The organism is Paenibacillus foliorum (assembly GCF_013141765.1).
Lineage (GTDB): Bacteria > Bacillota > Bacilli > Paenibacillales > NBRC-103111 > Paenibacillus_S > Paenibacillus_S foliorum.
On record NZ_WHOD01000087.1, the window covers coordinates 115,343 to 173,013 of the forward strand.

General features: G+C 44.7%; 52 protein-coding genes and 1 other annotated feature (1 of these 53 cut by a window edge). Of the genes, 48 read left to right on the forward strand and 4 right to left on the reverse strand.

Annotated features, from left to right (window positions below):
* The 10 genes from GC093_RS23020 to GC093_RS23065 form a co-directional block, all read left to right on the forward strand.
* On the forward strand, nt 1-644 hold the 3' portion of the coding sequence (locus GC093_RS23020; protein WP_246315107.1) for a M50 family metallopeptidase. Its footprint begins 241 nt before the window's first position; 644 of the gene's 885 nt are visible here — the last part of the coding sequence; the start codon falls outside the window, past its left edge; its stop codon occupies nt 642-644.
* A gap of 22 nt (nt 645-666) precedes the next feature.
* Complete coding sequence (locus GC093_RS23025; RefSeq protein WP_171654253.1) at nt 667-1,908, forward strand: Rne/Rng family ribonuclease; 1,242 nt, start codon at nt 667-669, stop codon at nt 1,906-1,908.
* 51 nt (nt 1,909-1,959) lie between these two features.
* Nucleotides 1,960-2,046 (forward strand) — a sequence feature (ribosomal protein L21 leader region).
* A gap of 12 nt (nt 2,047-2,058) precedes the next feature.
* A complete protein-coding gene (rplU, locus tag GC093_RS23030) occupies nt 2,059-2,370 on the forward strand; it encodes a 50S ribosomal protein L21 (protein ID WP_171654254.1) in 312 nt (103 codons plus the stop codon).
* 11 nt (nt 2,371-2,381) lie between these two features.
* Nucleotides 2,382-2,711, forward strand: a complete 330-nt coding sequence (locus GC093_RS23035) for a ribosomal-processing cysteine protease Prp (RefSeq protein WP_171654255.1) — start codon at nt 2,382-2,384, stop codon at nt 2,709-2,711.
* A 19-nt stretch (nt 2,712-2,730) separates the two neighbouring features.
* Complete coding sequence (rpmA, locus tag GC093_RS23040; protein WP_171654256.1) at nt 2,731-3,042, forward strand: 50S ribosomal protein L27; 312 nt, start codon at nt 2,731-2,733, stop codon at nt 3,040-3,042.
* Between the two features lie 144 nt (nt 3,043-3,186).
* Nucleotides 3,187-3,837, forward strand: coding sequence for a Spo0B domain-containing protein (locus GC093_RS23045; protein ID WP_171654257.1), 651 nt, complete (start codon nt 3,187-3,189; stop codon nt 3,835-3,837).
* Nucleotides 3,838-3,856: 19 nt separating this feature from the next.
* A complete protein-coding gene (obgE, locus tag GC093_RS23050; RefSeq protein ID WP_171654258.1) occupies nt 3,857-5,158 on the forward strand; it encodes a GTPase ObgE in 1,302 nt (433 codons plus the stop codon).
* A gap of 303 nt (nt 5,159-5,461) precedes the next feature.
* Nucleotides 5,462-6,694 carry an MFS transporter gene (locus GC093_RS23055; RefSeq protein ID WP_171654259.1) on the forward strand — a complete coding sequence of 411 codons (1,233 nt, stop codon included), beginning with the start codon at nt 5,462-5,464 and terminating at the stop codon, nt 6,692-6,694.
* A 49-nt stretch (nt 6,695-6,743) separates the two neighbouring features.
* Nucleotides 6,744-8,873, forward strand: coding sequence for an assimilatory nitrate reductase catalytic subunit NasC (gene nasC, locus GC093_RS23060; RefSeq protein WP_171654260.1), 2,130 nt, complete (start codon nt 6,744-6,746; stop codon nt 8,871-8,873).
* Between the two features lie 117 nt (nt 8,874-8,990).
* Entirely contained in the window at nt 8,991-10,040 is a 1,050-nt protein-coding gene (locus GC093_RS23065; protein ID WP_171654261.1) for an anthranilate phosphoribosyltransferase, read from the forward strand.
* A 161-nt stretch (nt 10,041-10,201) separates the two neighbouring features.
* Here the strand turns inward: GC093_RS23065 and GC093_RS23070 are convergent, their stop codons facing one another.
* The gene (locus GC093_RS23070; RefSeq protein ID WP_171654262.1) at nt 10,202-10,705 is read right to left on the reverse strand and encodes an NUDIX domain-containing protein; all 504 of its coding nucleotides are present in this window, start codon (nt 10,703-10,705) and stop codon (nt 10,202-10,204) included.
* A 223-nt stretch (nt 10,706-10,928) separates the two neighbouring features.
* Between GC093_RS23070 and thrR the strand changes: the two genes are divergently transcribed.
* The 14 genes from thrR to yajC all read left to right on the forward strand — a co-directional run bounded on the left by thrR (nt 10,929) and on the right by yajC (nt 25,242).
* A complete protein-coding gene (gene thrR, locus GC093_RS23075) occupies nt 10,929-11,402 on the forward strand; it encodes a transcriptional regulator ThrR (RefSeq protein ID WP_171654263.1) in 474 nt (157 codons plus the stop codon).
* A 23-nt stretch (nt 11,403-11,425) separates the two neighbouring features.
* A complete protein-coding gene (locus tag GC093_RS23080; RefSeq protein ID WP_171654264.1) occupies nt 11,426-12,712 on the forward strand; it encodes a homoserine dehydrogenase in 1,287 nt (428 codons plus the stop codon).
* Between the two features lie 53 nt (nt 12,713-12,765).
* Nucleotides 12,766-13,740 carry a homoserine kinase gene (gene thrB / locus GC093_RS23085; RefSeq protein WP_171654265.1) on the forward strand — a complete coding sequence of 325 codons (975 nt, stop codon included), beginning with the start codon at nt 12,766-12,768 and terminating at the stop codon, nt 13,738-13,740.
* Nucleotides 13,737-14,615, forward strand: coding sequence for a prephenate dehydratase (gene pheA, locus GC093_RS23090; protein WP_171654266.1), 879 nt, complete (start codon nt 13,737-13,739; stop codon nt 14,613-14,615). The genes thrB and pheA overlap by 4 nt, the downstream gene beginning before the upstream one ends.
* 8 nt (nt 14,616-14,623) lie before the next feature.
* On the forward strand, nt 14,624-15,502 hold the full coding sequence (ilvE, locus tag GC093_RS23095) for a branched-chain-amino-acid transaminase (RefSeq protein ID WP_171654267.1): 879 nt from the start codon (nt 14,624-14,626) through the stop codon (nt 15,500-15,502).
* A 296-nt stretch (nt 15,503-15,798) separates the two neighbouring features.
* On the forward strand, nt 15,799-17,223 hold the full coding sequence (locus GC093_RS23100) for a LysM peptidoglycan-binding domain-containing protein (RefSeq protein ID WP_171654268.1): 1,425 nt from the start codon (nt 15,799-15,801) through the stop codon (nt 17,221-17,223).
* Nucleotides 17,224-17,391: 168 nt separating this feature from the next.
* Entirely contained in the window at nt 17,392-18,054 is a 663-nt protein-coding gene (locus GC093_RS23105) for a BofC C-terminal domain-containing protein (protein ID WP_171654269.1), read from the forward strand.
* Nucleotides 18,055-18,235: 181 nt separating this feature from the next.
* A complete protein-coding gene (gene ruvC / locus GC093_RS23110; RefSeq protein ID WP_171654417.1) occupies nt 18,236-18,739 on the forward strand; it encodes a crossover junction endodeoxyribonuclease RuvC in 504 nt (167 codons plus the stop codon).
* Nucleotides 18,736-19,374 (forward strand): Holliday junction branch migration protein RuvA, encoded by a 639-nt coding sequence (gene ruvA, locus GC093_RS23115; protein ID WP_171654270.1) that lies wholly within the window; start codon nt 18,736-18,738, stop codon nt 19,372-19,374. The genes ruvC and ruvA overlap by 4 nt, the downstream gene beginning before the upstream one ends.
* 25 nt (nt 19,375-19,399) lie before the next feature.
* Nucleotides 19,400-20,407, forward strand: coding sequence for a Holliday junction branch migration DNA helicase RuvB (gene ruvB, locus GC093_RS23120; protein WP_171654271.1), 1,008 nt, complete (start codon nt 19,400-19,402; stop codon nt 20,405-20,407).
* A gap of 68 nt (nt 20,408-20,475) precedes the next feature.
* Nucleotides 20,476-22,656: a SpoIID/LytB domain-containing protein gene (locus GC093_RS23125; protein WP_171654272.1), complete on the forward strand. Its 2,181-nt coding sequence runs from the start codon at nt 20,476-20,478 to the stop codon at nt 22,654-22,656.
* A gap of 7 nt (nt 22,657-22,663) precedes the next feature.
* Nucleotides 22,664-23,725 carry a tRNA preQ1(34) S-adenosylmethionine ribosyltransferase-isomerase QueA gene (queA, locus tag GC093_RS23130; protein WP_171654273.1) on the forward strand — a complete coding sequence of 354 codons (1,062 nt, stop codon included), beginning with the start codon at nt 22,664-22,666 and terminating at the stop codon, nt 23,723-23,725.
* 25 nt (nt 23,726-23,750) lie between these two features.
* Nucleotides 23,751-24,890 carry a tRNA guanosine(34) transglycosylase Tgt gene (gene tgt / locus GC093_RS23135; protein WP_171654274.1) on the forward strand — a complete coding sequence of 380 codons (1,140 nt, stop codon included), beginning with the start codon at nt 23,751-23,753 and terminating at the stop codon, nt 24,888-24,890.
* A 31-nt stretch (nt 24,891-24,921) separates the two neighbouring features.
* A complete protein-coding gene (gene yajC / locus GC093_RS23140) occupies nt 24,922-25,242 on the forward strand; it encodes a preprotein translocase subunit YajC (RefSeq protein ID WP_171654275.1) in 321 nt (106 codons plus the stop codon).
* A 59-nt stretch (nt 25,243-25,301) separates the two neighbouring features.
* Here the strand turns inward: yajC and GC093_RS23145 are convergent, their stop codons facing one another.
* Complete coding sequence (locus GC093_RS23145; protein WP_171654276.1) at nt 25,302-25,661, reverse strand: TIGR04086 family membrane protein; 360 nt, start codon at nt 25,659-25,661, stop codon at nt 25,302-25,304.
* Nucleotides 25,662-26,019: 358 nt separating this feature from the next.
* On the opposite strand from GC093_RS23145, the gene GC093_RS23150 reads away from it, so the two are divergent.
* The gene (locus GC093_RS23150) at nt 26,020-26,721 is read left to right on the forward strand and encodes a DUF421 domain-containing protein (RefSeq protein ID WP_171654418.1); all 702 of its coding nucleotides are present in this window, start codon (nt 26,020-26,022) and stop codon (nt 26,719-26,721) included.
* 1 nt (nt 26,722) lies between these two features.
* Here GC093_RS23150 and spoVB read toward each other — a convergent pair whose 3' ends face one another.
* Complete coding sequence (gene spoVB, locus GC093_RS23155; RefSeq protein WP_171654277.1) at nt 26,723-28,288, reverse strand: stage V sporulation protein B; 1,566 nt, start codon at nt 28,286-28,288, stop codon at nt 26,723-26,725.
* Between the two features lie 277 nt (nt 28,289-28,565).
* Here spoVB and GC093_RS36680 point away from each other — a divergent pair, with 277 nt between their 5' ends.
* The 17 genes from GC093_RS36680 (at nt 28,566) to GC093_RS23240 (ending at nt 50,337) form a co-directional block, all read left to right on the forward strand.
* Nucleotides 28,566-29,057 (forward strand): post-transcriptional regulator, encoded by a 492-nt coding sequence (locus GC093_RS36680; protein ID WP_312886598.1) that lies wholly within the window; start codon nt 28,566-28,568, stop codon nt 29,055-29,057.
* A gap of 116 nt (nt 29,058-29,173) precedes the next feature.
* Nucleotides 29,174-30,406: a protein translocase subunit SecD gene (secD, locus tag GC093_RS23165; RefSeq protein WP_171654278.1), complete on the forward strand. Its 1,233-nt coding sequence runs from the start codon at nt 29,174-29,176 to the stop codon at nt 30,404-30,406.
* On the forward strand, nt 30,396-31,295 hold the full coding sequence (gene secF, locus GC093_RS23170; protein ID WP_171654279.1) for a protein translocase subunit SecF: 900 nt from the start codon (nt 30,396-30,398) through the stop codon (nt 31,293-31,295). Before secD ends, secF begins: the two co-directional genes overlap by 11 nt.
* A 102-nt stretch (nt 31,296-31,397) precedes the next feature.
* Complete coding sequence (locus GC093_RS23175; RefSeq protein WP_171654280.1) at nt 31,398-32,351, forward strand: cation diffusion facilitator family transporter; 954 nt, start codon at nt 31,398-31,400, stop codon at nt 32,349-32,351.
* Between the two features lie 101 nt (nt 32,352-32,452).
* Entirely contained in the window at nt 32,453-34,900 is a 2,448-nt protein-coding gene (gene recJ, locus GC093_RS23180) for a single-stranded-DNA-specific exonuclease RecJ (RefSeq protein WP_171654281.1), read from the forward strand.
* Nucleotides 34,897-35,409, forward strand: a complete 513-nt coding sequence (locus tag GC093_RS23185) for an adenine phosphoribosyltransferase (RefSeq protein ID WP_171654282.1) — start codon at nt 34,897-34,899, stop codon at nt 35,407-35,409. Before recJ ends, GC093_RS23185 begins: the two co-directional genes overlap by 4 nt.
* A gap of 197 nt (nt 35,410-35,606) precedes the next feature.
* Entirely contained in the window at nt 35,607-35,921 is a 315-nt protein-coding gene (locus GC093_RS23190; RefSeq protein ID WP_171654283.1) for a c2 calcium-dependent domain-containing protein 4C-like protein, read from the forward strand.
* 103 nt (nt 35,922-36,024) lie between these two features.
* A complete protein-coding gene (locus tag GC093_RS23195; protein WP_171654284.1) occupies nt 36,025-37,080 on the forward strand; it encodes a CotH kinase family protein in 1,056 nt (351 codons plus the stop codon).
* A 143-nt stretch (nt 37,081-37,223) separates the two neighbouring features.
* Nucleotides 37,224-39,413, forward strand: a complete 2,190-nt coding sequence (locus GC093_RS23200; protein ID WP_171654420.1) for a RelA/SpoT family protein — start codon at nt 37,224-37,226, stop codon at nt 39,411-39,413.
* 33 nt (nt 39,414-39,446) lie between these two features.
* On the forward strand, nt 39,447-39,887 hold the full coding sequence (dtd, locus tag GC093_RS23205; protein ID WP_171654285.1) for a D-aminoacyl-tRNA deacylase: 441 nt from the start codon (nt 39,447-39,449) through the stop codon (nt 39,885-39,887).
* Nucleotides 39,888-39,988: 101 nt separating this feature from the next.
* Nucleotides 39,989-40,165 (forward strand): hypothetical protein, encoded by a 177-nt coding sequence (locus tag GC093_RS23210; protein ID WP_171654286.1) that lies wholly within the window; start codon nt 39,989-39,991, stop codon nt 40,163-40,165.
* A 239-nt stretch (nt 40,166-40,404) separates the two neighbouring features.
* On the forward strand, nt 40,405-42,351 hold the full coding sequence (locus GC093_RS23215) for an FAD-dependent oxidoreductase (RefSeq protein ID WP_171654287.1): 1,947 nt from the start codon (nt 40,405-40,407) through the stop codon (nt 42,349-42,351).
* Nucleotides 42,352-42,851: 500 nt separating this feature from the next.
* The gene (gene hisS / locus GC093_RS23220) at nt 42,852-44,108 is read left to right on the forward strand and encodes a histidine--tRNA ligase (RefSeq protein WP_171654288.1); all 1,257 of its coding nucleotides are present in this window, start codon (nt 42,852-42,854) and stop codon (nt 44,106-44,108) included.
* A 45-nt stretch (nt 44,109-44,153) separates the two neighbouring features.
* Nucleotides 44,154-45,932, forward strand: a complete 1,779-nt coding sequence (gene aspS / locus GC093_RS23225) for an aspartate--tRNA ligase (RefSeq protein ID WP_171654421.1) — start codon at nt 44,154-44,156, stop codon at nt 45,930-45,932.
* A 24-nt stretch (nt 45,933-45,956) separates the two neighbouring features.
* Nucleotides 45,957-46,706 (forward strand): tRNA threonylcarbamoyladenosine dehydratase, encoded by a 750-nt coding sequence (locus tag GC093_RS23230; protein ID WP_171654289.1) that lies wholly within the window; start codon nt 45,957-45,959, stop codon nt 46,704-46,706.
* Nucleotides 46,707-47,181: 475 nt separating this feature from the next.
* Nucleotides 47,182-48,507: a replication-associated recombination protein A gene (locus GC093_RS23235; RefSeq protein ID WP_171654290.1), complete on the forward strand. Its 1,326-nt coding sequence runs from the start codon at nt 47,182-47,184 to the stop codon at nt 48,505-48,507.
* A gap of 486 nt (nt 48,508-48,993) precedes the next feature.
* Nucleotides 48,994-50,337, forward strand: coding sequence for a hemolysin family protein (locus GC093_RS23240; protein ID WP_171654291.1), 1,344 nt, complete (start codon nt 48,994-48,996; stop codon nt 50,335-50,337).
* Between the two features lie 90 nt (nt 50,338-50,427).
* Here the strand turns inward: GC093_RS23240 and mnmA are convergent, their stop codons facing one another.
* A complete protein-coding gene (gene mnmA / locus GC093_RS23245; protein WP_171654292.1) occupies nt 50,428-51,516 on the reverse strand; it encodes a tRNA 2-thiouridine(34) synthase MnmA in 1,089 nt (362 codons plus the stop codon).
* Nucleotides 51,517-51,686: 170 nt separating this feature from the next.
* Here mnmA and cymR point away from each other — a divergent pair, with 170 nt between their 5' ends.
* The 6 genes from cymR to GC093_RS23275 all read left to right on the forward strand — a co-directional run bounded on the left by cymR (nt 51,687) and on the right by GC093_RS23275 (nt 57,077).
* Nucleotides 51,687-52,106, forward strand: a complete 420-nt coding sequence (cymR, locus tag GC093_RS23250) for a cysteine metabolism transcriptional regulator CymR (RefSeq protein ID WP_171654293.1) — start codon at nt 51,687-51,689, stop codon at nt 52,104-52,106.
* A 158-nt stretch (nt 52,107-52,264) separates the two neighbouring features.
* The gene (locus tag GC093_RS23255; protein ID WP_171654294.1) at nt 52,265-53,413 is read left to right on the forward strand and encodes a cysteine desulfurase family protein; all 1,149 of its coding nucleotides are present in this window, start codon (nt 52,265-52,267) and stop codon (nt 53,411-53,413) included.
* Nucleotides 53,414-53,459: 46 nt separating this feature from the next.
* Nucleotides 53,460-53,981, forward strand: coding sequence for a PRC-barrel domain-containing protein (locus GC093_RS23260; RefSeq protein ID WP_171654295.1), 522 nt, complete (start codon nt 53,460-53,462; stop codon nt 53,979-53,981).
* A gap of 9 nt (nt 53,982-53,990) precedes the next feature.
* Nucleotides 53,991-54,188 (forward strand): YrzR-like zinc ribbon domain, encoded by a 198-nt coding sequence (locus GC093_RS36100; protein WP_028549805.1) that lies wholly within the window; start codon nt 53,991-53,993, stop codon nt 54,186-54,188.
* Nucleotides 54,189-54,517: 329 nt separating this feature from the next.
* Nucleotides 54,518-55,588, forward strand: a complete 1,071-nt coding sequence (locus tag GC093_RS23270) for an AI-2E family transporter (RefSeq protein ID WP_171654296.1) — start codon at nt 54,518-54,520, stop codon at nt 55,586-55,588.
* 208 nt (nt 55,589-55,796) lie between these two features.
* Nucleotides 55,797-57,077, forward strand: coding sequence for an ArsB/NhaD family transporter (locus GC093_RS23275; protein ID WP_171654297.1), 1,281 nt, complete (start codon nt 55,797-55,799; stop codon nt 57,075-57,077).
* The last annotated feature ends 594 nt before the right edge of the window (nt 57,078-57,671 follow it).

The following is a 57,671-nucleotide window of genomic DNA, read 5'->3' on the forward strand; positions in this document are numbered from 1 at the left end:
CATGGCAGGAAATTGTAGTTTCACTATGGGGGCCGCTGCAAAATGTCTGGATGATGATTGCCGCCCTTGCTTTGCAGTGGTGTGGGCTTATATCTGGAGAGTGGGCTGCGTACTTTATTCAGGCGAATCTATTTATCGCTCTATTTAATCTAATGCCTATTCTTCCATTGGATGGTGGAAAAATCATGCAGTCCTGCTTAAGCATGTGGCTGCCTTATCATAGGGTAATCTTATTTAGCTGTATAGTGAGCCTTATCCTCAGTGCAATACTTGTCGCAGCTTCCGTACTGCAGCTGCTCCGTGGAAGCATACAGATGAATTTACTCATTATCGGCTTATTTCTGCTGTATTCGAACTGGTATTCTTATAAAGGATTATCGTATCACTTTATGAGATTTCTCATCAATCGAGAATTTGTTTTGACACGTTTGATTAATCAGGGGACATTGGCGCAACCTATTGTTGTTAATGAACGTATAAAGGTTACGGATGTTGTACGTTTGTTAATTCGGGAAAAGTATCATCTTGTTTACGTGATGGATGAGCGTGGAATTATACGTACGGTGCTCCCTGAACAACCTTTGCTGCATTCCTATTTTAATGAATCCAAGCGGGGATGTGCGATTTCCGAGCTTTTCATGTAAAATGGAGTCCGAGGTGGAAAATATGAAGCGAATCCTGGTTCAATGCGGACAAGAGCAAATAGAAGTGGCTGTATTGGAAAACGGTAAGCTTGTCGAGTATGACAGCGAATCACGCGGAATCGAGCAATTGGCAGGAAACATGTATTTGGGACGCGTAATGACGGTCTTGCAGGGGATGCAAGCGGCATTTTTAGATATTGGATTGGAAAAAAACGCATTTTTATATATTGACGATATTTTACCTGCTCATCTAGATAAGCATCCTAAGCAGAAACCGGCCATTACGGATTTAGTGCAAGTAGGACAAACCTTACTGGTTCAAGTTGTAAAGGAGCCAGTCGGAACCAAAGGTGCACGAGTAACGACGCATCATTCCATTCCAGGAAGATGGGGAGTGTATATGCCGGAGGCCGATTATATAGGGGTTTCCCGTAAAATCGAGAATGAAGCGGAGCGGACGAGATTAAAGCAGGCAGCCGAAAGCCAGCTTCTTCAAGGAGAAGGATTTATAGCTAGAACAGCAGCAGAAGGAGTTGCGGAGCAACTGCTTGCAGCTGATCTGGAAGAATTAAGACGACGTTGGACAGTGGTACAACAACTTGTGAAGCAGCCGGGTAAAGCTCCCCGTAAGGTATATACGGACTTTGGATTGCTTACAAGATGGATTCGCGATGGTTTTCGTGAAGATGTAAATGAGCTTTGGGTGGATGACAAGGAAGCCTTCGGCTCTATAGCCGCGATGGTCGGATGGTCAGCCCCTTTGCTGCGAGACAGGGTTCGTCAGTTTGACACCAGAGCAGGCTCCCTGTTTTCTGTGTATCAAGTTGATCAGCAGCTTCAGAGTGGTTTTAAACGTAAAATATGGTTGGACAACGGGGGGTACCTGATTGTCGACTATACAGAAGCATTAACTGTCTTTGATGTGAACACAGGCAAATACACAGGAAGTATTGATTTAGAGCAGACTGCATATGACACTAATCTAATGGCAGCAAAGGACATTGCCAGGTTATTAAGGCTCCGGGATATTGGCGGCTTGATCGTGATCGATTTCATTGACATGGAGTCAGAGTCTAACCGGAAGCATGTACTTGAAACACTTTTAGAAGAAACAAAAAAAGACCGTACCAAGAATGCTATAGCCGGCTGGACCCGGTTGGGACTTGTTGAACTAACACGAAAAAAGGTAAAAGACGGCAAGCAGAAGCTGCATGTGATTCGTTGTAAAGTTTGTGAAGGAACAGGTTGGGTTTGGTCTAAATAGGCATTGCAATGATTTATCAATTATGATAAAATATTCAGGTGTGTTGCTTTTGACATGCTGTAACCGCGCGAAGCGGGTTTAAGAACGCGTTCCTTAGTGGGACGGGTCACCTGGCTTTAGGCGAGTCTGAGACATGAGGAGGTGCTATGAATGTACGCTATTATTGAAACAGGTGGTAAACAATACAAAGTTCAGGAAGGCGATGTACTTTACATCGAGAAACTGAATGCAGGTGAAGGCGATGCTGTAACTTTTGACAAAGTATTGGCTGTATCCAAAGAGTCCGGTTTAGTTTTGGGAGCTCCATTGGTATCCGGCGCTGCTGTTTCCGCGAAAGTGGAAAAGCATGGTAAAGGTGAGAAAATCATCGTTTACAAATACAAAGCCAAAAAGAACTACCGTCGTAAGCAAGGTCACCGTCAGCCTTACACTAAAGTTGTGATTGAAAAAATCCAGGCTTAAGGATATAAGGTATGATTAGGGTTACTGTTAAGCGTAAACCGGATGGCTGTATTGAGTCATTTCGGGTGAAAGGTCATGCATTGTATGACGAATCCGGCAAAGACATTGTTTGCGCCGGTGTTTCGGCAGTTACTGTAGGTACTGTCAACGCTGTTGAGGCTCTTTTGGGACTTGAATTACAAGTCGTTACCGAGCATGGATTACTCCATGTGCAGGTTGCCGATAACCTTGATGCAGAGTTGAAAGCTAAGGTGCAGTTGCTGTTGGAATCTATGATCGTCATGCTGCAATCGATTGAACAATCGTATGGTGCATATATAGCATTGCAAGACAAACACTAAGTGAAGGAGGTAGACATCCATGCTACAATTAAATCTTCAGTTGTTCGCATCCAAGAAGGGTGTAGGTTCCACTAGGAATGGTCGTGACAGCATTGGTAAACGTCTTGGCGCGAAGCGTGCAGACGGCCAACAAGTTACAGCAGGAAGCATTTTGGTACGTCAACGCGGTACGAAAATTCATCCGGGCAATAACGTGGGCATCGGTTCCGATGATACGTTGTTTGCAAAGATTGAAGGCGTTGTGAAGTTTGAGCGTTTGGGTCGCGATCGCAAAAAGGTTAGCGTCTACCCAGTTGTTGTAGCTCCTGTAGCTGCAGCTGTAGAAGTGTAATACCATCATCGACGATAACCCCGGCGATCCAGGATCGCTGGGGTTTTTTCATGTATTCGGAGGTTGTGGGAGCGGGAAAAAAGCATATTTACATTCAAATGATTATATGGTTAGAATCAGGTTATACGGATTGGAGAGGTGCGCATGAAGTCAAATCGGACTAAGAATGAAGAAGTAACAGGGAAGCAACGCAGCTTAGAACATGCATTGGATAGCGAAGATGCAGGAGTTGATCCCAATCTCCGATTAATCCACCTATTTAACCATTATCGTCACGATTGGATGAATGAAATTCAATTGTTGTTTGGATATGTGAAATTAAAAAAGTATGATAAATTAGAGGACCTTATGGAGAAAATAAAAAATAAGGTTCAGCAGGAAAGTTATATTTCTAAGTTAGGAAATGCAGAATTGATTGTTTATCTTTTGTCCTTTCAAGCAGAGGTCAAAGATTTATTGTTGGAGATCGAAATGGAACGGGAAGTTCATTTGAATGAACTGCCATTGGACTCGCAAGGTGTGGGTCGGCTGCTGATGGACTTGATTCAGGTGTTTAAAAGATGTTCCGTCTTTAATGGGGATGGGCTTGGGCTACATGATCTTGTAGTTAAATTTACTGAAAAATCAAATTTGTTACTAATTGAATTGCAGTATCAAGGTTTGATAGGGGCTGATGTTCTGGCTGCTGAACTGGAGAGAGTAATGTTTGAATCAATTCAAACGGTAAAATGGGACATTCAGCTGCTAGATGAACGGCATGCGGCTATGTATATAGAAGTACCATTCTGTACATAAGCAAATAAGAGGTGATTTTATGTTTCTGGATAAAGCAAAAATATATGTTAAGGGCGGCGACGGCGGCGATGGCCTAGTTGCATTCCGCAGGGAGAAGTATGTTCCTGAAGGCGGGCCAGGGGGCGGCGACGGCGGCAACGGAGGCGACGTAATATTTCGGGTGGAAGAAGGGTTGCGGACATTGATTGATTTTCGCTATCAAAAGCATTTTAAGGCTGATCGCGGAATAAAAGGACGCAATAAGAGCCAGCATGGCGCTAATGCTGAAGATATGATTGTTAAGGTGCCGCCTGGAACGGTAGTTATCGATGATGACACTCAAGAGATTTTGGCTGATTTGACACGCCATGGGCAAGAAGTGGTTGTGGCCAAAGGGGGCCGCGGAGGACGCGGTAATACCCGATTTGCGACAGCGAACAATCCAGCTCCGGAAGTTGCTGAGAATGGTGAAGAAGGCGTGGAGCGGTGGCTTGTGCTGGAGCTTAAAGTGATGGCGGATGTGGGCTTGGTTGGATTTCCGAGTGTTGGAAAGTCAACATTGCTGTCTGTCGTATCTGCGGCGCAGCCTAAGATTGGCGCATACCATTTTACAACGCTAACACCTAATTTGGGTGTCGTAGATGTTGGGGATGGCCGCAGCTTTGTTATGGCGGATTTGCCAGGGTTGATCGAAGGGGCTCATCAAGGAGTTGGGCTTGGCCATGAGTTCCTGCGACATGTCGAGCGTACACGGATTATTGTCCACGTTATTGATATGGCGGGAACCGAAGGGCGCGATCCTTTTGATGATTGGCTGAAGATCAATGATGAGCTTAAGCTTTATAATGCTAAGTTAGAGGGTCGTCCGCAAATTGTTGCTGCCAATAAAATGGATATGCCTGATGCGGAGGAGAACCTGGCTGCATTTGCGAGCCGATTGGCGGAAATTAATCCAGAAGTGCTGATTAAGCCGATATCTGCGGTAACTAAGGACGGGGTTCAGGAGTTGTTGTACAAAGTAGCAGATCTGCTGGTGACAATTCCGGAGATGCCGTTGGTGGAGGATTTAGTAGATCTGTCCGAGCGTAAAGTGTATAAGCTAGAAGCCAAAGACGATGAGGATTACATTATACGTCGTGATAATGAAGATTTTGTGGTCGAAAGCCCTAGCATTGAGAAGCTTATCAAGCGGACTAATTTCAGCACTCAAGAATCTATAACGCGTTTTGCTCGCATTTTGCGTAAAAAAGGTATTGATCAAGCTTTACGTGACCGTGGCGCTAAGGATGGACAAACGGTTCGAATTGGTGATTTCGAATTTGAATTTGTCGAAAGAGAATAATTCATAGCTGAATAAGAAATTAAGGAGCGCTTACTCCACGTCATAATGATGTGAGGTTTGTGCTCTTGTTTTTTGTAAAAGTCATTAATTTGCGAACAATTCTTACTTTATTTTCTGCTAATGTTCGTTAATGAATGATCGTTAGTTAATAAACAAGAATGATATAAAGAAAAATTGGAAAAAACGTGAACTTTCTATAAAAAAAGCATTGTACTTTTCGGATTTCGATTGTATATTATATTTATGTCATGAAACCTGACTCGAATTAAACGTAAAACAATGAATTGTTGGAGGTCATAGCTTATGGATATGAAAAGTTTCAAGAAATCCGGTCATTTTCCAAGTTTGTTGTCAGCTTTTCTCTATTTTGATGTTAGTTTTATGATATGGGTCTTGTGTGGAGCCTTATCGCTTTATATTACTAAGGACTTCGGACTAACAGACACTCAGAAAGCGACGATGGTTGCAATTCCCACCTTAGGGGGATCGATCTTCCGTATTCCTATGGGGGTGTTAGCGGATCGGATTGGCTCTAGGAAAGCAGGAATTATCGGAATGATTCTGACTATTATTCCACTGGCTTGGGGTTGGCTCGGAGGAACAAGTTTAAGTCAAGTTCAAGCACTCGGCTTCTTGCTAGGTATTGCTGGTGCAAGCTTCGCTGTATCACTCTCACTCGCCAGCCGCTGGTATCCGCCTCAATATCAAGGTCTAGCAATGGGGATAGCAGGCGCAGGAAATAGCGGTACTGCCTTAGCGACTTTCTTTGGACCTCAATTGGCAGCTACTATGGGGTGGCACAATGTTTTTGGTCTATGTATTATTCCATTGCTACTGGTCTTAATCGTATATGTCTTTATGGCGAAGGATAGTCCCAATCAACCAGCTCCTAAAAATTTTAAGGATTACATGTCAGCTTTTAAAAATATAGATACGTGGTGGTTTAGCGCTTTTTATGCCATAACCTTTGGTGGGTTTGTTGGTTTCTCTAATTATTTCAGTATTTTCTTTTATGATGTCTATGGTGACAAAACGGTTGCCGATGGCTTAAGTAGAGTTCAAATTGGTTATCTGGTTACGATCACGGTTATCGCTGGGAGCTTGTTTAGACCAATTGGAGGATATATTGCAGATAAAATTGGCGGTATGCGCTTTATGCTGGTCTTATATTCAGTTGTTACCATTTGTGCGTTTCTCGTGTCAACGATGCCTAGCTCCTTTATGATTATGTTACTAATTACAAGTGTGATGATGGCATGCTTAGGGATGGGGAATGGTTCGATATTCCAGCTTGTGCCTCAGCGTTTTCCAAAAGAAATTGGGCTTGTAACAGGAATTGTAGGCGCGGTTGGCGGATTTGGCGGATTTTTTCTCCCGAATAATATTCTGGGTCCTTTAAAGCAAGCAACAGGATCTCATGTAACTGGTTTTATAGTTATTGCATCGATAGTACTGGTTATGACTCTAGTATTCTACGTGGTTACTCGGGGTTGGAGAAAAGCTTGGGCAGCATCTGGTTCCGGAGTCAATTACTAATAAAGCTGCTCCAGATTTAATTAGGCAGAAATAAGGTGTGTGAGTAAAGATGAACGAATTTCTTAAGCATTTTCAGAAGCAACAGGCTGCAATGACTAGGCGAGAAATAACGACCCAAACAGAATGTCCATATTGTAGTGTGCAGTGCACAATGAATTTGCATGAAGAAAAGTCCATCATGGTCAGCAGGTACTCAGTATCAGCGAACAAAGAGGATCCAGTGACTGACGGCAGGCTTTGTGTAAAAGGGTTAAACGCCCATGTTCATGCTGTTGACGAGGGTCGGTTGAAGTATCCTATGATTCGTGAAAAAGGCAAGCTGATGAAGGTTTCGTGGGAAGCGGCGCTAGAGGAAATTCGAATTCAATTGCAAACTCTCCAAGGGAAGTATGGGAACGACTCCATAGGAGTCTATGGTGGTGGTTCCTTAACAAATGAGGAATGTTATGTTCTTGGTAAATTTGCGAGAATTGCATTGCAAACCAAGTACATCGATTACAATGGTCGTTTCTGTATGTCGGCAGCAGCAGGAGCCTCGAACCTGACCTTTGGAATTGACCGTGGGCTTTCGAACCCTTTGACTGAAGTGCCGTTGGCTAAATGCATTATTTTAGCAGGAACCAACATAGCCGAATGTCAGCCTACGATTATGCAGTATTTCCGGAAGGCGCGGCAGGAGGGGTGTAAGATCATTGTTATAGATCCTAGAGAAACAGCGACCTGTTCGATTGCAGACCTGCATCTTAAGGTGAAGCCAGGATACGATGCCGCTCTAGTTAATGGGATGCTTAAGGTTATATTGGATGAAGGGTACACCGATCCTGACTTTCTGGAGAAGAGGACTAATGGTTACGCTGAGCTTGTGGAGCATGTTAATAAAGTATCATTATCCGAAGTGTCTGCGTTGACAGGAGTTTCCCCGCAGCAAATTACAGAGGCGGCGCGGATGTACGGTCAAGCCGAGACCGGAATGATTTTTACGGCAAGAGGTGTGGAGCAGCATGCAAGTGGGGTAGCCAATGTCCGCAACTTTCTTAATCTTGTACTGGTTACCGGCAAGATTGGTAAACCTGGCTGTGGCTATGGTGCTATTACCGGCCAAGCTAATGGTCAAGGGGGCCGGGAACACGGTCAGAAAGCAGATCAGCTTCCAGGCTACCGTTTGATTGAGAATCCTGAGCATCGGGCGTATATTGCCAAGGTGTGGGGAGTTCCTGAAGAAGAGCTGCCGCGCAAAGGGCTTTCCGCCTATGAAATGATGGAAGCCATTGACCGCGGTGAGATCAAAGGACTTATCATTCTTGGTTCAAATCCAATTGTTTCGAACCCGAATAGCCATATGGTAGAGAAAGCTTTGAAGAAATTGAAATTTCTGTTGGTTATAGATCTGTTCGAATCCGAGACAGCGCGTTTGGCGAATATTCTACTCCCTGGCTCCGCCTATTTGGAGGATGAAGGGACTATGACGCAGCTTGAAGGGCGTGTCTTAGTTCGTAGAGCATTGAGGCCACTGCCCGGAAAAGCTCGCTTAGATTGGAGAATCCTTTGCGATATCGCTTCTGTATTAGGTAAAGGTCAATACTTCCAATACCAATCGGCTGAAGAGATATTTAATGAGCTGAGGGTGGCGTCCAAGGGTGGGAAGGCAGATTACTACGGGATGACTTATTCGTTGCTGGAGCAGCAGCACGGCATGTTCTGGCCGTGCCCGGAGGAGGGGCATCCCGGAACACCAAGAATGTTTGAGCACCGATTTGAGCATGAGGATGGTCGAGCGCAGTTGACTCCAATCGAGCATCAAAACCCGAAGGAAGTAGCAACACGAAAGTATCCGTATTTATTGACTACCGGTCGTGTTCTGCAGCACTACTTATCTGGAGTCCAAACACGGCATACATCAGAGCTGAATTCGAAATACCCTGAGCCGCTGCTGGAAATTCATCCGGATTCGGCAGGTGAAATCGGGCTTGTGAATGGAGGGCACGCAAAGGTTTCTTCCAAGCGGGGAACCATTCGGCTCAAGGTCAAATTCTCACAAAAAATTAGACCAGACACTGTATTTGTCGCATTTCACTGGGGCAATGATCAATGCATCAACCGTTTGACAAATCCGGCATTGGATCCGACCTGCAAAATGCCGGAGTTCAAAGTATGCGCGGTGCAGATCAACCCTTCATAAGGTATGTTGAACGGTGGGGTTCAATTCGTAAGCGGGTATTTCTGCTTGCGAATTTGACGTTTATGTTGGTTTTGAGGCAAATAGAGTTTCAAAAAGACTTGAAATGAGGTGTACATCATGAAGCAATGGATCAAGACGATAGGTACAGGTAAAGTAGGCTCGAGAAACCTTACCTATGATGAAGCGGTAGCAGCAGCTCACACGATCGCCCGAGGAGAATCGACGGATGCTCAAACAGCGGCATTTTTAATGGCTATGCGGATGAAGGGTGAAGCAGATGAAGAAATGATGGGCTTTATTGATGTTTTTCGAAAATATTCATTACCTTACCGTTCATTCTCAAACTCTCTTAATTGTGCTGGACCATATGATGGGCGGCACTATTTTCCTATAACCATTCCTGTCAGTCTGGTCATTGCTTCTGTTGGTTTTCCGCAGGTGCTGCATGGCAGCGAATCTCTGCCTCCCAAGCTGGGCTTATCCTTAAAGGAGCTTCTTGAGGGATTAGGTATACAAGTAGAGCTGGAAGCCAGGGAATGGGAGAAAATCTTTTTGAGCCTTAATATCGGCTTTATTTGGACAGATCTGATTTGTCCGCCTTTTGGGCGTGTTCGCTCCGTACGTGAGCAGATGGGACTGAGAACTTTTTTTAATACAGTAGAAAAGGTTATTAATCCGATTCACTCACAGAATATTATCATTGGTGTCAATCATAAAACGGCAATGAATCATTTGATTCAGCTACTTCCGAAATCCGGCTTTGATACAGCATACATTGTACAGGGGATCGAAGGCTCAGAGGATTTACCGATTTATAAAATAAGCTTGATCCGTAAGGTTACGGCATGGGGGGATGAATCTAACAGTATCGATCCTGCGACCTTTGGTTTTCGTGGGGATCCACTGGAAAAATGCACGAAGGAGGAGCAGTTAAGGCTGCTGGCCCAGGTAATTGCCGGGGACGACTCTGCTGAGGTGCGCAATGAACGGGAGCATGTTATTTTTAATGCAGGCCTGAGATTGTACTGGTTTGATAAGGTGGGATCCTATGAAGAGGGCTTCCAGTTGGCACGTTCTCTGCTTCAGCGTAAAGAAGCTCAGAAGATGCTGGACAAATGGCGGGAGCTAAGCAATAAAAGCGAATTTCGTCCGCGACAGGCGAATTAGAATTAGCCCGCAAACAAGGGAAACTGAACTGAAGTGTGGGGGAAGTGTGAAATCAGAATGAATTTCAATCCAAAAACCGTAGGGATTCATTCCTACGGTTTTTTAGAGATTATAGAGAAGGTAATTGCCAAGGACGCTCAGGACGTTGGTAACTGAATGAGTTATACGGTGTTTGGGTCACTCAAGGCAGTCCAATGAACGGTGGGTTTAGCTGTATCGGTAAATCCTGCTGTTCCTACCCAAACATGGGGAGCGGGACCGATCTGTAAATAATGTTCCAGCAAGCGGTGAAAAATAAAGGGGATCTCGCGATGCAACACCTGCTCTCGAGGAATCCAATGGAGCACGCCTTCATCGGTTTGCAAAACATCTCTTCTTGTTGTGTGACCAGAGTAAATAAACTGCTGACGTACCTCCTGCTGATTGATACGAATTAGGATATATCTCAAACGCAAATCCGAAATTTCAGATTCACTCAAACCCGTTTCCTCATAGATTTCTCTTAGACAGGTGGTGCGGGGGTCATTTAGCTCCTCTGGTTCCATATGGCCGCCTACAGCAGCCCACATTCCAGGATTTAAAGTGCGGCTAAGCGATCTTTTCATCATTAACAAATCATTGCCGTTAAAAAGCATTGCAGTAGCGATCATGCGTGTTCGGAACAAGCGTATTCTCTCCTTTTCTGTATAGAGCGGTTTTACGGTTCCTGCCCATGCTCGGTGTTCTTTTCCAACTGTATCATGGATAAGTTCGGCTTGGATAGCGTACAGTTGTGGAAATTTGATGACACCTGTGCTGACCTGTAAATAGCCTATTGCCGTATTGCATTCTTTTCGATATAATGTCCACTAGGTAGAAACATTCGTCTTTCTAGAGAGGACTGTCACAGTGCTGGATAAAAAAGCAGCAGAGATCAAGCCTAATGGTCATGAACGTTACTATTTGGTTCGGGAGGATATCTTGCCTGAAGCACTGGTTAAAACTGTCCATGCAAAGGAACTGCTAGCCCGTGGTGAAGTGAAAACCATTCATGAAGCGGTCGAACAGGTGGAATTGAGTCGAAGTGCCTTTTACAAATATAAAGAAGGTATTTTTCCACTAAGTAAGCTTGACCGGGAGCGGATTGTGACTATCTCGATGGATCTGGAGCACCGATCTGGCATTTTATCCAGAGTGTTAGCGATGATTGCTGGGCTCGAGGGGAACGTTCTGACGATTCATCAAACCATTCCGCTCCAAGGTGTGGCGAATGTAGTCATTTCTGTGGAAACTTCGCAAATGGGTGAGAATGTGTCTTTCTTACTGGACCGTTTGCATGATCAGGACGGTGTAAGCAGAGCTACATTGGTCGGTCAAGGATAGTAAAAATTAGAGGGGGAACCTATATGAAACCTATAAGAGTGGGATTACTAGGACTTGGTACTGTTGGAACGGGTGTAGTAAGAATTGTGGAAGGTCATCAGCAGGATTTGCTCAGTCAGACGGGCGCTGCAATTGAAATTGCGAAAATTTTGGTTCAGGATAAAAGCAAGGCGAGAAACATTTCCGTTTCTGCTGATGTACTGACTGAGAATCCGTGGGATGTTATTGAAAATCCTGAAATAGATATCGTTGTGGAAGTGATGGGCGGCATAGATCTGGCCAAAAAGTACATGCTGGAAGCTTTGGACAGAGGCAAGCATATAGTAACGGCTAATAAAGATTTAATGGCGCTGCATGGTCAGGAAATATTGGCTAAAGCTGCTGAAAAGGGCTGCGATGTTTTCTATGAAGCTAGTGTAGCTGGTGGAATTCCTATTATCCGCACATTGGTTGAAGGATTCTCTTCAGATCGTATTACTAAAATTATGGGAATCGTAAATGGGACAACGAACTATATTTTGTCGAAAATGAGTCAAGAGGGCGCTGCCTATGATGACGTGCTGAAGGAGGCCCAACAGCTTGGCTATGCGGAGTCTGATCCGACTTCGGATGTGGAGGGCTTTGATGCTGCGCGCAAAATGACGATTCTTGGAACACTTGGCTTCCACGCCAACGTATCTCTAAGTGATGTAACAGTTAAAGGCATTAGTCAAGTAACGAAAGAGGATATCACTTATGGCAAACGTTTGGGCTATGAAGTGAAGCTGCTTGGCATCGCAGAGCGTAATGACGAGCACATCAGTATCAGCGTACAGCCTACAATGGTGAAAACTTCTCATCCATTAGCATCCGTGAATGGTGTTTACAATGCAGTTTATGTATACGGCGAAGCCGTGGGCGAGACTATGTTCTACGGTCCAGGCGCAGGTGAAATGCCTACTGCAACTTCGATTGTAGCTGACTTGGTAGCGGTAGTACGCAATCTGAAGCTGGGTATTAACGGTCAGCGCGGATTTGCACCTTACAAGGAAAAGAAATTGAAGACGGATGAGCAAATCGCTTCGAAAAACTTCATTTTGCTTCATGTAGCAGATAAAGCAGGCGTGCTTGCACAAATTACACAAGTGTTTGCTCAGCATGAGGTGAGCTTGGAATCTGTGCTGCAGCATCCGAACTCTTTGAATCCAAATGCTGAAATTATCATCATTACCCATGATGCGAACCAAGCTTCAATGAAAAAAGTGTTACATCAATTCGAAGCGATGGACGTAGTTCACGCCATCAAGAGTGTATACCGAGTGGAAGGTTAAAATAATAATTTGTGAAAGCCATTCAAAAGCTGCAGGGCTAAAGGAGTCGTAAGATGGAGATAGGCAGTAGAAAAGTACGCGTCAAAGTGCCGGGAAGTACTGCGAATCTAGGACCGGGATTTGATACGCTTGGAATGGCACTGGATTTATATGCATGGATAGAAATGAGCGAAGCTGCGGCAACGAAGATTCATCTGATCGGCGATCAGATGAAAGGGATACCGACGGATAAATCGAATTTGATTTACGAAGTGGCTCAAATGGTGTTTGAAAAGGCAGGAGTCCTGATTCCAGAGCTGGAAATCTCAATGTACAGCGATATCCCGCTGACAAGGGGGCTTGGCAGCAGCGCGGCGGCCATCGTAGGTGGTTTGGCCGCTGCCAATGCGCTCATCGGCAGTCCTTTGTCCGATGACACTCTGTTTCAAATGGCGACGGCGCTGGAGCAGCACCCCGATAATGTCGGTGCATCGCTATATGGCGGTCTTGTCGTCGCCTTCTGGGATGGCGAGCGCGCGGAGCATATCCGCGTCGAGCCTGATGACAGGCTGGAAGTGTTGGTGGCGATACCCCACTTCCAGCTGTCGACGGAGAAAGCGCGGCACGTGCTGCCGCGCGAGCAGAGCTTGGCGAATGCCGTTTACAACGTCGGGCATTCATCCGTGCTGGTAGCCGCCCTTTGCACCGGGCGGCTCGACATGATCCCGCGCGCGATGAAAGATGCGCTGCATCAGCCTTACCGAGCCCCGCTAGTGCCAGGGCTCAGCAAGATTCTCGCCGAGGCGACGGAGCACGGCGCGCTCGGCGTTGCCTTGAGTGGCGCGGGGCCGACGATGCTCGCACTCGTTGATCGTGACAGCTCCCGCAAGGCGGAGCTGGAGCAGTTCCTGCAGGGCACGCTTCGCGGCGAGCAGATCGAAGCAACGCTGCTGTGGTTGAAGCCGGCGAGCAGTGGCGTTCAGGTGTTGACACACTTTGATGAAAGGTGTACATTATTCGAAAACATCAAAGGAGAGGTCCGAGGATGAAGCGAATCGCGCTTTTGGGACCAGGTACATTCACCGAAGAATCAGCACATCATTTTCTAGGAACAGAAGCTTTCGAGTATGTTAACTGCAGCCTGATTGACGATGTATTTATGTCGACAGTAAGCGGTAAAAGCGATTACAGCGTCATTCCGATTGAAAATACGTTCGATGGCTCTGTCAGATTGCATTTGGATTGGCTGGCCAATGAAGTGGATGTTCCTATGCAGGCGGAATGGGTATACCCTATCTCAATCAGTCTTCATGGGATTCAGCCGCTGGGCGAAGCATTAGAGACAGATTGCCGCAGTTTGTCCAAGGTCGTGTCGCATAGCGTTACTATGTCACAGTGCCGACAGTTTTTGCAGCGTTATTTACCGCATGTTGAGCTGGAGCAGGTAGGCAGCAATGGGGAAGCCGCTAGGCTTGTAAAGGAATTGGGACGGCCGGATGTGGCCGCACTGTCGCCATTATCTGCTGGAGCCTTGTACGGATTGAACACTTGGGCGCAGGATGTGCAGGACCATCAAAATAATCATACAAGGTTTGTTCTCATAGGCCACGAGCCGATTCAACTGAAAGGACAGCCCCTTGCAATCAAGACGACTATTTTGGTAACTCTGCCGGATGATTATCCAGGGGCGCTGCATCAGATGCTGTCAGCTTTTGCATGGCGTCGTATTAATTTATCCAAAATCGAGTCAAGACCTACGAAAAAGAAGTTAGGCACTTATTATTTCTTTATTGATATTGAGGCTTCCATGGATTCTGTTTTGCTCCCGGCAGCTCTTCAAGAAATTGAAGCGATTGGTTGTCAGGTTCGTATATTAGGCTGCTATCCCACTTATTCTTTTGAACCCACACATCCGGAGGTGTAATAAGTTATATGGCACAAGTCATTTACTTAAACGGCAAGTACGTGAGCAAGGAAGATGCACAGATTTCTGTCTATGATCACGGATTTTTGTACGGTGATGGGATTTTTGAAGGGATTCGGATTTATAACGGCAACATTTTTAAATCCAGGGAGCATTTAGACCGCTTATACGATTCAGCCAAATCGATCATGCTTGATATTCCATTAAAGCAAAGCGAAATGCAGGAAGTGCTTAACGAAACTATCCGCCGCAACGAGCTGCGCGACGGCTACATACGTCTTGTGGTGTCACGTGGACCTGGTGACCTGGGCTTGGACCCACGTCGTTCGCCCAAAGCGAATATCATTATTATTGTAGAGCAGTTGTCGATTTATCCGGAAGAAGCTTATATCAACGGGCTAAAAACCGTATCGGTATCAACGCGCCGTAATGTGCCGGACGCGTTAAATCCGAAGATCAAATCGTTAAACTATTTGAACAATATTTTGGTGAAAATTCAAGCAAATCTAGCTGGGGTTGGCGAAGCGATTATGTTGAACTCTCAGGGGTATGTGGCTGAGGGTTCATCAGATAACATCTTTATTATTAAAAGAGGTGTTATTTTCACCCCTCCATGCTACTGTGGTGCATTGGAAGGCATCACACGTGCAGCCATCATTGAAATCAGTGATAAGCTTGGATATAAAGTTAAAGAAGAGCCGTTTACGCTTCATGATGTTTATGTGGCGGATGAAGTATTCTTCACCGGAACAGCAGCTGAGGTTATTGCAGTCCGTGAGGTTGATGCAAGAACAATCGGCGAAGGCAAAGCAGGTCCGATCACAATGAATTTACTGAAAGAGTTCCGCAAGTTAGTTGAAATCGATGGTGTCAAGGTTTACGAATAATTAAGCTCCCATTTTCAGGAAGAACCTGCGTACGAGGTACTGGTACGCAGGTTCTTTTTGCATTTTTTTCTCAATTCATGGTCAAATGCCCACCTTCCTGCATAAACTGTAATGTCATTTTGTTTTGGTGCATGTGATAGGGATACTGATGCCGATTTACTAAGGCAGAACCAGAAGTATTGTGGTGATTCCATATCCATGCAAACGAAGCGTATGTTTGTCGAGAGGCCATTCTGGAAAGCCTTGGATTCAGGTGGACGGAGGGTATCTTACGAAAAACCGAAGGAGGTTATGCAGTGAAGATTCATATGGTAAAGAAAGGCGATACTCTCTACGATATAGCTAACAAGTATAACGTAGAACTGGATAAGTTAATCGCAAATAATCCTCAAATCGCCGATCCAAATGTCATTGAAGTGGGCATGAAGGTGAAAATCCCAAATGCGCCAAAGCCGGTTATCCCGCCGACTGATTATCTCTATAAGCATATTGTAGTACAGGGAGACTCTCTGTGGAAGCTAGGGAAAGCCTGGAACGTTCCTTTGCAGGAAATGATTGAGGCGAATCCACAGCTAAAAAATCCTAATGTATTAATGACCGGAGAAGCCGTCTACATTCCGAAACTGAAATCTCCGTCAAAACCACATCACCAGCACCAGCATCATTATGATCAACATGGACATTCATACAATCCTAAGGCCCAGCCTCCGATACCTACACCTTCTGAGCCTGCGCATATGGTTGAGAACAATGAACCGATGGTAAGTAACGAAGCTGAAAAAATGGAAGCTAAGCCAGTTGCACCAATAATGGAAGCTAAGCCTAATGAGCAAATAGCGCCGATTATGGAAGCTAAGCCTAGTGAGCAAATAGCGCCGATTATGGAAGCTAAGCCTAGTGAGCAAATAGCGCCAATTATGGAAGTACAAAAGCCTGCAGCTCAGCTTCCGTATATGCCGGAATTCACAATGGAAGCTCACATGCCGGAGGAGTCAAATAAGGATTTGTTCCAGCAATTTCAAGTACCTGCGACTGAGGTTTTTTCATTCGATTATGAGTCGTGGAATATACATCAGCAGCCATCTTTTCATGAATTACCTTCGGCAGACAACATGCCCTATACCCCCTATCCGGAAGCAGCAACTATGCCAGCCTATTTCATGCCCCCACAGCAGCCAAACTTCAACGATTGCGGTTGTGGAGGACCGGCTTTTCCATCTTATGAGCAGGCAATGCCCTACCCTTATGGCCCTCATGCAGAGTTTCCGATTGCCGAACACCCTGCTTTCGCCCATGCCGGTCATCATTTTCCTCATACTCCTTATCCGAACATGATGATGCATGAGATGGAAGCACCACCTTGGTTCCAGATGCCTTATGATGCAGTTGCTATGACAAATGCTTTTCCGGGTCCGGGATTTCCTTCGTATGCTAATCAAGCTTATCCTTCATACGAGTCTCCATTGGGAATGGCTAATGTTAACAAGGGATGCAATTGCGGCTGTCATGACCGAGCAAATGAAAACATACAGCCTCTACAGCAAGTGGAGAGCCCGACAATAGTTTCTCAAAAAGAGGAAAAAGCTAAGGTAAATCATACAAAAAGCTCCAAAAGAACAATTCCTTCAACTGAAGCTGCTGTGAAAAGATTAACGCAAAAAAAACGCCGCAACAGCTCCCCCAAAGGAAAATCTCAACAATCGCCTTGGATTAACGTGTAAGTAACTAGAGTAGGGTAGGATGCCGGGAGTGAATGCTCCCGGTTTTTGTTGTAGTTGATAGTGTGAATTGCTATTTCCCTTGTTAGGTGAATATGAGTTCGGTATAAACCTACGTATCCATGGGAAAAATAGTAAGAATACTATCTGATATAAAAGGGGATACGGAAGATGCTTTTCAGCTTGCTGGGCAAATTGAAAAAAAAGCTGCGTTGGAAGCGTCGGTGGTTGAATTTGGCGGCAGTATTATTACTGGTGGGGATTGGTTCAATAGCTGTTATTTTATTGAGACAAGATAGTTCCCATTCCATTGGCATGAGGGCAACAGAAGAAGTATTTACTCATCAAATTGATGGGGAGCAACCAGAGGAAGAAGTGCGTGCGGTGATGAAGCAAATGAATGGGCAGCGAGGTGCATATTCACAAAAAACATATGTATGCGGTGAAGAAATACAAATGTTGGGTATGATGAACGCGCAGCAAATTTTACAATATCATAAGGAACATCCAAATTTGTCTGTCAAATTGAATAAAGCTGGTGAAGTGATCTTTAACGAAAAAATCGAAGATTTGTCACCTCAATGCAAAAAAAATGCATATTTCGGTCTGGACGCAGGTGGTAATTTGTCTCTCTTTGAAGGGGTACCAGAGGACAAGCAGGTCATTCGTACCTTTTTCCAGCTCAATATACAGTATTTGGAGAGTAGTTTGCCTCATGAGACTGTTAAGCAATTGTACCGTGGGATACCTATTAATAACCTGGCAGAATACAACAGTGTACTATCAACGTTTGCAGATTTTGCTGTGGAGGAAATGGAACAACTTATGAATTAGTCCTTCAGAGGTGGAATGAACTCGCTTATAGAGCTGGCGGGTTCATTTTTTTTTGCTTTTTTGGAAGTGGGTTTGAGGTATATTGTATCTTTTGGGACTGTGTTCAGATGTGGTAATTTCTGATATAATGGGCAATGTGAACACATATGTTCGCTTTTGGGATGATGGGAGTGTGTCAGTTGTGCGTATTATGGGAATTGATCCCGGAATCGCGATAGTCGGTTTCGGATTAATAGATAAGCAGGGAAGCCGGTTAGTGCCGGTGCAATATGGCTGTATACAGACGGAGGCTCATACGGACAGCGCTGTGCGTTTGAAGATGGTGTACGATTCGATGGTGCAGCTCATTGATACATATAAGCCTGATGCAGTGGGAATTGAGAAGCTGTTTTTTAACCGGAATGTGACGACGGCAATGGCTGTTTCGCAAGCAAGAGGCGTATTGATCCTGGCCGCAGTGCAGAAAGGCTTGGAGATCGGTGAGTATACACCTCTGCAGGTGAAGCAGGCGATTGTTGGCTATGGGAAGGCTGAGAAAAAGCAGGTGCAGGAAATGGTCCGTATGTTTCTGCATTTATCTGCGGTACCGAAACCGGATGATGTGGCGGATGCCTTAGCGGTAGCCATATGTCACGCCCATTCCTGCACGATGCAGCAAAAAATAGACGAGGTACATAAGCGATGATAGATTTTCTAAGAGGGATAGTTGCACATAGAGAGACTGAATATGTTGTATTGGATGTACGTGGAGTTGGCTATCGGGTTTTTTGTGCCAATCCTTTTGCGGTACAGACCAAGGACGGGGAAGAAACGACTTTGTTTATCCATTATCAGGTACGTGAGGATGCGCATCTTCTGTTTGGTTTTCAGACACGGGAGGAGCAGTCTTTGTTCCGAATGCTGCTTGAAGTTAATGGTATCGGTCCCAAGGTAGCTATCGGCGTATTGGCCGGCGGGCGGCCTGAAGTAATTGCTGCAGCGATACAGCAGGAAAATATCAGCTTCTTGATCAAGCTTCCCGGAATAGGGCGCAAGACGGCGCAACGAATGATTTTGGATTTGAAGGACAAGCTGGGCGGGATGATGACTTCGGAAGCAAACTCACTGTCTGTCTTTACTGGCGGGGCAGATCTATTTGCTGTGCCGCAAGGCAGCGGAGCATGGAGTGAAGCAAAGGCGGCACTGCTGGCGCTTGGCTATACGGAGGCTGAGGCAGACAGCGCAGGACATGCGATCAAGCCCAAGCTTCAGGGCGGCGAAGCCGTGGATGTCGTAATGAAGCTGGCGCTTCAGGCGCTGTTTCAGCAATCAACGCGATAATGTATAGGAAGGAGAACGATCCAACATGGAAGACGACCGTATCATTTCGGCCCATCTGATGATGGAGGAGCAGACGATGGAGCTCAGCCTCCGCCCGCGCTATTTGGCTGAATATATCGGTCAATCGCAAGCTAAAGAAAACCTTAAGGTTTATATAGAAGCTGCTAAGATGCGTAAGGAAGCACTCGATCATGTATTGCTGTATGGCCCGCCGGGGCTTGGGAAGACGACTTTATCCAATATTATAGCCAATGAACTAGGAGTTAACATGCGTACGACCTCAGGGCCGGCAATCGAACGCCCAGGAGATCTTGCTGCGATATTGACCAATTTACAGGAGGGCGATGTTCTTTTTATCGATGAAATTCATCGTCTGCATCGAACTGTGGAGGAAGTGCTGTATCCGGCAATGGAGGATTACGCACTTGATATTATCATTGGTAAAGGGCCAAGCGCACGCTCGGTCCGTCTGGATCTGCCGAAGTTCACATTGGTAGGAGCGACGACGCGTGCGGGGTTATTATCGGCTCCGCTGCGCGACCGTTTTGGCGTAATAAGCCGCCTTGAATATTACACGGTTGACGAGCTGACCTATATCGTTAGCCGAACGGCGGATATTTTGCAGGTACAGATCGTTGGAGAAGCTGCTCGTGAAGTAGGAATGCGATCTAGAGGAACACCACGTATCGCCAACCGTTTGCTGAAGCGTGTGCGTGATTTTGCACAGGTCAAAGGAGACGGTATCATTACGTTGGATATTGCCAAAGCAGCACTAATAAGTATACAGATAGACAATCTTGGTCTTGATGAAATTGATCATAAAATGCTTCGAGCTATTATCCAGAGCTTTCAAGGGGGACCTGTTGGCTTGGATACCATTGCGGCTACGATCGGGGAAGAAAGCCAGACGATAGAAGATGTGTATGAGCCTTACCTGCTCCAAATTGGCTTCTTGCAGCGTACTCCAAGAGGGAGGATGGCTACGCATACAGCTTATAGCCATCTTGGTTTACCTGTACCCGAGAATCGTTAACGTTTTCTCTCATTAGATTGCGGTAGCCCTGACAGATCTATCAACATGAGAAAGGAATGCTGAAGAACATGAGAAAGCTTCTGCCTTCAATAAATATAAGCAAGCTGTGGAAAGAACCGGTTTCATTGAAACGCTGCTTGGTTATCGGTTGCATAACATCATTGGGTGTTGGTTTGGGTCTGATGCATCCATCAGGCGAGGGGATTGGCATAGCTTATGCGGCAGCTGTACCTAAGCTGGATGCGATACGAGTCGCTTTATTTCTGGATACAGGTAAGTATGCCGCTAATACGCCCGCTGTCACGCTTTCTTCTGACAAGGGTCTGGATATAGCACTACGCTCGGCTGTCGGCTCCAAGCCGGCATTTTCTATGGCAGAGAAGATGAGTGTCAAGGCTTCGCTTGATACTCATCGTGTGCTGCTGTGGGAGACTGGAGAGGCGGCGCAGGTCAAAGCTCTCGTACAGAAGCTTAGCGACGCGAGCATTGACGCTGCAATGGTCAAAAGAACGAAGCAGGGCAAAATCGCTTACCAGGTCAGCGTAGGGCCTTATGCTTCGAAGGAAGCTGCCTCAGCTGCGCTAACGAAGCTTGTTGCGCTGCCGGCTGTCGGCAGCTTAGTCAAGGGCTATGCATCCGCAGTGACCGGCCCGATGCACTGGAACGCTGGCGTATACGCAGCGGAAGCGGAAGCGCAGCAGCAAGCTGCTGCTATCGGGCAAGCCGGTATTGACGCGGATGTTGCGGTTCTGGACGTAGCGGCGGGAATGCCCGCATACGCGGTTTTGGTGGCGGCCGCATCCGATGCCGCCGAGCTTGCCGCAGCGAAGCAGCAGCTGAGTGCTGTGCTTCCGGCAGTTGTGCTGCAGCCTGTCGATGCAGCAGCATCTTATGTGCTGAGGCGTACAGAGCTCGATGATGCGCCGGACAGTCCGGCGGCAAGTACAATCGAACGCGTGCTGCTTGGCGGCCCGAATGTGAAGCTTCTTGTTTCGCCTAAGACGACTGAAACGATTAAAGTGATGGAGCGATTTGAGCGGACTTACCGCGGCGCGATAGAGCTGTCGAGGTTGAACGGCAAGCTTGCAGTCGTAAATGAGCTGCCATTTGAACAGTATGTTACGTCAGTAGTCAGCTCCGAGCTAAGTAAGGAGTGGCCGTTGGAAGCTCTGAAGGCTCAAGCTGTTGCGGCAAGAACCTATGCGCTTAAGCAGGGGGTTAAATACCAAATCGCGCATGTAACGGATACGACATTAGATCAAGCATATAAAGGCGCTGGCGCTGAATTTGCTTCTGCGCTTGCTGCGGTATCAGCGACACAAGGAGAAGTGCTTGCTGATAAGGCTGGCTTGATTACCCCTTTGTTTAGCTCTAATGCAGGAGGTATGACAGCTGAACCAACTGAAGTGTGGGGGAATAAGGTCGATTATTTAAAAAGTGCGGCAACACCGGATGATGGAGCAGAAAAAGGTAAAGCCATTTGGTACCGAATTGTTCTGCCGAATGGCAAAACAGGCTTTATTCATTCATCCTATGCCAAAGCGACCGGACAAAAAAATGCTGCAGGCCTTATCTATTATGAAGCTACAGGAACCGGTGTCAGCGTACGTTCTGCCCCATATGTTGACAACACAGCTAATCCTGCCGTTTTCAAAGTAGACATTGGCGACCAATTCATTGTGATTGATCAGGCTGTGGAGTCCAATGCGTATTCGTGGATTCGTGGACCGTTTGCTGCAGACCAACTGAAAGAGAAGGTCAACACGGTGCTTGCTCAGCCGATTGGCGGTGCGTTGGAGCAATTGGAAGTATCGGCACGAGGTGCCTCGGGTCGTGTTACGAATATGAAGGCCAATGGACAAGAGCTTAAGCCAGCTTACCCAGATGCATTTCGTACCTTATTTAACAATTTGCCAAGTACCCGGTTTGAAATTGAGGAAACGGGCAGTTATACTATACAGGGGGCGAATGGTACCGTACGTAAGCAGACGGCCTCTTCTCCAAAAGTTGTTATCGCTGCTGGGAGCGGACAGGCTAAAGAATCAGCAAGCTCTCAGATCTTTGTTATGGGTGGGAATAATAAAGTGAGAATGACAGACCAGCCGTCCAAGTTTTTTTTCAAAGGGACCGGATTTGGTCATGGTTTGGGCATGTCCCAATGGGGTGCCAAAGGTTATGCCGAGCTGGGCTATGATTACAAAAAAATATTGCAGACCTACTATGATGGAGTCTCGATAATCAAGGAATGACGTGAATATGCAGGTAGAATTATTTGACTATGAATTGCCGGAGTCGCTTATTGCGCAGACTCCACTAAAGGATCGGACCTCCTCAAGACTTCTTACCTTGGATAAGGCCAGAGGAAACATTAAACATCAGACATTTGAAGATCTCATTGATTATTTGGAAGCCGGGGATGTACTCGTGTTAAACGATACGCGGGTACTGCCAGCCCGGCTTTTTGGCGTGAAGGCTGATACCGGTGCCAAAGCAGAGGTATTGCTGCTTAAACAGCTAGAAGGTGACAGATGGGAGGCTCTCGTACGTCCTGGAAAACGACTGAGGGCTGGAGCTGTAATCGCATTTGGGAGCGAGATGAACCCAGATGGTTCGGATTCTCCGTTGCTTACGGCAACCGTGGAAGAAGAAGGCACTATGGGTAACCGGGTGCTGCGTTTTACTTATGAGGGTATTTTTCCTGAGCTTCTTGATCGTTTAGGGCATATGCCGCTGCCTCCATACATTAAAGAGCAGCTGCCCGAGCGTGAGCGCTATCAAACGGTATATGCCAAACACGAGGGCTCAGCAGCTGCACCTACTGCAGGCTTGCATTTTACCAAGGAATATTTGGATAGACTAGCTGCAAAAGGAATACAATTAGCTTATGTTACCCTGCATGTTGGATTAGGTACATTCCGGCCGGTTTCTGTGGACAATGTAGAAACTCATGATATGCATGAGGAGTATTACGAGGTTGGCGAGGAAACGGCGGATGCGATTAACCTCGCAAAGGCCAATGGACGCAAAGTCATCGCGGTAGGGACGACATCGGCTAGAACATTAGAAACGGCAGCGCGGGAAAGTAAAGTTCAAGGCGAGCTTCAAGCTTGCAGTGGTTGGACTGGCATATTTATTTACCCAGGTTATACGTTTCAAATTGTCGATGCTTTGCTTACGAATTTCCATCTACCCAAATCGACTCTGCTCATGCTGATCAGCGCTTTAGCTGGAAGAGAGCAAATACTGGCAGCGTACCGAGAAGCCGTTGAGCAAGAATACAGATTTTTTAGCTTCGGCGACGCTATGTTTATTTATTAGTATATGTAGGAAAGAAGTGATCATTATGGCACCAGCAGTAACTTATGAACCTATCAAAACCTGCAAGCAGTCCGGTGCACGCTTGGGACGAGTTCATACTCCCCATGGTGTGATTGAGACGCCTGCTTTTATGCCCGTTGGAACTCAGGCGACTGTAAAAACAATGAGTCCGGAAGAATTAAAGCAGATGGATGCACATATTATTTTGAGTAACACATACCATCTGTTCCTGCGTCCTGGGCACGAAATTGTACGCCAAGCAGGGGGGCTTCACAAATTTATGAATTGGGACCGCCCGATTTTGACGGATAGCGGAGGGTTCCAGGTTTTCTCATTAAGCGAAATGCGTAAGATAACCGAGGAAGGAGTTGCCTTCCGCTCCCATCTTAATGGGGACAAGCTGTTTATTTCACCAGAGAAATCAATCGAGATTCAGAATGCACTGGGTGCAGATATTATTATGGCTTTTGATGAATGTCCGCCATTCCCTGCTGAACATAGCTACGCCAAGCAATCGCTTGAGCGTACAACACGTTGGGCGGAGCGGTGTTTGCAAAGTCACAGTCGTCCTGAGGACCAATCTTTGTTCGCGATAATTCAAGGCGGGATGTACGAAGATTTACGCAAACAGAGCGCAATTGAGTTGACTTCCATGGATTTCCCGGGGTATGCTATTGGAGGATTAAGTGTTGGTGAGCCGAAGCCGTTAATGTATGAAGTTTTAGATTATACAGTACCTCTGATGCCAGCTGACAAACCTCGTTATTTAATGGGAGTCGGATCTCCAGATGCACTATTGGAAGGGTCTATTCGTGGTATCGATATGTTCGATTGCGTCTTGCCAACACGGATTGCTCGTAATGGTACCGTTATGACTAGCTCCGGGAGACTTGTTATTCGTAATGCGAAGTATGCCGAGGACTTTGGTCCGCTTGACGCTGAATGCTCGTGTTACACATGTAAGAATTACTCTCGTGCGTACGTACGGCATTTGCTTAAAGCCGATGAAACGTTCGGTATCCGTCTGACTACGTATCACAACCTGCATTTCTTGCTGGAATTGATGCGTCAGGTTCGCCAAGCCATCCAAAATGATAGTTTGCTGGATTTCCGTGATCATTTTTTCAAAAAATATGGTTTAGATGAAAACGGAAAAGGATTTTAAACGTATAGTATAAAGAAAGGGGAGATATTCCATGTCATTAGTTGCTCAAGAAGCTGCAGCAGCTCCAGGATTGGAAGGGTATTTAGTTACATACGGTCCATTGGTTTTAATGTTTGTTGTTTTGTATTTCTTATTGATCCGTCCTCAACAAAAGCGTCAAAAGACGCGCAGTATGATGCTTAACAACTTGAAAAAAGGGGACAAGGTCGTTACCATTGGCGGTATGCACGGTACGATTCTTGAAATTACAGACGACACGATTATTCTTCGTGTGAACGATGTAACGAAGCTGACGTTCGAGCGTTCAGCAATCAACGCTGTTTCTAGTGTTGCTGTTGAAGAGAAGAAGTAATAGTAAAAAAAATGCGAGTCATCCAGATGGATGGACTCGCATTTTTTTTTACAAGCAAGCTACTTTTTCAAATTGACCCCAATCATGCCTCCTAAGCTTCCCGCAATAAAGGAGAGACCCAGCAGGTAAAGGGTTTGCCAGGTGATACCAGCATCATAGGATAGAAATCCGATAATCCAAACAACTAATGTGTAGACCAATCCAAGAATCCCGCCGTGATACCACCCCTTACTGCCGCTGCGTTTCCCAGACACGAGTCCTCCAACAAACATAGCAACTCCGTGAACACTCATTGTATAGCTGAACAAAGAGTTTTCTTGCAGATTCGTTGTGAGCATGAGCAAGGATGTCATGAGTGTGCCAAGCAGCATGAAAATCATGGCATACATTAAGCCGGAAAATAGAGGGGATTGCTTCATACCTGTTCTACCTCCAATCAGAGCTATGGTTTACATATTGGGGCTAATCTTCATTAAGGCCGATATAGAATCTTTTATCCCATTGTATGGGCTTGTATTTAAAATTAGTACAGGTTAACTCGTAGGAACGAAGTGATTTCTAAACAACGGAATTGAATTAATAACCAAATTCAGTTTATTGGCATTAATTCGTAATAGGCAATATTGCATGACATTAACAAGTTGAGGTCAAAATACCCTTGGAAACTGCCTCGCATCGATACCACACTAAAGCCACATTCAAGGATTATATGGAATGGCAGAAGCAAATAATCAATGGAGCTTGGAGCCCTATGGGCATCTAGTTAGGAGGGATACCATGGAAATGCTGGCCCTATTTTTCCGTACCGTATTGATATACTTTGTTGTGTTTTTTACTATGCGCCTGATGGGGAAAAGGGAAATCGGGAAGCTGTCTATTTTTGATCTTGTTATATCTGTAATGATTGCAGAAATTGCAGTTTTTGTTCTCGAGGATTTGAAAAAACCTCTTCTTGAAGGAATTTTGCCGATGATGACCTTGGTGGCTGTTCAGCTGCTTATAGCATTTGTCTCACTTAAAAATGAAAAGGTCCGCCGTATTTTTGAAGGTAAGCCCTCCTTTATTATTAAGCATGGCAAGCTAGATCGTGCCGAAATGAAACGTCAGCGTTACAATCTTGATGATCTGCTTCTTCAATTAAGACAAAGCAAGGTGATGGATGTAGGGAACGTTGAATTTGCAATATTGGAGTCATCGGGTAAGCTGACTGTGGTTGAGAAAGAGAATGAAAAGCAGACGGAAAAAGAATCTCAAGATACAGAGCAATCAAACGAATCGACGACTCAAATCCGATACGAAGGCTTGCCTTTGCCGATGATTATGGATGGAAAGGTACAGGAAGAGAGCTTACTCAAATTAGATAAAACACGTTTTTGGCTGAAAAGTGAGCTGCAGGCAAAAGGTGTCAAGGATTTTAAAGAAGTGTTCTATTGTTCTTACGATCAGCGTGGAAGATGGTTTATTGATCGCAAGAAGTAAATCACTTGATAATTTTTCGTCCGAGCGATAGAACCCGCAGCAGATCGTTGCGATCAATCAAACCGAGAACAACAGAGAAAAATAAATAAAGAGCAATTCCTGAAGCGCATGATATCAAAAAGCGCATACCGTCATTGGGCAGCCAATTGCTGTACATAATGACGTAGCTTGCCCATCCCGAAATCATCATGCCTAGACCGACCTTTGCAAAGTCAATCATTTGCATACGGAATTGAAGCAGCTTCACCACGCTATGCCAATGCAATGCTGTAACCAGCATGATGTTAATATTGATCGCCATCACAGCCCCTAATATTCCGAACTCTGGCTTTGTGGCAAGCAAATAAATGAGAGCGAGCTTAGCTAGAGAGCCGATTAAAGTATTGACTAGTGCACTGCCTGGCCTATCCAAAGCCTGCAGTGTTGCTTGTAGTGGAGCTTGAAAATAAATGAACATGGCGACGGGAGCCATCATTTTTAACATCGATGCGATTTGGCTTTGTCCATATAAGTAATAACATAAGGGCTCTGCTAAGACCAACATGATCATGGCAAAGGGGGCACCTGTCACCAAAGCAAGCTTTAATGATTGATGAAGTCGCATATGAATGGTTTTCATATCGCCCCTGGCTGCAGCTTCAGATAACGAAGGAATTAACGAAACAGATAAGGAATAGGTCAGAGCGCTTGGTAGTAATAATATCGGAATAATCATCCCCTGGAGGGCACCGTATTGTGAAGTTGCTAAGGATGTTGCTATTCCTGCCACGGCTAAGCTCTGTATGATGAGAATCGATTCAAGAAAGTAGGAGAATGAGCCTACGAGCTTACTGCCTGTAATTGGCATGGCTAGCTTGAGCAGCTGCTTTAGGTTAGCCCACCTACCCACAATGGGGGCTGAACCAATTTTGGCAATGGGTGAATGAGGCATTTTCTTGCGATCATGTCTAAAGTGCAGATAAAGCACAAGTAGTGCACCAACCTCACCGATCATGACTCCTGTCATAGCTCCTGCGGCTGCATATTCGATTCCATAGGGAAGCATTACATATGCTAGTGAAAGTACAGTTATGATACGAATGAGGGTTTCTACAACCTGGGAGACGGCTGTAGGAATCATGTTTTGCTTGCCCTGGAAATAGCCTCGGATAACAGAGCCGACCCCAACAAATAAAACAATAGGCGTCATACAGATGAACGTATAATAAACTCTTGAATCGGTGAGAAGATTAGAGCTGATCCAATGGGCGCCGAGAAAGCTGATTAATGTAAAGAAAAGGCTCAGTGTAAAGCTGAAAGCCATAGCCAATCGAAAAATTCGCCTTACTCTAGATTCGTTGCCTTCCGTTTCAGCTGCTGCCACCAGCTTTGCAACAGCAATAGGGATACCTCCAGTAATAATAGTTAGTATAACAATCATGAAAGGATAGCCCATTTGGTATAATCCCACCCCCTCGGGTCCGATAATCCTAGGTAGTGCCATTCGGGGGATGAAACCGAGAATACGGTTGATGACGCCTGCCGCTAGTAAGATGAGTGTACCTTTTATAAATGATTGTTTAGTCACTTGGTTTCTTCTTCCTCCTTAGAGCTTTCCGCAGGAAAGCTATCTTCGTAAGCATGGACTGAGCTTTCCGCAGGAAAGCTATCTTCGTAAGCATGGACTGAGCTTTCCGCAGGAAAGCTATTTTCGCAAATATTCGTGGCTCTACTAAATGGATATGCGGGACCTGTCCTAGTACATGCACATTATTTAACCATTACCTTGAGAACAGGAAGGAAATAACCTCCATGCATCGAATATGTCCTAAATAAGGATGCTGTTCGGCAGGAGGTTAAGACAGATGGATGATGAGAGTCGGAAAATGGATGCTTCGGAAGAGGTAGACGAGAAAAGAGATTTTGAGGAATTGGAGCAAGAGGAGCAGACGGTGGCGGAATCGACTATTCATGGTAAAGATTCCGCTGTAGACTCAGCAGCAGAGAGTGAGACTCTAAATAATGAAGCTGTACTGCAAGAAGAAGAGTCGGTATCAGAGTTTGAATGGACTGAGCAATCTGAAGACGGAGAAGCAGAATCAGAAGCCGTAGAATTAACTGAGATTGAACTTAATGAGGTTATTGCGAATATATGCACCAGCAAGGCGGAGGAATTCCGTATGTTGGGATACGAGCATGTGACAGGCAGAGAAGTTTGGGAATGTGTTAGTGATAAGTATAAAAAGACAGGTGTCCCTAAACTTCATCAGATTGTTAACGACATTTTATCTCTTAAAGTCACGTCTTTTATGAACTGGATGACGATGAGTATATATAAGAGCAGCCCTTTCAACTAATGAGAGGGTCTTTTTCTGCGGATATTTGAATCATTTTTTACTGCGCAAATTGTCAAATTGACTCAATTTTCGCAGGTGGGTATAATAGGAATATTGAGTATGGAAGGAGAAAGTAAATGGACATCAAAAGAATCATCGCTTTTCTAGCCATTGTAGTGGTTGTGTTCACATCGGTTGCGATAACAAGTCCGCAGCTGGTTAGGAGCATAAAGCTTGGTTTGGACCTCAAAGGTGGCTTTGAAATTTTGTATGTGGCTGAGCCAATCGAAGCTGGGAAACCCGTAACCATGGATTCACTAAAACAAACAGCATCAAGTCTTGAAAAACGTGCAGACGATTTAGGTATTGCTGAACCGGAAATTACAACCGAGGGCAGTGACCGTATCCGCGTTAAGCTAGCGGGCGTCGCCAATGAGGAAGAAGTTCGTAAAATCATGAAAGAACCGGCCGAATTAACATTTCGTGGACCGGACGGCACTAAAGAAATGATCGGGAGTGACTTTGTGGAGGGCGCGGCCAAGGTGGAATTTGACCAAGGCAACCGTCCGAACATTTCAATCCAAGTAAAGGACAAAGATAAGTTTCGTGCGGTGACAGAGAAGCTGCTTGGTAAGCCGCTTGCTATCTATTTAAATGAAACCCAATTGTCCGCGCCTACCGTTCAGCAGGTGCTTTCTGATGGTCGGGCATCCATCTCCGGTAATTACACATTTGACGAAGCCAAGAAACTGGCGGATACAATCAATTTAGGAGCTCTTCCTCTGAAATTGACGGAGAAGTACACACAGAGCGTGGGTGCTACGCTTGGGCAGTTGTCCTTGCATCAGACGGTTGAAGCCGGGCTTATTGGTTCTATATTGATTCTGATCTTCATGCTTGTTCTGTACCGTATTCCTGGTGTTGTAGCAGCTATCACGATTATTACTTATGCTTGGCTGCTGCTGCTAATATTCGATCTATTAAATGCTACCTTAACCTTGCCTGGTATTGCGGCATTTATTTTGGGAATAGGGATAGCAGTAGATGCTAATATCATTACATATGAACGGATCAAGGAAGAAATACGCAGTGGTAAAAGCATCCTGTCATCGCTACGATCTGGATCCAAACATTCCTTCCGGACCATTATGGATGCGAATATTACTAATATCATTGCCAGCTCCGTTCTCTACACTATTGGTAACGGTGCGATCCGAGGCTTTGCTTTAATAACGATACTTAGTACCATTCTTAGTATTGTAACGAATGTATTTTTTGCCCGATTCTTAATCCATTTGCTCATACGCGGCAATTTGTTCAAGAAGCCCGGTTACTTTGGTGTAAAGGAGTCGGAAATCCGTGGATTATAAAATTGACTTTATTAAGAACCGAAAAAAGTTTTATTACTTGTCATTGACCATAACAGTGCTGGGATTAATAATGCTGCTTGTTAGCTCATTGAATTACGGTGTCGATTTCCGTGCAGGTACATCGATGGATATTACCGTTGGACAAGCTGTGGATAAAGCAAAAGCAGAACAGGTGTTTAAGGACGCCGGGGTTGAGCCTTCTGTTATTACGATCGGAGGAACAGCGGGAGACCGTATTTCAGCTCGGTTCGACAATATTTTGCCTGATGCTACGACTAAAAAGGTCAAAGACACCTTTCTTGCCGCATTCGGAGATAAGGTATCCCAAGAGATCAATACCGTTTCTCCTGATATGGCCATTGAGCTAAGAAATAAAGCGATGGTTGCAATTGCTATAGCCAGTATCGCCATTTGTATTTATGTGACTATCCGCTTTGAATGGCGTTTTGCAGTTGCTTCTATCATCGCGATTTTGCACGATGCTTTTGTGGTTATTTCCTTCTTTGCGATTTTTCGCTTCGAAGTGAATTTGCCATTTATGGCTGCGATTCTTACGACTATCGGTTATTCTATCAATGACAAAATCGTTATTTTTGACCGTGTGAGGGAAAATCTTCGGTTTGCTAAGCTGAAAACCTCCGATGATTTATCGAATCTGCTCAATGACAGTATTTGGCAGACGATGGCTCGGAACATTAATACGGTAGTAACTGTATTGATTGCTGCATTATGCTTGTTGATTTTCGGCAGTGAGTCGATAAAATTGTTCGCACTAGCCAAGATTATTGGTTTGACCAGTGGTGCATATTCATCCATTTGCATAGCTGGACCCTTGTATTACTTTCTCAAAAATAAAAGCATTGGTTCTAAAAAGAAGGTTGCTGCGTAATACAACAATATACCCGGCCGCGCGAAACGGTGAGTTTCGGCGGCTTTTCTTTAGACAAATATGCACATTTGGAAACCATTTATTGCTTGGAGGAGTGGCCTCATGACGAACGAACGTTTCAAAAAAACGGAGTTTGCCGTTTGGATTGGAATAGCCTGTAATTTGGCCCTAGCGGTCATGAAGGGTGCAGTTGGGTATATTTCAGGTAGTAAAGCTCTATTAGCCGATGCGCTGCATACAGCCTCGGAGGCTGCGAGTGCATTTGCCGGTTTGACCAAGTCAATCGCGGCTAAATCTTCGTCGGATAAGGATCATCCTTATGGAAGTGTGAAGGCGGAGTCCATTACTGCTATTGTTGTTTCTGTACTTCTTCTGCTGGTTGGTATTGAAGTCTTTATTTCATCTGCAAGAGCCATCTACATTGGGATCGATTCACCTCCAGAAAAAATCGCGTTTATTGCAATTGTTATTTCAATTATCACGAAAGAAGCCATATTTCAATATAAATCCAGATGGAGCAAGCCATTCTCGAGTCAGGCGCCAATTACCCATTCCTGGGAAAGAAGATCAGAGATTTATTCTTCAATTGCTGCGCTTGTTGGTACAGGCGGATCCATATGGGGTCATTACCTGGGAAATAAATATATGTACTATTTAGATCCAATTGCAGGAGTGGTTATTGCCGTGCTTATTTTCATAATGGGTTATCGTATTCTAAAAAATGCTATTCTTAAGAAAATGACCCCTGTTCATCATAGTGAAGACCCAATAGAACTGCTTCGTACAGTACAGATGATCAAAGGCGTTATCGCAGTTGACGATCTTAGAGCTCGCGAGCGTGGACATTATGTGATCATTGATGTGAAAATCAGTGTTAATCCTCGAATTAGTGTATTGGAAGGACATGATGTAGCCAAAATAGTGAAGCAAACGTTAATGAAAAGATTTATTCATATTTCGGATGTATACATTCAAGTTCAGCCTTATGATCCAGGGTATCCTTATAAAAATAATGTCGGCCCTGAGTATGACGATCATTCTTCTCTTTTGCATTAATGCTACCCCTCAAAAGGAAGATGGGATATAATTAAAGTAATACAGCGGTAAGTTAAGCATTGTTGTTTTTATTTAGGCTTACGGACTTAGGAGGGAACGGCATGCTTCACGCTAGGGCAAGATGGAACACAAACAAGGCGGATGCCGATCAAGTAGAACAATTTGCTAAGGAACTTGAAATTGAGCCGCTGCTTGCACAGTTGCTTATTGTTCGGGGAATAACGGAGAAAGAGCAGGCCGCAGCCTTTTTATATGGAGGAACGGATCGTATACATGATCCGTTCCTTTTAGATGATATGGAAAAAGCAGTTATCCGAATTCGTCAAGCTTTGAAGGATGGGGAAAAGATTCGGGTCTATGGGGATTACGATGCCGACGGGGTGAGCAGCACTGCGTTGATGGTGCATTTGTTAAAGCAGCTGGAGGCCACATTTGATTACTATATTCCTCATCGAGTACTTGAAGGCTATGGTTTGAATAAAGCTGCGCTAGACGTAGCACATAAACAAGGAATTCAATTAATAATTACTGTCGATACGGGGATAAGTGCGGTTGATGAGATTGCTTATGCTGCAGAGCTCGGAATCGATGTTATCGTTACAGACCATCATGAACCGCCCATCCTATTGCCTAATGCATATGCTGTAATAAACCCTAAGAAGCCGTCCTGTAATTATCCGTTTAAGCAGCTGGCAGGTGTAGGAGTAGCGCTTAAGCTTGCTCAGGCCCTATTGGGATATTGGCCAGAGCAACTATTAGAGTATGCAGCCATTGGAACTGTAGCGGATTTGATGCCGTTGTTGGACGAAAATCGGATTATAGTTAAGCTTGGGGTCCAACGAATGCAGTCTACATCTAATTCGGGGATCAGGGCGCTGCTAGATGTAGCGGGAATTAAGCCGAAGGATGTTAATGCAACACATATTGGATTCGCATTAGCACCTAGAATTAATGCAAGCGGGAGACTTAAAAAGGCAGATGATGCTGTACGGCTCCTAATTACAGATGATGAGCTGGAAGCTGAAAATTTAGCATTCGACTTGGATCAGCTTAATAAAGAAAGACAGCGGCTCGTAGATGAAATGACGAAGCAGGCCATGACGATGATGGAAGAGAAGAAAGCAGCAGGTTTGGAGAATAAGGTCATCGTGCTAGCTCAAGAGGACTGGAACGTAGGTGTGATTGGTATTGTCGCATCGAAGATGGTCGATAAATTTTACCGTCCGACAATTATTCTAGGCATTGATAAAGAATCCGGTATGGCCAAAGGGTCGGCTCGCTCGATAGCAGGCTTCGATTTATATCAAGCCTTGAATCATTGCGAGGATCTGATGAAGCATTTTGGAGGACATACGGCTGCAGCAGGAATGACTTTGGGAAGAGAGCATTTGCCTGAGTTGGAAACCCGTTTGAATGCTTTGGCTGATGAATGGCTGACCCCAGATGATTTGTTGCCTTTGCTGCAGGCTGATTTGACATGCTCACTCGAAGAAATTGGTTTGAAAACGATACAGCAGCTGGAGCAGCTAGGCCCCTTTGGAATGGGCAATCCGACACCCAAATTTGTGCTCTCGAACATACGATGCCAAGAGCTTAGAACCATTGGTAAAGAACATCAGCATATCAAGGTTACGCTTCAGCAGAGTAAAGCGGAATCAGCAGTTACATTAGACGCAGTAGGGTTTAATAAAGGTACGATGTTGCCGTGGATTTCATCAACGGCTTCCTTGGATGTTATAGGTGAGCTTTCAATAAACGAATGGAATGGTGTGCGGAAGCCGCAGATGATGATACAGGATTTGCGGATCCCGCATATACAACTATTTGATTGGCGGGGAGCTTCAAAGCTTGAACATAAGCTAGGTGAGCTTGCCAACCGATTATCTGCTGCTGCACAGGTCAGAGCTAACAAGCACAGTCCAGCTATTCTTACGTTTCAAAAGGAGGCAGCAGAGCTGCTGAAGAAATTTGGGGAAACATTGCCTATTTGGGGGATGGATACGTCTGTCAAGGGTGGTTGTGTGGCTCTTAATACACTAGCACGGCAGCAGTCCTTTGAATCTATCCATGATCTTATTCTATATGACCTTCCCGAGGATCTTCCGCAGTTAGCCGGGGCTGTTTCGATGGCCCAAAGTGTTCAGAGGGTTTATGCTATATTCGAGGGTGGAGGCAGAAATACAGGTACTTTGCCCTCAAGGGATATGTTTAAAACGGTTTATGGAGCCGTCCAACAGCAAAATGCTCAACGATTGCCAAGCACGGCTTTTCTCCAAGCTTTGTCGAAGCGCTCAGGGCTTTCACCAGCACTTATTCAGTTTATGCTGGATGTGTTTATGGAGCTGGGGTTAATCAGGCATAATGATGAAGGTTATACGCCCGCGGTTAATACAGGGAAAAAGGAATTAACTTTATCCTTATTGTACCAACAGCGCCAGAATGGTATTGAGGCCGAACAAACACTGCTTTATTCCAGCGCACAGCAACTGCTTCAATGGCTGTTAGATCAAAGGACTCAAACTACACGATTATTGGAGGATATTATATGAATTTCAAGGATTACATTCGCGTTATCGAGGATTTCCCTCAACCGGGAATAAGCTTCAAGGATATAACAACATTGCTTCAAAATGGTCCGGTTTATAAAGAGGTTATTAACGAACTGGCCCGTCAGTTAAAAGACGTTGAAATTGATTGTATAGCAGGGCCAGAAGCCCGTGGCTTTGTAATAGGAGCACCGCTGGCTGTAGCTTTAGGTGTCGGCTTTATCCCGATTCGTAAAAGCGGCAAGCTGCCTGGCGAAACCATTGAAGCGGACTACGCTCTAGAGTATGGCAAGGATAAGCTGGCTATGCACAATGATGCTATTAAGCCTGGGCAAAAGGTTTTGATTGCCGATGATTTGCTCGCAACTGGCGGAACCATCGCGACCTCCATCAACCTCATTGAGCAGCTAGGCGGGAATATTATCGGTGCAGCGTTTTTGATAGAATTGGCTGAGTTGAACGGAAGAGAGAAGCTGGGCAACATTGATGTTATTTCTTTAGTTACCTATTAAATTGGAAAAATAACCCAAATGAATTACGGAGTCCGATACCTTGTGTATTCGGGCTTTTTTTATTTATTCTCAAAATTATTTGATAGACGTTCCATACCGTAAATTAGTATATTATTGAAAATTTGTAGAGTTGTCCCTGTCATCTACTCTATTTTTTTCATAAGCTATCTTATCTTAATAATAGGAGGTGTTTACTAATGGCAAGAATAAAATGCGGTTGTAACAAAAGGAATCGCTCTATTAATAACCGTTCTACGGGGAATAGATCTGTTGGCAACCGGTCAAACAGAAACCGTTCCGGAGTATCCAACTCAAGAGGCAATCGATCTGTTGGAATCAGTCCTATATTCAACAGATCATGCGGAAACCATTCCCTGTTGTTCGGCAACAGGTCTGGAGGAATATTTCCTATAGGTCACTTTCCATTCGGTCATCACTTGATTGGCAATAGATCAAGGGGCAACCGTTCGGTAGGTAACCGCACAAGAGGAAATGAAGGCGTAGTAGAATAGAAACAGTGGCAGTAGCGGATTCAGTTGAATAAATTACATTACCGTAAAAAGTCTATCGAATCAGATAGGCTTTTTGCTTTTCCCGAAGAAGGGCGGAAGTGTGATGGAATGGGTTACTCGTAATATTATAATAAGCCCAAAACAATTCGAGCTGCTGCAAAAAAATGTTTGGAGTCCGAATTATGTGCAGGCTTACATGGTCATACAAGGGAAAAGAGAATTAATTAAACTTCGATACCGCGGCGGACATACTAGGGAATATCCAAAAAAATCATATGAAATCGTACTTAAAGGTAAAACGTATCATTATAATGCAGAATACGATGACCCCTCTATGATTCGAAATGCATTATCTTTTCAATTTTTTCAATGGATTGGTGTACCAAGCCCCAAAACCCGACACTGCCTTCTAAAAATAAACGGATATAACATGGGGGTTTATCTAGAAATCGAAGCTGTAGACAAAGCGTTTTTCAGAAAACGGGGAATTGCGGTCCAATCGCTGTTCTATGCAGTGAATGATAACGCGACCTTCGGGCTGTATAATTCGGACTCGCAAGATAAAAAAACTTCGCTGTTCCAAGGATATGAGCGTGTTATTGGCAAACAAACAGATGTAAAGCAGTTAAAGGCATTTATTCTTAAGATCAATACGCTTAAAGGCAAGCAATTAAGTCTATACTTGGATCAAAGGCTCGATATTGACAATTATTTGCGTTGGTTGGCAGGTGCGGTTTTTACAGGCAATTATGACGGATTTGATCAGAATTATGCCGTGTACCTTCATAAGACAAGATTTAAATACCGAATGATCCCCTGGGATTATGAAGGAACGTGGGGAAGGAATTGCTACGGAAAACAAATCGGTAGTGATCTTGTCAAAGTGACTGGGTATAACGAGCTTACAAGAAGCTTGCTGGCATTTCCCCTAATCAGAAAAAAATACAAAAATTTACTCAACCATATTTTGAAGCAGCATTTTACAGTTAAAAAGATCGCTCCAGTAGTAAAGCTTATGATAAGCCGTATTTCACCTCATATTCACGTTGATTCCACAAGGAAATGGGCATTGTCTGTATTTGACGGAGAACCAGACTTGATTCGAAGCTATATCATAGAGCGAAGGGAAATTATTAAAGAAGCGCTTAAGAAGCTATGATGCTTTGTAGGACAATGAACCTTGCAAGTAATAATAAACTCTAGTTCTCGACAAAATATGTCGAAATAGCGCAAATAAGTTGACGGCGCCCCTATTTCAAAGGCATAATGAATTAAAATCGAATTAAGGGAATGGATAAGCGAATGGGGATTGAGCAGCTTCTTGAGAAAGCGTCCGGCTTTATAAAAGAAAATGATTTGAAGCGTATAAGAGAAGCTTATGAATTTGCTGAACAGGCACATTCCGGCCAAGTTCGCAAGTCCGGGGAACCTTATATTTTACATCCACTAGCGGTTGCCGAAATTTTGGTTAATATGCAAATGGATACGACTTCAATCATTGCGGCGCTGCTTCATGATGTTGTCGAGGACACAACGGTATCTCTCGAAACCGTTAACGAGAAGTTCGGTAAAACCTGTGCAATGCTCGTAGACGGGTTAACTAAGCTGGAAAAAATTAAGTTTAAGAGCAAGGAAGAGCATCAAAACGAAAATTATCGGAAAATGTTCGTGGCGATGGCTCAGGATATCCGTGTCATCCTGATTAAATTGGCGGATCGCCTTCATAATATGCGAACCTTAAAGCATCAGTCCGAGGAAGCTCAACGACGGATAGCGGATGAAACACTCGAAATATTTTGTCCAATAGCCCATAGATTGGGTATTTCTGCGATTAAATGGGAGATGGAGGATATTGCTCTGCGTTATTTAAACCCGCAGCAATATTACCGAATCGTCAACCTAATGCAGAAGAAGCGAACCGAACGTGAGCAATATATTACGGATGTTATAGATAATGTTCAAGAGAAACTATCTGAAATGGGTACAGAAGCGGATATTTCTGGACGTCCCAAGCATATATACAGCATTTATAAGAAAATGACGGCGCGTAATAAGCAGTTTAATGAAATTTATGATCTGCTTGCACTTCGTATTATCGTCGAAAATATTAAGGATTGCTACGCAACGCTCGGTATTATTCATACGCTTTGGAAGCCAATGCCTGGCCGTTTCAAGGATTATATTGCGATGCCCAAGCCGAATATGTACCAATCGCTGCATACGACGGTAATTGGCCCCAAAGGTGAGCCTCTAGAGGTACAGATCAGAACCTTTGAAATGCACAAAACATCAGAGTACGGCGTAGCCGCGCACTGGGCTTATAAAGAAGGCAGTCCGGTGCCGTCAGGTACGTTTGAGGATAAAGTGAGCTGGTTTCGAGAAATTTTGGAGCTGCAGCAGGATGCTGAGGATGCTTCTGAATTTGTAGAATCATTGAAAATGGATTTTTTCTCCGATTTGGTATTCGTGTTTACGCCAAAGGGTGAGGTTATAGAACTTCCAGCGGGATCAGTACCACTTGATTTTGCTTACAGGATTCATACAGAGGTAGGCAATCGAACCATTGGTGCCAAAGTAAACGGACGTATTGTACCTCTTGACCATAGGCTGAAGACTGGAGATATCATCGAGATTTTGACGTCGAAGCATTCATATGGACCTAGTCAGGACTGGATTAAGCTGGCGCAATCCTCACATGCGAGAAGCAAGATACGTCAGTGGTTTAAGAAGGAACGACGCGAGGAGAATGTTGAGAAAGGCAAGGATGCGATTGAACGTGAGCTGAAGCGGCTTGGGATAGAACCGCACACACTTATGAAAGAAGATGAATTATTCGAGGTTGCCAAAAAGTTCAATTTCCATGAAGTTGAAGATATGTTCTCTGCTGTAGGCTTTAGCGGTATCACGGCAGCTCAAATCGTCACTCGTCTGACTGAGAAGATGCGTAAGGAAGCAGAGGAAGCTCAACTCAATGCAATGCAGCTGTCTAACGAGATCAAGGAAGTTAAAGCCCCTGTCGAACGGAAAGGACGTCCTACACATGGAGTCCGTGTTAAAGGAGTAGATAATTTACTAGTCCGCTTCGCAAGGTGCTGTAATCCGGTTCCTGGGGATTCCATTATCGGATATATAACTCGCGGTAGAGGAGTTTCCGTTCACAGATCGGATTGCACCAATATCCCTGCTCCTGAAAGCGGCGATGAGAGCAACCGGATGATCGAGGTAGAATGGGCTGATTCTGTTGAGGCTAATTATAATGTGGAAATTGAGATTACGGGACATGACCGCAGAGCGCTTCTAAATGAAGTTCTGCAGGCAGTTTCAGAAAGTAAAACGGTTATTTCAGCAGTTTCCGGCCGTTCAGACAAGAACAAAATGGCCGTTATTCATATGACTATTCTTATTCGTAACATTGAGCATTTGCATGCTGTGGTTGAGAAAATAAAAAGGGTTAAGGATGTTTATTCCGTGCAGCGGATTATGCAATCCTAAAGCAAGAATATTTAATAATGAGGGTGTAAGAAGATGCGAATTGTAGTTCAGCGCAGCAAACAGGCTCGTGTTATCGTTGATGAGGTGGCAGTAGGTGCTATTGAGCATGGTCTAGTACTGCTGGTTGGCATAACTCACGAGGACACAGAGCAGGATGCTCGTTATGCCGCGGAGAAGATAGCAGGACTCCGTATTTTTGAGGATGATTCCGGCAAAATGAATCTTTCGGTTACGGAAACGGGAGGTCAAATTCTATCGGTCTCACAGTTCACTTTGTATGGGGATTGCCGTAAAGGGAAGCGGCCTAACTTTATGGCTGCGGCTCGTCCTGAGCAGGCCAAGCCCCTCTATGACCGTTTCAATGAACTTCTTCGTGATCAAGGCTTAAAAGTTGAAACTGGAATATTCGGAGCCATGATGGATGTATCTCTAGTTAATGATGGTCCGGTTACGTTAATTATTGAGAGCCGCTAGCAGCAGCTAGTGATCGACTTATTTTATGATGGGTTAAGTTGCAAAGGATTTGGACAAAATAAGCATATCCTAACACCACTAGATTAAGGAGCTTATTCGTCATGCAACAATCCGCCAAGGAAAAAATCGCCACACAGCCGATTCAGCAGCTGTTATCCTGCAGTGTGGCAGATTCGACAGGTATGATCGCTGCAGGGCTAAGCGGGAATGAGCTGTATGCGGATTATTCCTCGGTTAGCGAACAAATGAAGCAGCAACCGCGTAAAACCTTTCGTTAATAAAGAGCAAGTCGAGTAGACCTCCGGATTGAAAGCCTGTCCGGTAGGTCTATTTTGATGCGTTTTCTTCTATTCCACCCTGTGGTACACTTAGACTAGTTTTTTTTGATATTAACGAAGCGGAGAGGGTTTTAGCGAAGAAAATGACGAAATATACCGAAAAGTTGTAACCAAATGTAATTAGTAACGTTAATAGTATAGGCCGATTCATGGAAAATACATAGCTTATGAGGTGCGAAATGGGAAAATCAGGTTATTCGACTGGAAATAAAAAAGGATGGATACTCGTAATAATCGCTGTCTTATTGGTAGCTGCAGCGGGGGCTGCGGTCTATTCACTTGCTATTAAAAGAGGAGGAGCCAGCGGTCATCAGCAGGCTTTAGTGGAGGTAAAGTCTTCAAAGGATATTAAAAAGAACTATGATGTTATTGTAGTAGGAACAGATCCTGAGGGGGTTGCAGCTGCAGTATCAGCAGCCCGCAATGGGATGAAAACGTTGTTGGTTGAAGCCAGGGACCGGGAAGTGCTTGGTGGACTCCTTACCGAAGGCTGGTTGAATAGTATCGATATGAACTATGAGCCAACGAAAAGTTTAATCTCCAAGCATGATATTATGAACAAAGGGATTTTTAGCGAATGGTATGGCAAAATTGAAGGTGATTCCTTCGATGTGACTACCGCGGCCAATGCATTCTATGAGTTAGTTTCCAAAGAGAAAAATATCGATTTATTGATGAAAGCAAAAGCAGTTGATCCCATAACTGTTGCTGCAGGAGGCGCTACAAAAGTTAGCGGGGTTACCGTTACTAAGGCGGATGGTAGCAAGCAAGCTATTCAAGCTAACTCCGTTATCGATGCAACACAAGATGGTGATATTGCAGCTGCCGCAGGAGTTCCTTTTACAATAGGACGTGAGGATCTAGCCGATCCGAAGAGCAGAATGGCGGTCACGGCTGTATTCCGTCTGAACAATATAACTCCAGAACGGTGGAAGCAGTTTGGCAAAACAATTGCGGCCGAGGACAAAGGGCAGGGTAAATACGGGATTAATGAAAAAAGCCTGTGGGGTTTTGATAAAATGCAGGAATATCCTGCGGTCAACAAAGAGCGTGTTCGTATGCGCGGACTCAATGGCGGGTTGCAGAACGATAATACAATGCTTGTAAATGCTCTGCAAATTTTTAATATCGATCCGTTTGATCCTAAATCCAGAGAAGAAGCGAAGCAGATTGCCAAGGATGAGCTTCCACATGTGCTCTCCTATTTAAAGAAACAGTATCCTGAATTTGAAGGGGTAGAATTAGCCGAGATTGCTCCTGAGCTGTATGTGCGTGAATCACGACATATGCAAGGTGAATACAGGCTTACGATAGTAGATTTGCTTGAAAATCGGGACCAGTGGGATCGAATCGCATTCGGCGGCTATCCGGTTGATATTCAGCGGACAAGCCCTAAGGATAACGGAGCAGTTGTTATTGATCCTGATAAATATGCGGTACCTTTCCGCAGCCTGGTTCCACTTAAAGTAGATGGACTCCTTGTAGTCGGGCGGGCGGCCAGCTACGATACGCTGCCACACGGAAGCGCACGGGTCGTTCCTGTCGGTATGGCTGAAGGAGAAGCAGCCGGCGCGGCAGCTAAGCTTGCGCAGGAGCAAAATAACACGTTCCGGCAAATGTCAGCATCAAAGGAAACCATCGCAAAACTTCAAGATATATTGGTTAAGCAGGGTATGGACTTGAAGCCTTTTAACATCAAATCGGGTTCTTATATGGAGCATAAATCGTATGCAGGATTGAAAACAGCTATAAGCTTAGGACTTTCAACCGGTGGCTACAAAAATGAGTTTGATCTGGACAAACTGTCCAATCAGCAGCGGATGGTTAATATGCTCGAGGGAATGCGTAAATTTAACCCAGCTTCTATGTCCGGTAGTGCAGCTGCGGTAATTACAGGCGTCAAGGAGCCACAGAAGCAATCCGTTTCCTTGGAAACAGCAGCACAAATGATCGCAGGTTTGTTCAAGCAGAATGTCTCTCCAGACAAGGCTGTCGAAGGGCTGCAAGCAAATGGTTTCATTAGCAAGGCTACCGTGGATTCGATTTCGAATAAGCAAGAGCTTACCAATGGAGACACTTATATGTTGATTAATGATGTATATAAGCAGCTAAAATTGGCAAAATAATAGGAGATAGATATTAAGGCTGCGGATTAATATGCCTTAACTATGCAATTTGCTTGACTTTGCCAAATTTCGATATTACAATTATGGTTATTGAAAATGAACAATGATCTGTTGAAGGGAACAAGTACTTCGAATCTTGCATAACCAGAGAGAGAAGCCTTAGCTGAAAGCTTCTTTATGCGAACCGGACGAACAGACCTCCCAGAGGACAAGCGGGGAACCACAGGAATGTGCTGTGTAGTAGCTGCTTTGCGTAACGCGGGCGTTAACCGCTATGAGTGTGTATCTTAATGCCCTTCGACAGTCTGTTATGTCGATGCATGGCTTGAGGCGCAAATCGTGGGTGGTACCGCGGGAGAATATAACGAACAATCTCTCGTCCCTGACTTCATTGTCAGGGGCGAGGGATTTTTTTTCATTTTCTCGTAAATATGCAAAGCCATTTCTGTGGGTATTGGTGGACCTTTACATTTTCAGGCAGAGAGAAAGGAGTACTTGACATGAGCATTCAAAAGCCAAAAGGCACGCAGGATTTGCTTCCTGGTGAAATCGAGAAATGGCAGTATATCGAAGCCAAAGCACGGGAGCTGTGCGAGAGATTTAATTACCGGGAAATTCGCACCCCGATCTTCGAACATACAGAGCTGTTTCAACGTGGTGTTGGAGAAACAACGGATATCGTCGAGAAGGAGATGTACACCTTCTTGGATAAAGGCGACCGCAGCATTTCTCTGCGTCCGGAAGGAACTGCTGGCGTTGTTCGCGCCTATGTAGAAAACAAGCTGTATGGGGAGCCGGATGTCAGCAAGCTGTATTACATCGGACCGATGTTCCGCTATGAGCAGCCTCAGGCCGGACGTTACCGTCAGCTGCACCAATTCGGCATAGAGGCGTTCGGATCTGTCGATCCGAGTATCGATGCGGAGGTTATTGCTCTAGGTTATACCTTCTACAGCGAGGTCGGCATTAAGGATGTAACGGTAGAGATCAACTCGGTCGGGAATCCTTCGTGTCGAGGCGTGTACAGGGAGAAGCTACAGGAGTTTTTTGCTCCGGTCAAGGATAAGCTGTGCAAGGACTGCCAGTCCCGCTATGACCGTAATCCGATGCGTATTCTGGATTGTAAAATAGATCAGAAATACGGTGAAGGCGCACCAACTATTTTGGAATATTTGGATGAAGAGTGCACTGTTCATTTTGAAAGTGTACAGAATCATCTATCAGCTATGAATATTCCATTCCGCATCAATCCACGACTGGTTCGAGGACTTGATTACTACACTCATACTGCCTTTGAATACAAAGCAGCAGGTATTGGTGCCATTGATACGATAGGTGGCGGAGGCCGATACAATGGCCTTGTCGGTCAAATCGGAGGCAATGATCAACCAGGCGTCGGCCTTGGTCTTGGTCTGGAGAGGACGCTGCTCATATTGCAGGCGCAGGGCGCTGAGCTTCCTCAAGTGAAGCCGCTTGACGTGTACTTGATTGGGCTAGGTGAAGCAGCAGAGAAGGAAGTCACCAAGCTTCTGCAGCAGCTTCGGCTGGCAGGCTTGAAGGCAGAGAAGGATTATCTCGGCCGCAAGATCAAGGCTCAGATGAAATCCGCAGACCGTTTTAAAGCTTCGTTCGTTGCCATACTTGGTGAAGATGAGCTGGAGCGAGGCGAGATTACTCTAAAAGCAATGGCTACCGGAGAACAGCAAACGGTGAAGCTTGATCAAGTTACACAAGTATTGCGGGAAAAAAGGTTGTAGAGTTTATAAATTTTTAAATATAATTTGGAGGTTGATGGAATCATGATGTTAAAAACACACCATTGCGGAGCGCTTACCAAGGCGAACGTGGGAGAAACGGTTATTTTGAACGGTTGGGTACAAAGAAGACGCGACTTAGGAGGCGTATTGTTTATTGATTTGCGTGACCGGAGCGGGTTGGTTCAAATCGTATTTAACCCGGATTTCTCAGGCGAGGCGTTAACAACAGCTGACCGCGCGCGTAACGAGTTCGTGCTTGCAGTAAGCGGTAAAGTGGTTGAACGTGATGCGACAACTGTAAATGCGAACCTGGCAACAGGGGAGATTGAAATTCAAGTCACTGAGATTGAAATCTTGAACGCAGCTAAAAATCCTCCATTCTTCATCGAAGATGGCATTGAGATTGATGAGTCATTGCGTTTGAAGTATCGTTACTTGGATTTGCGTCGTCCTGAAATGCAGCGTTCCTTGGCACTTCGTTCAAAAGCAGCTAAGGTATTCCGCGATTTCCTTGACGAAAATAGCTTCCTAGAGGTTGAAACACCGATTTTAACAAAAAGCACACCGGAAGGCGCTCGTGACTATTTAGTTCCAAGCCGCGTTCATCCAGGTGAATTTTTTGCCCTACCGCAATCACCACAAATTTTCAAGCAGTTATTGATGGTAAGCGGTTTAGAGCGGTACTATCAGATCGCTCGTTGTTTCCGTGACGAGGATTTGCGTGCTGACCGTCAGCCAGAATTTACACAGGTCGACATTGAGACTTCCTTTATGTCACAGGATCAGCTGCTGGAGTTAATGGAAGAGCTTACGGTAAAACTGTTCAAAGTAACGACTGGAACTGATATTCCGCGTCCTTTCCAACGGATTAGCTATGCTGACGCAATGGGCAAATACGGCTCTGACAAGCCGGATCTGCGCTTTGGTCTTGAGCTTCAAGATGTATCGGATATCGTAGTGAGCTCTGGTGTTAAAGTGTTTGCTAGTGTAGTGGAAAAAGGCGGTCAGGTTAAAGCGCTGAATGCTAAAGGCTGTGGAGCTTGGAGCCGTAAGGAGATTGATGATCTGGGCGTGTTTGCTTCACGTTATGGGGCGAAAGGTTTGGCGTGGGTTGTTCTGAAGGAAGGCGAGATGAAAGGGCCTATCGTGAAGTTCTTCTCCGAGCAGGAACTCGAAGCTTTGAAAGAACGACTGGGTGCGGAAGAAGGGGATTTGCTTCTGTTCTCCGCTGATACCAAAAAGGTTGTAGCGGATGTGCTTGGCAACCTTCGTTTGAAAATTGGACGCGAGCTTGGTCTTATTGACGAGAACGAATTCAAGTTTGCTTGGGTTGTTGACTTCCCATTGCTTGGCTATGATGAAGAAGCCAAACGTTATGTGGCAGAGCATCATCCGTTCACACGCCCTAAGGAAGAAGATCTGCATTTCTTCGACACAGATCCAGGACAAATTCGCGCGCAGGCCTATGACCTTGTGTTAAACGGATATGAAGTGGGCGGAGGCTCCATGAGAATATACAAGCGCGAGGTACAGGAACAAATGTTTAGCGCGCTTGGGTTCTCCAAAGAAGAAGCTCAGGAGAAATTCGGCTTCTTACTTGAAGCCTTTGAATATGGAACACCTCCTCACGGTGGTATTGCTTTTGGATTTGACCGTTTGGTTATGTTAATTACTAAGCGCACGAACCTGCGTGAAATTATCGCCTTCCCAAAAACAGCGAGTGCAACAGACCTTCTTACAGATGCACCAGGTACGGTTGATGATAAGCAGCTGGAGCAATTGTCCATTCGTGTAGCATTGAAGCAGCCTGCTTCCAAAGCATAAGATTAAATGAAGGGGGGCAGCCCAATGCTGCACCAGTTTTCGAGAACAGAGCTCGCTATCGGGCCCGAAGGCTTGGAGGTAATGCGTAACAGCTGTGTGGCCGTTCTTGGTATTGGCGGAGTCGGCGCTATTGCTGCTGAAGCATTGGCCCGTACAGGCGTTGGACGTTTGATTCTGATCGACAAGGATGTCGTAGACATTACGAATATCAATCGTCAGGTTCATGCCCTTGTGTCGACGATAGGCCAGCCTAAAGCGGATTTAATGCGCGACCGAATTTTGCAAATTAATCCGGAATGTGATGTCACATCGTTGCGGATGTTTTACACGGAAGAAACCTATGAGCAGCTGTTCGCCTATCCGCTTGATTATGTAATTGATGCTTCGGATACGATAAGCTACAAAATCCATCTAATCAAACAGTGTCTGGAGCGGAAGATTCCGATCATTTCCAGCATGGGTGCTGCCAACAAGATGGATCCTACGAAGTTTCAAGTGGCGGACATCTCCAAAACGTCAATGGATCCATTAGCTCGTGTCATTCGACATAAGCTGCGTAAAGAAGGCATTAAGAAGGGCGTAAAGGTAGTTTTCTCGACCGAACAGCCGATCAAGCCACGTGAGGATGTTACTCAACGGATCGTGCCGCAAAATGCCCCTGAAATCCGTAAGGCGCAGCAGCCACCTGCAAGTAATGCATTTGTGCCGCCAGTTGCTGGATTAATTGCAGTCAGCGTTGTGGTGAAGGATTTGCTGGACAAAGCGAATCTATAGATTAGAGATCGATTCTATTGAAAGCATGTTTCACAGAGCTGTTGGCTCTGTGAAGCATGCTTTTTTAGATTTAAGAAAGGATATGTTTTGGGGTTTGGGTAAGCGAATGAAGCTCTTAGTTAGCACATATAAGTACCTAGATAATTGAGCGGAACTGAGAGTTCCTTTATTTAATCTGAGTGCTCCAATTTAAGGCGATAGCGGAAGCAGGAATTCCTTTATCTGGGTGAAATGGGGTCTGTATGCACAAAAACACATGAATAAAGGAACTAGCACTTCCGTTACTTCTCTGTTATTGGTGCAGCTCAGGCGATAAAGGAACTAGAATTTCCGCAATCCTGATTGACAGTCAGTCAGGGTAATCGCTATACATTTTTGTCAGACTTTGTTTATTTATTAATGTCATTTATAATAGAGTAGTAATAGAGTTGACCATTAGGAGCCTTACCATTTCAAACAAGGTTGTGAATATAGAATGGATTTGTTTTCATTGGCGGCGGAGGAGAGTGCTTTAGGTAAGCTGCTGGCGGATCGTATGAGGCCGGTGACGCTGGATGAATATATCGGCCAAGAGCATATAGTTGGCCATGGGAAGCTGCTGCGGAGGGCGATTGAAGCAGACCAGGTTTCCTCGATACTGTTGTATGGACCACCTGGTACAGGCAAAACAACACTCGCTAACATCATTTCTCACGCGACGAAGGGTTCTTTCGTTAAACTAAATGCAGTAGATGCTACTGTAAAAGAAGTTCGCGAAGTAATTGAACAAGCTAAAAATAATAAAGATCTGTATGGACGTAAAACGATTTTGTTCTTAGATGAGGTGCATCGATTCAATACATCGAGGCAGGATGCCCTGCTTCCGGCCGTGGAGCAGGGGATCATTATTTTCATCGGCGCGACGACAGAGAACCCGTTTCACCATGTGAACGGGGCTCTACTGTCGCGCTCCACGCTCTTCGAGCTGCACGCGCTGACGCACAAGCATTCGCTTGCGGCTTTGCACCGCGCGCTTACCGACCGCGAGCGCGGCCTCGGGTCGCTGCCGCTCCAGGCCGCGGATGAGGCGCTTGCGCATATGGCGCGCATGGCCGGCGGAGATATCCGCCGTGCGCTCAATGCGCTCGAGCTTGCCGCGTTGACGACTCCGCCCGATTCCAGCGGCGTCGTCAACATAACCCTGGAGGTCGCCGAGGAATCCATCCGGCGACCGACCGTGAAAGCCGACGAGTCGACGCAGTACGACGTCTTGTCGGCCTTTCACAAGAGCGTGCGCGGCTCCAGCGATGCCGCGCTGTTCTGGTTCCTCTATGCCGTCGAGAAGCTCGGCATGGATCCTATGACCTTCCTGCGCCGCCTGATAGTAGCCAGCAGCGAGGATATCGGCCTAGCGAACCCTCAGGCCATGGTGCAAGCAGTGACGGCGATGGATGCCTATCACAAGATTGGCTGGCCCGAATCCAAGTATGTCATCGCCCAAGCTATCTTGTTCGCCGTAGAGAGTCCCAAATCGAATGCGATTCCTATCGCTATCGGGAAGGTAATGAATGCCATCGAGTCACTAGGCGCTGCAGAGGTTCCTATGCATTTGCGAGACACGCATTACAAGGGAGCAGAGAAGCTTGGGCATGTAGGGTATAAATATCCGCATGACTATCCGGGACATTATGTGGAGCAGAATTATGTTCCAGATCGAATAAAAGGACGTTATTTTTATGAAGCCTCCCAACAGGGGATGGAGGAGAAAATAGGGCACAACCAAGAGCGAAGAAAAAAGCAACAGCAGCAGAAACAGCCATAATTGGTCAAGCAGGTTCATTTTTCGCCTATTTAAGGCCATTTTCGCCCTTAAGTTTAATTAGTTCAAGCTATTACGGCCTAATTTCGTTAGTTTTGAGCATACCTTGCGGTTTGACTGTATAGCTTAATAATATATAATTTATATATACTGTACTATTAGCGGTTGTTCAAAAAGTCTTCTTTTGATCACGAAGCTTTTCAGGAAGCTTATTTCACATCGAATCTTGCATACACTTTCGAAGTTGACTTTTTGAACACGTACTATTAACGGTTGTTTATGAGTCCACTTTAATAATGAAGAATAGCAAGCAGCTTGGCAACGAAGCTTGAATTTGTCAGCCTTGTCTCATTTACTTGGTTCTGAAAGCGGACTTTTTAAACGGTAATTATTTAATCGACTTTATAAACTTATTTAAAAGTCGCAAAAAAATTGTGAATTTAAGGGAGGTGTACCTATTCACTTCGAGAGAGGGGAATAGGAAATTCATTGAGTAGTGACCCTTTACCGATACTCTTGAATTTAGGTTTAGTATTGCTTTTGGTATTTGTTAACGGTTTTTTCGTAGCAGCAGAGTTTGCTATGGTCAAAGTCCGCAACAGCAGGATCGACACGCTGGCGCAGGAAGGAAACCGAAATGCCAAGTTTGCCAAAATAGTAATGAGTAACATGAATGCTTACTTATCAGCCTGCCAACTGGGAATCACATTAGCGTCCCTTGCGTTAGGCTGGATTGGCGAACCCGCAATTGCTGATCTACTCAAGCCGGTGCTGCTTCCGCTACAATTCCCTGAAGCGGTCGTTCATACGATATCCTTCGTGATCGCTTTTACAATTATTACGGCCTTTCATATAACGTTAGGCGAGCAGTTTCCCAAAACATACGCGATCCGTATGTCTGAGAAAGTAACCTTATTATCTGCAGGACCTTTAGTATTCCTTTATAAGCTGATGTACCCTTTCATTTGGTTTCTTAACGGCATATCCAATTGGATGCTGCGCAGAGCGGGAATTGAACCTACGGATGAGCATGATACGGCGCATACGGAAGAAGAAATTCGTGGTTTGATGAAGGAAAGTAATAAAAGCGGACTTATTGATAATACTGAATTAACGCTGATGGACAATATTTTTGATTTTGCTGAAACGAATGCACGGGAGATTATGATTCCTAGAATGGAAATGGTTTGTTTATATTCAAACTTATCCTACGAGGAAAACCGTCTCATTGCCGTTACAGAAATGCATACACGCTACCCAGTGTGTGATCCGGATAAGGATAATATTATTGGGTTCGTCCATATCAAAGATTTGTTGAAATCAGACCGCGGAATAGAAAATATTAAAAGTATCATCAGGCCCATAACCAAAGTTCCTGAATCGATGCAAATCAGTGCATTGCTTAAGCTGATGCAAAAAAAGAAAACACAAATGGCATTGCTGATTGATGAATACGGAGGTACCTCCGGACTAGTCACCTTCGAGGATATTATTGAAGAGATTGTCGGCGAGGTCCAGGATGAATTTGATGAAGAACGACCGCAAATTGAAAAAAGAGACGACAATACACATTCGATAGACGGCCGTATGTTAATTGAGGAAGTGAACAGCTACTTCGGTATCGAAATTGAATCGGATGATTACGATACGATCGGTGGTTGGATTTATTCTCAAGTGGAAATACCGCCTAAGAGAGAGCAGCGGATTGGTTATAATGATTCATATGAATTTATAATAGACGAAACGGATCAGCTCCGGATTTCTCGTGTTCTCGTTATTAAGAGAGGGCAGGAGGAGCAAGCAGAACCTGAACCCGAACCCATAAGCGTATAAGCTTAAGACTATAAAAAAACCATTCCCGTTCACATTCAAGATGTGCGCAGGAATGGTTTTTTGTTGTATTGTGTACTTAGCAGGCAACAGTTAGTTAATTATTGTATCGATAGTACCGCCGCCCAAGCAAACATCTCCATCATAAAATACAACGGCTTGACCTGGTGTTATTGCTTTCTGAGGTTGTGTGAAAGTAACCTCGCAGCTGCCGTCATCTTGATTGCATACGATTGAAACTCCTTGATCGGGTTGGCGGTAACGGAACTTGGCTGTACAAGAATAAGGGCCATTTGGTAATGCTCCACTAATCCAGTTGAGGTCGGTAGCACGCAGTCCTTTGGAATAAAGGCTAGGATCTTTTTCTCCCTGAACAACATATAGGATGTTTTTTTCCAAGTTCTTGCCTGATACGAACCAAGGCTCCCCGTTACCAGACCCGCCGATGCCAAGCCCTTGGCGTTGGCCGAGCGTGTAATACATAAGGCCATCGTGCGTCCCTTTGACTTCACCATCAGCTGTTTGCATTTCTCCAGGCTTGGCAGGTAGATAGCCGCTTAAAAATTCCTTGAAATTCCGTTCGCCTATAAAGCAAACTCCCGTACTATCTTTCTTCTTAGCGGTGGCAAGTCCAAATGACTCTGCTATGGCTCGTACTTCTGGCTTGGGTAAGTGACCGATTGGAAACATGGCTTTGGACAGCTGATATTGATTGAGAGCATTGAGGAAATAGGTTTGATCCTTGTTATTATCAACGCCTCGACGTAAACGGAACTTCCCATCCAATTGGTCAACTTGAGCATAGTGGCCGGTTGCGATATAGTCAGCTCCCAATTCGAGAGCTTTATTCAGAAATTCTCCGAATTTGATTTCACGATTGCACATTACATCCGGATTCGGTGTTCGTCCCTTGCGGTATTCATCCAAAAAGTATTGAAACACCTTATCCATGTATTGTTTTTCAAAATTTACCGTATAATAGGGAATGCCGATTTGATCGCATACTCTGCGAACATCCTCTGCGTCCTCTTCTGCTGTGCAATTACCAAACTCGTCGGTATCATCCCAATTCTTCATAAAAACGCCGATAACCTCGTATCCTTGCTGCTTCAACAGAAGTGCTGAAACGGAGGAGTCAACTCCGCCGGACATACCGAGTACAACGCGTGTTTGTTTGTTCATTTCGCTATACCTCTTTCTAGAGCATTACGTTACCTTTCATATTATACATAGGTTCTCAGTATAAATAAAATATTTCATCAATATGTCAAGGTTTTTCTCCCAAAATACAGGGATATGTGATACCATATAAAAGATACATAAATGTATGAAATGTAAATGAGGTGCACTATTTGAAGATTTCTACTAAAGGCCGCTATGGACTAACCATCATGATGGAACTTGCAACCAGAGTTGGAGAAGGCCCCACCTCTTTGAAAAGCATTGCCGAGAAGCATCAGCTCTCTGAGCATTATTTAGAGCAATTGGTTGCTCCTTTACGAAATGCAGGTTTGGTCAAAAGTATTCGAGGCGCTTACGGTGGGTACATTCTTTCGAAAACGTCGGATCAGATTTCTGCTGGTGATGTGATTCGTGTTTTAGAGGGGCCTATCAGCCCAGTTGATTTCACTGAAGAAGACGACCCAGCTAAGCGTGATTTATGGGTGCGTATTCGTGACAGCATTGCAGGAGTTCTGGATTCCACCACTTTGGAAGATCTAATCAGCTTCAAGGATCAAGGCGTTCACGATAATTATATGTTCTATATTTAAGAGGTTGTTCAAAAAGTCACCTTTTGAGATCACGAAGTGTCTCAGGGAGCTTATTCGAAATCGAATCTTGCATTCACCTTCGAAGTCCGTTGCTCATTTAGGTTTTGTTAACTTTTTGAACACGAAATTAAAGGAATCTTCATGAAGACGGAGTCGTTATGACAATTATTTATTTGGATTATGCAGCTACAACACCGGTTCTTCCTGAGGTAGTAGATGCGATGCTTCCTTACTTCACAGGTTTGTATGGGAATGCATCAAGTACACACAGCGCAGGAAGAGAAGCACGCGCTGCTATACATCAAGCTAGAGATAACATTGCCTCTTTTGTAGGCTGCGCACCCTCGCAGCTCGTTTTTACGAGCGGGGGCACGGAGAGCAATAACATGGCTCTCTTTGGTGCTGCGGCTGCTCAAGCAGGCAAGGGGAAGCATATTATTACCACACAAACCGAACATCATGCCGTACTTCATACAAGTGAACATTTGGAGAAGCTCGGGTATGAGGTTACTTATCTGCCAGTAGACACGACAGGCCGGATCCGGCTGGATGATTTGCAGCAAGCTCTACGTCCAGATACTATTTTAATCAGTATTATGTACGTAAATAATGAAGTTGGAACTATGCAGCCTCTGCAACAAATAGGAGAGCTTGCTAGATCTAAAGGAATCATTTTTCATGTAGACGCTGTGCAAGCCTTAGGACATATTCCGATTGACTTGAACCGGCTGCCGGTTGATTTAATGAGCTTTAGCGCTCATAAGCTTCATGGACCTAAAGGAATCGGAGCACTATATATAGCGAAGCATGCTAAGCTGGAGCCGTTTATGTATGGCGGCAATCAAGAGAGAAAACGCCGGGCCGGAACTGAAAATACCGCTGCAATTGCAGGATTTTCAAAAGCCGTAAAAATTATAGATAGCAACATGTATGAAATGCAACAAAAGATGGAAAAGCTACGTTTAGAAATGGTAACGAGGCTCGAGCAGCTGTTAGGAATTGAACAGTTTGTAATTAATGGTCATCCTGTCGAACGGCTTCCGCACATTTTAAATATTAGTTTTCCAGGAGTATCAACAGAATCCATGCTGATGAATTTGGATCTTGAAGGGATTGCTGCTGCAAGTGGCTCTGCCTGTACATCTGGCTCTTTAGAAGTATCGCATGTGCTGAAGGCTATGAAGCTCTCAGAAGAGGTTATGAAGTCAGCAGTACGCTTTAGCTTTGGCTTGGGAACTACATCCAAAGAGATCGAAATTACTGCTCATAAAATTGCAACCATCGTGAACCGTATCCGTAATAATTAGTAAGCTAATCACTAATTAATAGCTGCTGTTCTGGAGGAAGTCTTCATTGAAAAGAGCGCGTAATGTAATCGGATTGCCGATAATATGTGTGCAATCAGGCAAACAAGTAGGTATCGCGAAGGACCTTCTTATGGGTGATGAGTGGCATATTGAAGCAGTGCTTCTGGAAACCAAGCATTGGTTCTCCTCTACAAGCTGCATCCTGTGGAAAGATGTCATTTCTTTGGGTGAGGACGCTATTACAATTGATAATGAAGAGGCAATCAGCCGGTTGGATGAAAGTCTGGCTTATACTTCTATACTCAATGGCGACCGTAAAGTGACAGGGATGCCGGTACTAACGGTGAATGGCCAGCAATTGGGAGTCGTAGATGATGTTTATTTAGACCAAGATCTGGGTAATAATGTAATAGGATATGAATTGACCGAGGGTTTCATTTCTGATTGGAAGGAAGGGCGCAAGTGGTTGCCTTTGCCGGAATCCGTAACTTTGGGTGAGGACGCGATAATTGTACCCGTTCATTGTAATGAGTTATTAGAAGAAATCTTCATATCAAAAGAAGAATAGGGTGATTTTATGTTACGTTGTCCAAATTGTAACTCCAAAGACATTGGAAAAATTGGTTCCCATCAGTTTTATTGCTGGGGCTGCTTTATTGAATTAACCGTCAATGGAGAAAAGATGTCCGTCTATCAAGTAGAAGAAGATGGAACACTGAGTTCTCTAGACGATTTGTTTTTTGAGGAAGAAATGCCTCAAGTACATGCAAATTAATGGTTTACCGGATATTATAGACACTTAAATCGTATCAGCTCCCGAAACCTTACTTATAGGTAAACGGATGGAGCAGGATGCGATTTTTTTCTGTTTATAGATAATGTTCGATAAGTCTCTTTATGAACTTTCACTTTATTAGACGCTCTCGTAACCAAGCTGCGGCTCTTTATCAGTTTATTCTGAGAAGCTAAGGATATGCCTTTCGGGAATATGTGGCGAACGATTAAGACTCACTGGTTGTACATATACTGTAAGTAGAGATATTTGTTAGCAAACATGTGCTGGACTGACATCGTTGGTTAAGTGAGTTAGGTGGGTGATACAGATTGGATCGTTTTTTTAAAAATCAGCTATTTACCATCCTTGTTTATATTGTGTTAAGCCTATTGATTTTGTTTATGCTGCTGCAAATACGTCCCATGCTGTTATGTATTTATAAATTTCTGGCGGAAATACTGACACCGTTTATTATAGCTATGATTATTTCCTACTTGCTTAATCCAGTAGTATCGCTTTTAAATGCGCGCAAGGTTCCACGAACAGTAGCTGTGCTGCTCATTTATGCCGTTTTTATTTTGTCGGTAACGGTGGTGCTGATGAATATCATTCCCATCTTTATCCGGCAGCTAGGTGAGTTTAATGAGCATCTTCCGCAGCTGGCTGTAAAAGCTCAAAGTTTTGTAGACAATTTGAACAGTCTGCAGTTTTTGCCGGACAGTGTTCGTGTGGGAATTAATGAATCATTGGCTAAGCTGGAGAAAGGGGTTTCCGGAACTATTTCCAATTATATTGATGGCATCGGAAGTATGATCAACATGCTTTTCGTAGCGTTTATCATACCTTTCTTGGCTTTCTACATATTAAAAGATTTTCAATTAATTGAAAAGACGGTTCTGACGATCGTCCCCAAAGCCAAGCGTAAGCAAGTCATCAAGCTTCTTGTTGATATCGATACGGCACTGGGAAACTATATTCGAGGTCAGCTTTTAGTATGTATGATTATTGGATTACTCTCTTATGCAGGATATTGGTTGATTGGAATGCCGTATGCTTTGCTGCTGGCTTGTCTGGTTGCAATATTTAATATTATCCCATACCTGGGTCCCTTTTTCGGAGCAGCTCCTGCGATAATTTTGGCTTCTACAATTTCCTTGAAAATGGTGCTGATGGTCGCATTAGTTAATACCGTGTGCCAAATTCTTGAAGGGAACGTTATTTCGCCGCAGGTTGTAGGACGATCGCTCAAGATGCATCCCCTGCTTATTATTTTTGCATTACTTGTTGGAGGGGAATTTGCAGGTGTGGTGGGGTTAATTCTGGCCGTACCTTTTTTTGCGGTAATGAAGGTGATTCTTCAACATGTATTTATGTATTACATTCATCGTAGAACTACCTGATATGTAAAGGTTTCAGAAAAAATCCGAAAGTTATTGAAACTTTTGGATACAGCACATATAATTATGGAGGTGTTGTCACGAAACAGAATATATAATTTTTTTTGGAGGAGCCTGTCACCAAGGGCTCTTTTTGTGTTTTTCGGGATACTCCATAATCGAATCGTCCATGCTAACTCAAGGGTTCATATTGGAAAAGGGGAGAATTTTTTTGGAACAACAAGCGTGGCTTGCTATTGGTATCTTTCTAGTTATTTATGGTTTAATTATTTCCGAAAAAATTCACCGCACGATTGTCGCTATGATTGGCGGGCTATTAATGGTTGCCTTCGGGGTGGTCAGCCAGGAATCGGCTCTGCATCATATTGATTTTAACACGTTAGGTTTGCTTATCGGGATGATGATTATCGTAGGCATAACAGCGGAGACGGGAATATTCAAGTATGTGGCTATCTGGTCGGCCAAGAAGGTTGGGGGCCATCCGGTACGTATTCTTATAGTGCTCAGTATAGTTACTGCGGTTAGTTCAGCATTTCTCGACAATGTGACGACTGTGCTGCTGATGGCTCCGGTAACCTTCAGTATTACAAGACAGCTTCGGGTAACGCCGATACCTTTCTTAATCTCACAAATTATGGCTTCCAATATCGGTGGAACAGCGACCCTTATTGGCGACCCTCCGAATATAATGATTGGCAGTGCGGTTAAAGAGCTTACTTTCATGGCGTTTATCAACAACCTGAGCTTGATTTCATTTATTATTTTGCTGGCTACACTTCCTTTCTTCGTTCTGCTGTACCGCAAGCAAATTCAAACTACAGAAGAGCTTCGGCTCAGCGTTTTGGAATTGGATGAGAAAGTGGAAATTACGAACCCACTATTAATGAAAAAATGTCTGGCTGTGCTGGGGTTAACGATCTTCGGATTTTTTATTCACCAGCTGGTACATCTTGAATCAGCTACTGTAGCTTTGGCAGGCGCATTTTTATTGCTTCTTATAACGGGTGAGCACTATTTGGAGGAAGCCTTTCAAAAAGTGGAGTGGACTACGATTTTCTTCTTTATAGGCTTGTTCGTGCTTGTAGCAGGCTTGGTGGATACAGGGGTCATTGCTACCCTAGCTAAACATGCGATGAGTATTACAGGGGGCGATGTTGCGAAGTCCTCGATATTAATTCTTTGGTTGAGTGCTATAGCTTCAGCATTTCTGGATAATATTCCTTTCGTAGCAACTATGATTCCAATGATTCAAGAAATGGGAGCTATGGGAGTGGATAATTTGGAGCCGCTTTGGTGGAGCCTCGCCTTGGGTGCTTGCTTAGGAGGTAACGGAACATTGATTGGGGCGAGCGCTAATTTGATTGTTGCGGGTATTGCAGCACGAGAAGGACATCCGATTACTTTTATGAGCTTCTTGAAAGTCGCTTTTCCGCTGATGCTTATGTCAATTGTAATAGCGAACTTATATATTTATCTTAGATATCTATTGTAAGGATAGTTTGATTGAATCTACTCGCCTGTGGAAGGGGATGAATGGCTAATCCATTGCCCCTGAAGCAAGGCTCGGTTGACAATGCTAATGCCAAACGTATATAATTTCCTATAAGTATATTGTTTAAAACGTTGATGAAATCAAGTAAGCCATAGTCCATTATCCAGAGAATAGGTTTTAGATCCAGTTGTAACGAGGTCTAGCTGTGAGAACCTTATGAATGAAGGATGGCTGAAAGCTCATTTCGGAGTGCGGAACAAATCCGCCGGTTGGACTCGTTATTGTCTTATTGAAGGAGATTGTACAGGTAACACAGTGCCTAATACGCGCGGCTGTGCAGTAACCAGGGTGGTACCGCGATGAATTCGTCCCTGTTTGGAGGGGCGTTTTTTTGTTGTAAAAAGGGTGTTTTTGAAGCTTCGCCTGATACTGTGATGAGTGGGATTGATAAAAAAAGATTACAAAGAAACCTCCCCCTGCTTGTCAAGGGATGCCCCTTCGGCCGCTGTTGAAAATGGGATATCGTTTATTAGATTAGAAGGTAATATCCCATTTTCAAAGGCGGCACGTGAACTCTTCGGGGCATTCCCTTTG

Excerpts from the sequence above, each read along its gene's own strand:
- GC093_RS23025 (WP_171654253.1), top strand. The coding sequence starts at position 667 with ATGAAGCGAATCCTGGTTCAATGCGGACAAGAGCAAATAGAAGTGGCT.
- rplU (WP_171654254.1), top strand. The coding sequence starts at position 2,059 with ATGTACGCTATTATTGAAACAGGTGGTAAACAATACAAAGTTCAGGAA.
- GC093_RS23035 (WP_171654255.1), top strand. The coding sequence starts at position 2,382 with ATGATTAGGGTTACTGTTAAGCGTAAACCGGATGGCTGTATTGAGTCA.
- rpmA (WP_171654256.1), top strand. The coding sequence starts at position 2,731 with ATGCTACAATTAAATCTTCAGTTGTTCGCATCCAAGAAGGGTGTAGGT.
- GC093_RS23045 (WP_171654257.1), top strand. The coding sequence starts at position 3,187 with ATGAAGTCAAATCGGACTAAGAATGAAGAAGTAACAGGGAAGCAACGC.
- obgE (WP_171654258.1), top strand. The coding sequence starts at position 3,857 with ATGTTTCTGGATAAAGCAAAAATATATGTTAAGGGCGGCGACGGCGGC.
- GC093_RS23055 (WP_171654259.1), top strand. The coding sequence starts at position 5,462 with ATGGATATGAAAAGTTTCAAGAAATCCGGTCATTTTCCAAGTTTGTTG.
- nasC (WP_171654260.1), top strand. The coding sequence starts at position 6,744 with ATGAACGAATTTCTTAAGCATTTTCAGAAGCAACAGGCTGCAATGACT.
- GC093_RS23065 (WP_171654261.1), top strand. The coding sequence starts at position 8,991 with ATGAAGCAATGGATCAAGACGATAGGTACAGGTAAAGTAGGCTCGAGA.
- GC093_RS23080 (WP_171654264.1), top strand. The coding sequence starts at position 11,426 with ATGAAACCTATAAGAGTGGGATTACTAGGACTTGGTACTGTTGGAACG.
- thrB (WP_171654265.1), top strand. The coding sequence starts at position 12,766 with ATGGAGATAGGCAGTAGAAAAGTACGCGTCAAAGTGCCGGGAAGTACT.
- pheA (WP_171654266.1), top strand. The coding sequence starts at position 13,737 with ATGAAGCGAATCGCGCTTTTGGGACCAGGTACATTCACCGAAGAATCA.
- ilvE (WP_171654267.1), top strand. The coding sequence starts at position 14,624 with ATGGCACAAGTCATTTACTTAAACGGCAAGTACGTGAGCAAGGAAGAT.
- GC093_RS23105 (WP_171654269.1), top strand. The coding sequence starts at position 17,392 with ATGCTTTTCAGCTTGCTGGGCAAATTGAAAAAAAAGCTGCGTTGGAAG.
- ruvA (WP_171654270.1), top strand. The coding sequence starts at position 18,736 with ATGATAGATTTTCTAAGAGGGATAGTTGCACATAGAGAGACTGAATAT.
- ruvB (WP_171654271.1), top strand. The coding sequence starts at position 19,400 with ATGGAAGACGACCGTATCATTTCGGCCCATCTGATGATGGAGGAGCAG.
- GC093_RS23125 (WP_171654272.1), top strand. The coding sequence starts at position 20,476 with ATGAGAAAGCTTCTGCCTTCAATAAATATAAGCAAGCTGTGGAAAGAA.
- queA (WP_171654273.1), top strand. The coding sequence starts at position 22,664 with ATGCAGGTAGAATTATTTGACTATGAATTGCCGGAGTCGCTTATTGCG.
- tgt (WP_171654274.1), top strand. The coding sequence starts at position 23,751 with ATGGCACCAGCAGTAACTTATGAACCTATCAAAACCTGCAAGCAGTCC.
- yajC (WP_171654275.1), top strand. The coding sequence starts at position 24,922 with ATGTCATTAGTTGCTCAAGAAGCTGCAGCAGCTCCAGGATTGGAAGGG.
- GC093_RS23145 (WP_171654276.1), bottom strand. The coding sequence starts at position 25,661 with ATGAAGCAATCCCCTCTATTTTCCGGCTTAATGTATGCCATGATTTTC.
- GC093_RS23150 (WP_171654418.1), top strand. The coding sequence starts at position 26,020 with ATGGAAATGCTGGCCCTATTTTTCCGTACCGTATTGATATACTTTGTT.
- GC093_RS36680 (WP_312886598.1), top strand. The coding sequence starts at position 28,566 with ATGGATGATGAGAGTCGGAAAATGGATGCTTCGGAAGAGGTAGACGAG.
- secD (WP_171654278.1), top strand. The coding sequence starts at position 29,174 with ATGGACATCAAAAGAATCATCGCTTTTCTAGCCATTGTAGTGGTTGTG.
- GC093_RS23175 (WP_171654280.1), top strand. The coding sequence starts at position 31,398 with ATGACGAACGAACGTTTCAAAAAAACGGAGTTTGCCGTTTGGATTGGA.
- recJ (WP_171654281.1), top strand. The coding sequence starts at position 32,453 with ATGCTTCACGCTAGGGCAAGATGGAACACAAACAAGGCGGATGCCGAT.
- GC093_RS23185 (WP_171654282.1), top strand. The coding sequence starts at position 34,897 with ATGAATTTCAAGGATTACATTCGCGTTATCGAGGATTTCCCTCAACCG.
- GC093_RS23190 (WP_171654283.1), top strand. The coding sequence starts at position 35,607 with ATGGCAAGAATAAAATGCGGTTGTAACAAAAGGAATCGCTCTATTAAT.
- GC093_RS23195 (WP_171654284.1), top strand. The coding sequence starts at position 36,025 with ATGGAATGGGTTACTCGTAATATTATAATAAGCCCAAAACAATTCGAG.
- GC093_RS23200 (WP_171654420.1), top strand. The coding sequence starts at position 37,224 with ATGGGGATTGAGCAGCTTCTTGAGAAAGCGTCCGGCTTTATAAAAGAA.
- dtd (WP_171654285.1), top strand. The coding sequence starts at position 39,447 with ATGCGAATTGTAGTTCAGCGCAGCAAACAGGCTCGTGTTATCGTTGAT.
- GC093_RS23210 (WP_171654286.1), top strand. The coding sequence starts at position 39,989 with ATGCAACAATCCGCCAAGGAAAAAATCGCCACACAGCCGATTCAGCAG.
- GC093_RS23215 (WP_171654287.1), top strand. The coding sequence starts at position 40,405 with ATGGGAAAATCAGGTTATTCGACTGGAAATAAAAAAGGATGGATACTC.
- hisS (WP_171654288.1), top strand. The coding sequence starts at position 42,852 with ATGAGCATTCAAAAGCCAAAAGGCACGCAGGATTTGCTTCCTGGTGAA.
- aspS (WP_171654421.1), top strand. The coding sequence starts at position 44,154 with ATGTTAAAAACACACCATTGCGGAGCGCTTACCAAGGCGAACGTGGGA.
- GC093_RS23230 (WP_171654289.1), top strand. The coding sequence starts at position 45,957 with ATGCTGCACCAGTTTTCGAGAACAGAGCTCGCTATCGGGCCCGAAGGC.
- GC093_RS23235 (WP_171654290.1), top strand. The coding sequence starts at position 47,182 with ATGGATTTGTTTTCATTGGCGGCGGAGGAGAGTGCTTTAGGTAAGCTG.
- mnmA (WP_171654292.1), bottom strand. The coding sequence starts at position 51,516 with ATGAACAAACAAACACGCGTTGTACTCGGTATGTCCGGCGGAGTTGAC.
- GC093_RS23255 (WP_171654294.1), top strand. The coding sequence starts at position 52,265 with ATGACAATTATTTATTTGGATTATGCAGCTACAACACCGGTTCTTCCT.
- GC093_RS36100 (WP_028549805.1), top strand. The coding sequence starts at position 53,991 with ATGTTACGTTGTCCAAATTGTAACTCCAAAGACATTGGAAAAATTGGT.